Source organism: Amycolatopsis sp. NPDC049253, assembly GCF_040678995.1.
GTDB lineage: Bacteria > Actinomycetota > Actinomycetes > Mycobacteriales > Pseudonocardiaceae > Amycolatopsis.
On sequence record NZ_JBFAQX010000018.1, the window covers coordinates 112671 to 164136 of the forward strand.

51 protein-coding genes, 4 tRNA genes and 4 pseudogenes are annotated in these 51466 nt (G+C 68.5%); 26 read left to right on the top strand and 33 right to left on the bottom strand.

Annotated features, from left to right (window positions below; genetic code table 11):
- Positions 1-132 precede the first annotated feature (132 nt).
- Positions 133-1722 (bottom strand): sugar transferase, encoded by a 1590-nt coding sequence (locus AB0K15_RS32395; RefSeq protein WP_364059171.1) that lies wholly within the window; start codon positions 1720-1722, stop codon positions 133-135.
- Positions 1723-2721: 999 nt separating this feature from the next.
- Positions 2722-2793, bottom strand: a tRNA-Val gene (locus AB0K15_RS32400).
- 385 nt (positions 2794-3178) lie between these two features.
- Here AB0K15_RS32400 and AB0K15_RS32405 point away from each other — a divergent pair.
- From AB0K15_RS32405 to AB0K15_RS32420, 4 genes are all read left to right on the top strand, one after another.
- Complete coding sequence (locus tag AB0K15_RS32405) at positions 3179-3604, top strand: SsgA family sporulation/cell division regulator (protein ID WP_005159130.1); 426 nt, start codon at positions 3179-3181, stop codon at positions 3602-3604.
- 126 nt (positions 3605-3730) lie between these two features.
- Positions 3731-3803, top strand: a tRNA-Gly gene (locus tag AB0K15_RS32410).
- Positions 3804-3828: 25 nt separating this feature from the next.
- Positions 3829-3899: transfer RNA gene (locus AB0K15_RS32415), tRNA-Cys, on the top strand.
- Position 3900: 1 nt separating this feature from the next.
- A tRNA-Val gene (locus AB0K15_RS32420) sits at positions 3901-3975 on the top strand.
- A gap of 49 nt (positions 3976-4024) precedes the next feature.
- Here AB0K15_RS32420 and AB0K15_RS32425 read toward each other — a convergent pair.
- Entirely contained in the window at positions 4025-4384 is a 360-nt protein-coding gene (locus AB0K15_RS32425) for a hypothetical protein (RefSeq protein WP_364059016.1), read from the bottom strand.
- An 849-nt stretch (positions 4385-5233) separates the two neighbouring features.
- Positions 5234-8641 (bottom strand): S8 family serine peptidase, encoded by a 3408-nt coding sequence (locus AB0K15_RS32430; protein ID WP_364059019.1) that lies wholly within the window; start codon positions 8639-8641, stop codon positions 5234-5236.
- 185 nt (positions 8642-8826) lie between these two features.
- On the opposite strand from AB0K15_RS32430, the gene AB0K15_RS32435 reads away from it, so the two are divergent.
- On the top strand, positions 8827-9789 hold the full coding sequence (locus tag AB0K15_RS32435; RefSeq protein WP_364059022.1) for a helix-turn-helix domain-containing protein: 963 nt from the start codon (positions 8827-8829) through the stop codon (positions 9787-9789).
- A 584-nt stretch (positions 9790-10373) separates the two neighbouring features.
- On the opposite strand, the gene AB0K15_RS32440 is transcribed toward AB0K15_RS32435, so the two are convergent.
- Together AB0K15_RS32440 and AB0K15_RS32445 are read right to left on the bottom strand one after the other, a co-directional pair.
- On the bottom strand, positions 10374-10757 hold the full coding sequence (locus tag AB0K15_RS32440; RefSeq protein ID WP_364059025.1) for a VOC family protein: 384 nt from the start codon (positions 10755-10757) through the stop codon (positions 10374-10376).
- Positions 10754-11116: a hypothetical protein gene (locus AB0K15_RS32445; RefSeq protein WP_364059028.1), complete on the bottom strand. Its 363-nt coding sequence runs from the start codon at positions 11114-11116 to the stop codon at positions 10754-10756. The genes AB0K15_RS32440 and AB0K15_RS32445 overlap by 4 nt, the downstream gene beginning before the upstream one ends.
- On the opposite strand from AB0K15_RS32445, the gene AB0K15_RS32450 reads away from it, so the two are divergent.
- From AB0K15_RS32450 to AB0K15_RS32465, 4 genes are all read left to right on the top strand, one after another.
- Complete coding sequence (locus tag AB0K15_RS32450; RefSeq protein WP_364059180.1) at positions 10998-11528, top strand: hypothetical protein; 531 nt, start codon at positions 10998-11000, stop codon at positions 11526-11528. The genes AB0K15_RS32445 and AB0K15_RS32450 overlap by 119 nt on opposite strands.
- 48 nt (positions 11529-11576) lie before the next feature.
- Positions 11577-12299, top strand: coding sequence for a FadR/GntR family transcriptional regulator (locus AB0K15_RS32455; protein WP_364059031.1), 723 nt, complete (start codon positions 11577-11579; stop codon positions 12297-12299).
- Positions 12300-12409: 110 nt separating this feature from the next.
- Positions 12410-13783: an MmgE/PrpD family protein gene (locus AB0K15_RS32460; protein WP_364059034.1), complete on the top strand. Its 1374-nt coding sequence runs from the start codon at positions 12410-12412 to the stop codon at positions 13781-13783.
- Between the two features lie 34 nt (positions 13784-13817).
- The gene (locus tag AB0K15_RS32465) at positions 13818-15137 is read left to right on the top strand and encodes an MFS transporter (protein WP_364059037.1); all 1320 of its coding nucleotides are present in this window, start codon (positions 13818-13820) and stop codon (positions 15135-15137) included.
- A gap of 132 nt (positions 15138-15269) precedes the next feature.
- Here AB0K15_RS32465 and AB0K15_RS32470 read toward each other — a convergent pair.
- From AB0K15_RS32470 to AB0K15_RS32510, 9 genes and pseudogenes are all read right to left on the bottom strand, one after another.
- Positions 15270-15368 (bottom strand): annotated as a pseudogene (locus AB0K15_RS32470) (PhoU domain-containing protein); the annotation flags it as partial.
- Positions 15369-15820: 452 nt separating this feature from the next.
- A complete protein-coding gene (locus AB0K15_RS32475) occupies positions 15821-16435 on the bottom strand; it encodes an SDR family oxidoreductase (protein ID WP_364059040.1) in 615 nt (204 codons plus the stop codon).
- Complete coding sequence (locus AB0K15_RS32480) at positions 16393-16668, bottom strand: SDR family NAD(P)-dependent oxidoreductase (protein WP_364059043.1); 276 nt, start codon at positions 16666-16668, stop codon at positions 16393-16395. Before AB0K15_RS32480 ends, AB0K15_RS32475 begins: the two co-directional genes overlap by 43 nt.
- Entirely contained in the window at positions 16625-17293 is a 669-nt protein-coding gene (locus AB0K15_RS32485; RefSeq protein ID WP_364059046.1) for a TetR/AcrR family transcriptional regulator, read from the bottom strand. The genes AB0K15_RS32480 and AB0K15_RS32485 overlap by 44 nt, the downstream gene beginning before the upstream one ends.
- Entirely contained in the window at positions 17184-17690 is a 507-nt protein-coding gene (locus tag AB0K15_RS32490) for a hypothetical protein (RefSeq protein WP_364059049.1), read from the bottom strand. The genes AB0K15_RS32485 and AB0K15_RS32490 overlap by 110 nt, the downstream gene beginning before the upstream one ends.
- On the bottom strand, positions 17674-18054 hold the full coding sequence (locus AB0K15_RS32495) for a nuclear transport factor 2 family protein (protein ID WP_364059052.1): 381 nt from the start codon (positions 18052-18054) through the stop codon (positions 17674-17676). Before AB0K15_RS32495 ends, AB0K15_RS32490 begins: the two co-directional genes overlap by 17 nt.
- Positions 18055-18847: 793 nt before the next feature.
- Complete coding sequence (locus tag AB0K15_RS32500) at positions 18848-19747, bottom strand: IS3 family transposase (protein ID WP_364059055.1); 900 nt, start codon at positions 19745-19747, stop codon at positions 18848-18850.
- Positions 19744-20034 carry a transposase gene (locus AB0K15_RS32505; RefSeq protein ID WP_364059058.1) on the bottom strand — a complete coding sequence of 97 codons (291 nt, stop codon included), beginning with the start codon at positions 20032-20034 and terminating at the stop codon, positions 19744-19746. The genes AB0K15_RS32500 and AB0K15_RS32505 overlap by 4 nt, the downstream gene beginning before the upstream one ends.
- 63 nt (positions 20035-20097) lie before the next feature.
- A pseudogene (locus AB0K15_RS32510) lies at positions 20098-20256 on the bottom strand (IS3 family transposase); the annotation flags it as partial.
- 3 nt (positions 20257-20259) lie between these two features.
- Between AB0K15_RS32510 and AB0K15_RS32515 the strand changes: the two are divergent.
- Both AB0K15_RS32515 and AB0K15_RS32520 read left to right on the top strand, forming a co-directional pair.
- On the top strand, positions 20260-21063 hold the full coding sequence (locus tag AB0K15_RS32515; protein WP_364059061.1) for a hypothetical protein: 804 nt from the start codon (positions 20260-20262) through the stop codon (positions 21061-21063).
- A gap of 135 nt (positions 21064-21198) precedes the next feature.
- On the top strand, positions 21199-21519 hold the full coding sequence (locus AB0K15_RS32520; protein WP_364059064.1) for a hypothetical protein: 321 nt from the start codon (positions 21199-21201) through the stop codon (positions 21517-21519).
- 369 nt (positions 21520-21888) lie between these two features.
- On the opposite strand, the gene AB0K15_RS32525 is transcribed toward AB0K15_RS32520, so the two are convergent.
- Both AB0K15_RS32525 and AB0K15_RS32530 read right to left on the bottom strand, forming a co-directional pair.
- On the bottom strand, positions 21889-22032 hold the full coding sequence (locus AB0K15_RS32525) for a hypothetical protein (RefSeq protein WP_364059067.1): 144 nt from the start codon (positions 22030-22032) through the stop codon (positions 21889-21891).
- Positions 22033-22087: 55 nt separating this feature from the next.
- Positions 22088-22924 (bottom strand): alpha/beta hydrolase, encoded by an 837-nt coding sequence (locus AB0K15_RS32530; RefSeq protein WP_364059070.1) that lies wholly within the window; start codon positions 22922-22924, stop codon positions 22088-22090.
- 125 nt (positions 22925-23049) lie between these two features.
- Here AB0K15_RS32530 and AB0K15_RS32535 point away from each other — a divergent pair, with 125 nt between their 5' ends.
- Positions 23050-23631: a TetR/AcrR family transcriptional regulator gene (locus AB0K15_RS32535; RefSeq protein ID WP_364059073.1), complete on the top strand. Its 582-nt coding sequence runs from the start codon at positions 23050-23052 to the stop codon at positions 23629-23631.
- A gap of 354 nt (positions 23632-23985) precedes the next feature.
- Positions 23986-24291, top strand: coding sequence for a DIP1984 family protein (locus tag AB0K15_RS32540; protein ID WP_364059173.1), 306 nt, complete (start codon positions 23986-23988; stop codon positions 24289-24291).
- Positions 24292-24633: 342 nt separating this feature from the next.
- Here AB0K15_RS32540 and AB0K15_RS32545 read toward each other — a convergent pair whose 3' ends face one another.
- Together AB0K15_RS32545 and AB0K15_RS32550 are read right to left on the bottom strand one after the other, a co-directional pair.
- Entirely contained in the window at positions 24634-25401 is a 768-nt protein-coding gene (locus tag AB0K15_RS32545; protein WP_364059076.1) for a helix-turn-helix transcriptional regulator, read from the bottom strand.
- A gap of 27 nt (positions 25402-25428) precedes the next feature.
- Positions 25429-25554, bottom strand: coding sequence for a hypothetical protein (locus AB0K15_RS32550; protein WP_364059079.1), 126 nt, complete (start codon positions 25552-25554; stop codon positions 25429-25431).
- A gap of 777 nt (positions 25555-26331) precedes the next feature.
- Here AB0K15_RS32550 and AB0K15_RS32555 point away from each other — a divergent pair.
- The gene (locus AB0K15_RS32555) at positions 26332-28350 is read left to right on the top strand and encodes an ABC transporter ATP-binding protein (protein WP_364059082.1); all 2019 of its coding nucleotides are present in this window, start codon (positions 26332-26334) and stop codon (positions 28348-28350) included.
- A 139-nt stretch (positions 28351-28489) separates the two neighbouring features.
- On the opposite strand, the gene AB0K15_RS32560 is transcribed toward AB0K15_RS32555, so the two are convergent.
- Positions 28490-28624, bottom strand: a complete 135-nt coding sequence (locus AB0K15_RS32560; protein ID WP_364059085.1) for a hypothetical protein — start codon at positions 28622-28624, stop codon at positions 28490-28492.
- Positions 28625-29261: 637 nt separating this feature from the next.
- Between AB0K15_RS32560 and AB0K15_RS32565 the strand changes: the two are divergent.
- The 5 genes and pseudogenes from AB0K15_RS32565 to AB0K15_RS32585 form a co-directional block, all read left to right on the top strand.
- Positions 29262-30127, top strand: a pseudogene (locus AB0K15_RS32565) (IS481 family transposase); the annotation flags it as partial.
- Positions 30128-30264: 137 nt separating this feature from the next.
- Complete coding sequence (locus tag AB0K15_RS32570; RefSeq protein WP_364059088.1) at positions 30265-30486, top strand: hypothetical protein; 222 nt, start codon at positions 30265-30267, stop codon at positions 30484-30486.
- A gap of 66 nt (positions 30487-30552) precedes the next feature.
- The gene (locus tag AB0K15_RS32575) at positions 30553-32166 is read left to right on the top strand and encodes a hypothetical protein (RefSeq protein WP_364059091.1); all 1614 of its coding nucleotides are present in this window, start codon (positions 30553-30555) and stop codon (positions 32164-32166) included.
- 150 nt (positions 32167-32316) lie between these two features.
- On the top strand, positions 32317-32463 hold the full coding sequence (locus AB0K15_RS32580) for a hypothetical protein (protein ID WP_364059094.1): 147 nt from the start codon (positions 32317-32319) through the stop codon (positions 32461-32463).
- Between the two features lie 326 nt (positions 32464-32789).
- Positions 32790-32987, top strand: coding sequence for a hypothetical protein (locus AB0K15_RS32585; RefSeq protein ID WP_364059097.1), 198 nt, complete (start codon positions 32790-32792; stop codon positions 32985-32987).
- On the opposite strand, the gene AB0K15_RS32590 is transcribed toward AB0K15_RS32585, so the two are convergent.
- Entirely contained in the window at positions 32976-34286 is a 1311-nt protein-coding gene (locus AB0K15_RS32590; protein ID WP_364059100.1) for an MFS transporter, read from the bottom strand. The two genes, AB0K15_RS32585 and AB0K15_RS32590, sit on opposite strands and share 12 nt — an antisense overlap.
- Positions 34283-35656 carry an MBL fold metallo-hydrolase gene (locus AB0K15_RS32595; protein ID WP_364059103.1) on the bottom strand — a complete coding sequence of 458 codons (1374 nt, stop codon included), beginning with the start codon at positions 35654-35656 and terminating at the stop codon, positions 34283-34285. Before AB0K15_RS32595 ends, AB0K15_RS32590 begins: the two co-directional genes overlap by 4 nt.
- Before the next feature lie 108 nt (positions 35657-35764).
- Here AB0K15_RS32595 and AB0K15_RS32600 point away from each other — a divergent pair, with 108 nt between their 5' ends.
- The gene (locus AB0K15_RS32600) at positions 35765-36469 is read left to right on the top strand and encodes a metalloregulator ArsR/SmtB family transcription factor (RefSeq protein ID WP_364059106.1); all 705 of its coding nucleotides are present in this window, start codon (positions 35765-35767) and stop codon (positions 36467-36469) included.
- Positions 36466-37680: a cysteine desulfurase family protein gene (locus AB0K15_RS32605; RefSeq protein ID WP_364059109.1), complete on the top strand. Its 1215-nt coding sequence runs from the start codon at positions 36466-36468 to the stop codon at positions 37678-37680. The genes AB0K15_RS32600 and AB0K15_RS32605 overlap by 4 nt, the downstream gene beginning before the upstream one ends.
- 104 nt (positions 37681-37784) lie before the next feature.
- Here the strand turns inward: AB0K15_RS32605 and AB0K15_RS32610 are convergent, their stop codons facing one another.
- The 4 genes from AB0K15_RS32610 to AB0K15_RS32625 all read right to left on the bottom strand — a co-directional run bounded on the left by AB0K15_RS32610 (position 37785) and on the right by AB0K15_RS32625 (position 39397).
- The gene (locus AB0K15_RS32610; protein WP_364059112.1) at positions 37785-38117 is read right to left on the bottom strand and encodes a YnfA family protein; all 333 of its coding nucleotides are present in this window, start codon (positions 38115-38117) and stop codon (positions 37785-37787) included.
- A gap of 60 nt (positions 38118-38177) precedes the next feature.
- On the bottom strand, positions 38178-38489 hold the full coding sequence (locus AB0K15_RS32615; protein ID WP_364059115.1) for a hypothetical protein: 312 nt from the start codon (positions 38487-38489) through the stop codon (positions 38178-38180).
- Positions 38490-38503: 14 nt separating this feature from the next.
- Positions 38504-38908, bottom strand: a complete 405-nt coding sequence (locus AB0K15_RS32620; protein ID WP_364059118.1) for a MerR family transcriptional regulator — start codon at positions 38906-38908, stop codon at positions 38504-38506.
- Between the two features lie 72 nt (positions 38909-38980).
- A complete protein-coding gene (locus AB0K15_RS32625; RefSeq protein ID WP_364059121.1) occupies positions 38981-39397 on the bottom strand; it encodes a hypothetical protein in 417 nt (138 codons plus the stop codon).
- A gap of 74 nt (positions 39398-39471) precedes the next feature.
- On the opposite strand from AB0K15_RS32625, the gene AB0K15_RS32630 reads away from it, so the two are divergent.
- Positions 39472-39795 carry a hypothetical protein gene (locus tag AB0K15_RS32630; RefSeq protein WP_364059124.1) on the top strand — a complete coding sequence of 108 codons (324 nt, stop codon included), beginning with the start codon at positions 39472-39474 and terminating at the stop codon, positions 39793-39795.
- Positions 39796-39815: 20 nt separating this feature from the next.
- Here AB0K15_RS32630 and AB0K15_RS32635 read toward each other — a convergent pair whose 3' ends face one another.
- Positions 39816-40100, bottom strand: a complete 285-nt coding sequence (locus tag AB0K15_RS32635; RefSeq protein WP_364059127.1) for a hypothetical protein — start codon at positions 40098-40100, stop codon at positions 39816-39818.
- A gap of 199 nt (positions 40101-40299) precedes the next feature.
- Between AB0K15_RS32635 and AB0K15_RS32640 the strand changes: the two genes are divergently transcribed.
- The 3 genes from AB0K15_RS32640 (at position 40300) to AB0K15_RS32650 (ending at position 42945) form a co-directional block, all read left to right on the top strand.
- Positions 40300-41316, top strand: coding sequence for an alpha/beta fold hydrolase (locus AB0K15_RS32640; protein ID WP_364059130.1), 1017 nt, complete (start codon positions 40300-40302; stop codon positions 41314-41316).
- A 140-nt stretch (positions 41317-41456) separates the two neighbouring features.
- Positions 41457-42089 carry an acetate uptake transporter gene (locus AB0K15_RS32645; protein WP_364059133.1) on the top strand — a complete coding sequence of 211 codons (633 nt, stop codon included), beginning with the start codon at positions 41457-41459 and terminating at the stop codon, positions 42087-42089.
- 193 nt (positions 42090-42282) lie between these two features.
- Complete coding sequence (locus tag AB0K15_RS32650) at positions 42283-42945, top strand: nucleotidyltransferase family protein (protein ID WP_364059136.1); 663 nt, start codon at positions 42283-42285, stop codon at positions 42943-42945.
- 92 nt (positions 42946-43037) lie between these two features.
- Here AB0K15_RS32650 and AB0K15_RS32655 read toward each other — a convergent pair.
- Positions 43038-43817 (bottom strand): annotated as a pseudogene (locus AB0K15_RS32655) (transposase family protein).
- Positions 43818-44266: 449 nt separating this feature from the next.
- Positions 44267-45442 (bottom strand): serine hydrolase domain-containing protein, encoded by a 1176-nt coding sequence (locus tag AB0K15_RS32660; RefSeq protein ID WP_364059139.1) that lies wholly within the window; start codon positions 45440-45442, stop codon positions 44267-44269.
- Between the two features lie 39 nt (positions 45443-45481).
- Between AB0K15_RS32660 and AB0K15_RS32665 the strand changes: the two genes are divergently transcribed.
- Positions 45482-45607, top strand: coding sequence for a hypothetical protein (locus AB0K15_RS32665; protein WP_364059141.1), 126 nt, complete (start codon positions 45482-45484; stop codon positions 45605-45607).
- Here AB0K15_RS32665 and AB0K15_RS32670 read toward each other — a convergent pair.
- The 4 genes from AB0K15_RS32670 to AB0K15_RS32685 all read right to left on the bottom strand — a co-directional run bounded on the left by AB0K15_RS32670 (position 45597) and on the right by AB0K15_RS32685 (position 51442).
- Positions 45597-45815, bottom strand: a complete 219-nt coding sequence (locus AB0K15_RS32670; RefSeq protein ID WP_364059144.1) for a hypothetical protein — start codon at positions 45813-45815, stop codon at positions 45597-45599. The genes AB0K15_RS32665 and AB0K15_RS32670 overlap by 11 nt on opposite strands.
- Before the next feature lie 360 nt (positions 45816-46175).
- Positions 46176-48776, bottom strand: coding sequence for a heavy metal translocating P-type ATPase (locus AB0K15_RS32675; RefSeq protein ID WP_364059147.1), 2601 nt, complete (start codon positions 48774-48776; stop codon positions 46176-46178).
- A 319-nt stretch (positions 48777-49095) separates the two neighbouring features.
- Positions 49096-49980, bottom strand: a complete 885-nt coding sequence (locus tag AB0K15_RS32680) for a universal stress protein (protein ID WP_364059150.1) — start codon at positions 49978-49980, stop codon at positions 49096-49098.
- A 712-nt stretch (positions 49981-50692) separates the two neighbouring features.
- Positions 50693-51442, bottom strand: a complete 750-nt coding sequence (locus tag AB0K15_RS32685) for an IS5 family transposase (RefSeq protein ID WP_364059175.1) — start codon at positions 51440-51442, stop codon at positions 50693-50695.
- Positions 51443-51466 lie beyond the last annotated feature (24 nt).

Below are 51466 nucleotides of genomic sequence, written 5' to 3' on the forward strand. Positions count from 1 at the left end.
GTCGTCGGCCCGCGGGCGCCTCACGCGTGTCGGCGCTAACCGCGGCGGCTCCCCCGGGCTCGTCTCCCCGCACCACGGAAGCGGCCGCCGACCGGGTGGTCGGCGGCCGCGGGACGGCCTTCGCGGCGCGGCTCAGTAGGCGCCCTGGCCGGCGACGACGGCTCGGAAGGTCTTCCAGAGGATCACCAGGTCCAGCGCCAGCGACCAGTCCTCGACGTAGCGCAGGTCCAGGCGGATGCTCTCGGCCCACGTGAGGTCGCTGCGGCCGCTGACCTGCCACAGCCCGGTGAGGCCGGGCTTCACGAGCAGCCGGCGGCGCGCGTCGGGCGCGTACTGCCGCGTCTCCTCGGGCAGCGGCGGCCGGGGACCGACGAGGGACATGCGCCCGGAGAGCACGTTGAACAGCTGGGGCAGCTCGTCGAGCGAGTAGCGGCGCAGCAGCCCGCCGACCCGGGTCACGCGCGGGTCGCGCTTCATCTTGAACAGCGGCCCGGCGCCCTCGTTGGCCTCTTCGAGGTTCTGGCGGATCTTGTCGGCGTTCGGGACCATGGTGCGGAACTTCAGCATCGTGAAGTTCTCGGCATCCTTGCCGACGCGGCGCTGCTTGTAGATCACGGGGCCGCGGTCGCCGAGCTTCACGGCCAGCGCGATCGCCAGCAGCAGCGGGGAGAACAACGTCAGCAGGAACGCCGCGCCACAGCGGTCGACGACCTCCTTGACGAGCCGGCGGCCACCCGTGAACCGCGGCGCCGTGACCCGCAGCAGCGGCATGCCGAGCACACCGGAGACGTTCAGCCGCGGCCCCGCGACCTCCATCAGCACCGGCGCCACGACCAGCTCCGCGGCGGTGCCCTCGAGGTCCCACGCGAGGCGCTGCAACCGCTTCGGCGTCCAGTACTGGTCCGCGGTGATGGCGACCACGCGGTAACCCCCGCGGCGCACGTGCCGGGAGAGCTCTTCGAGCCGGCCGACCACGGGCACGCCGTCGATCTCTCCGCTGCCGGAGTCGGCGCCCCCGCCGTCGACCGTGCAGACCGCTTCCACGCGCCAGCCGACGTGGGCCTCGGTCTTGGTGCGGGCGATGAGGTCGGCCACCGTCCCGGGGCTGCCGGCGGCCATCACGGGCAGCAGGCACAGGCCGCGGCGGCGCCGGCGGTGCAGGACCTGGCGCAGCAGGTACCGCTGGGGGAAGGCGAAGAGCGCGATCACGGGCACCACGATGAACACCCACGGCTGCACGTCGAGCGCGTGAAAGAGCAGGCCGCCGAGCGCCACCAGCACGGCGGCGGTGATGAGGCCGCGCCCGAGCGTCCGGTACTCCTCGGGCCCTTCGCCGAGCACGCGCGGGCTCCACGCGCGGCTGACCGGCAGCGAGCACAGCACCGCCAGTGCCGTGCCGAACGCGTGCATGTCCTGCGGTGCCACGCGGTCGATGACGAAGGCGCTGACGCCGATCACCACGAACGACGCGACGATGTCACTGGCGATGACCCAGGCGCGGTAACGCCTCTCCCACGAAGCGGGATGCGATTTGGCCGTGGTCGACTCGACGGGCGCGGGCCGGGTCGCGTTCGAGACCTGCGCCGTGCTCGCGGACGTCGCGGTCTTCACGGTCCTCGCACCGGCGGGTGCGGGGATCTCAGGGATCTCCGGCAGCGCCGGGAGGTCGATGTGCGGCGACGGCTCGCTGACCGTCGAGGTGGGCCGCACCGACTCTTCCATCAGACCTCCCAGGAGCATGGTTCGAAGGTCTCCGCCGGCACGCTGTGTGAACAAGTTTGATCTCGGAGCGTGATCATGACTCGTACCCGATTCAGCCACCAAAGGAGCGACACACGCCAAGGTATCGGCAGCTATCCGGGACTCGTTACAACGATTTCCAGCCACATCCTGCGGCTCTTTCACGCAAATGAATGGCCTGAACATAACGGGATGATGACGATGAGTAATAAGTGGCAACCCACCGATAACTACGGAATGTAGTCAATATTCCACCACTCCCCGCGGCGCGGCCGGGGTGACCCGGCCCCCGGGATGTTCCACTGTGGACACTCCGACCCGGACGAGTCCACAGTGGATTTCCCCGGAGGCCCGGCGGATCGAACGGCGCCGTGGGTGACATTCTGCCTCACGGTGTCACGGCGTCGGGTTTTCGTCACACGCCAGGATCCGGCCGGGGCCCCATACTCCCCCGGGGTGCGCGCGCCGGCGCGCCGATCACGCCGTGCTCCCACCCCGGGATCGCCGCGTTCACCCGTCTTGCCGAATCGGGCCCGCCGGCACGAGCGGCCGTGAGGGACCCTCGGAAGCGCGGCAGATTCACCGGAACGGCCGCGCCCCGGACGGAAACCTTCGAACGTCGGCATACCTCGTGGCCGATCCGCGGCCGGGACTCCGGCGAACTGCGTGCGGCCGTTCGGGTGGCGCGAACCCCGACATGATCGAGAAAGTGCTCAGGATCACATTCTCGGTGTCCCCCGGCCCGCTCGTGCCACAAAAACGCCGCGAGACGTACAGCGAAGGTCATTTGTCCGCGTGCGACCTGCAAATTGCAGGTCCGGCGGCTGCGCCGAGACCGTTGTGGAGCTGTGATCGACCGGACCGGACCGGGGCTCCCCGCCGCCGGGCGGGGTGGGGCCGCGGCGAGGTGCTGACCTGCGAAGATTCTTGCGCGAAAAACACTCGAGGCCCCGGATCGTGGGATCCGGGGCCTCGATGCGGTGGGCGATACTGGGATCGAACCAGTGACCTCTTCGGTGTGAACGAAGCGCTCTCCCCCTGAGCTAATCGCCCGCTCGTGGAGTGAGGACAACTCTACAACACGACTTTCGAGGGCCTGCAAACGGGTGGTTGCCGATGACCACCCTGCGTCTACCAGCGAATACGGAGCGAACAACCCCGAGCTAGCCGGGGTTGTGCCGCCGTGGGGCCGCTCGCGCCCGGCTTCGACATCCGTGCGACGGTGCTATCGCGCGGCGGTCGAACCGCGCAGTATGTACGTGTGGCTGCCCAGCGGGCGCCCGCGGAAGGCTGCGCGGCGCGGGCGACGAAGGACGGAACGGCAGTGCCGACCACGGACGGGTGATCTCCGGCGAACCCGCGACGGTATCGGCTCTCCGGAGCGTCTCATCGTCGTCCTCGGTCGTCCGGGCCGGGAAGGGAGACGAAGGGTAGGACGATGCGCAACGATCACGTGACGCTCCGCTCGACGGCGGTCTTCGACCTGCTGGCGCCGCGGACTCCGGCGGTTCCGGTCAAGGTTGAACTGCGCTACGACACTCGCGACCCCTACGCGGTCGTCGCCGCCTTCCGCACCGGCCGCGCGGGCTGGGTCGAGTGGGTCTACGCCCGCGACCTCCTCGCCGACGGCCTCCTCGCCGACGCCGGCGACGGCGACGTGCGGATCCGCCCCTCCGTCGAAGACCCCGAGTCCGTGCTCATCGAGCTCAACTCCCCCTCCGGGCACGCCATGTTCGAGGCCTCCGCCCAGGAGCTCGCCGACTTCCTCGACCGCACGTACGACGTGGTGCTTCCCGGCAACGAACACCTGTGGGTCGACGTCGACGACGCGCTGACCCACCTCATCCCCAACGATCTCGCCTGATCACAGCCCCGCGTCCGGGAGATGACCCCCCGGTGACGGGGCGGTTTTCGGGTCCGATATGGTTCTCTCACACCACGGCGACGGGGTGCCGGGCCACAGGCCGGGCAGTCGGGAACCGCGGAGAGTGCGGACGTAGCGCAGCTGGTAGCGCATCACCTTGCCAAGGTGAGGGTCGCGGGTTCGAATCCCGTCGTCCGCTCGAAAGGCTCTTCGAGGCCTTGCACGGTGGAGTGGCCGAGAGGCGAGGCAACGGCCTGCAAAGCCGTGTACACGGGTTCGAATCCCGTCTCCACCTCGCGCGATTAGCTCAGCGGGAGAGCGCTTCCCTGACACGGAAGAGGTCACTGGTTCAATCCCAGTATCGCGCACCAGCCGGAACTGCAGGCCAGAAGCCCTGTCCCTCCCTGGAGGGGCGGGGCTTCAGTCGTCAGATGGCGATGAAATGGCGATCGGCCCAGAACCCGGATCGAGCCCCGCCGGGACCGCAGGTGCGGGAACCACGACACCAGCTTCACCCGCTCCCCCGGATGCAACGAAGCCAGCGACCCGCAGCCATCGCTCCTCCCACGCGTCCAGGATCTCGTTCACCATCGCCGGGGTCACATGGTCAAGGACCCGCGCGATCCCCTTCATCTTCTGCCCCAGCCGGGCGCGCCGCGCCACCTCCGGGATCCCGTCCTCGGTCAACCACGTCGCGTGCGTGTGCCGGCCCTCATGGAAGGTGAACGTCGGCAGAATCGGCGGTCGCCGCTCCCCCGCCCCGGACTCGTCGAGATCCACTCCGTCCCACGCCGAGACGCCAGAACCGGATCCGGACATTGGAACGCCGCCAGGCGTGCCCTTCCGGCGTGGACAACACAAAGGGATGCCGATGGCTATCCATCAGCTCCTCGTACAACACGGCGATCCCGGGCGGCAGCGCCACGAAGCGAGTACCCGCCGGTGTTTTCGTCCGCCCCTTCCTCGGCCGGGCGTTCCCGCGCCGTGTCGGAGGCCGCTGCCGACCCGCCGACTGGTGACCATCACTCTTCCGGCCGTCCTTGTATCCCTTCCCGCCGATCTCCTTCAGCGGCGTCCGAATCTCGATACCCCGCCGCTCGGAGTCGTACTCATGCCGCTGCTGCCCGACAAGTTCACCCCAACGTGCTCCGGAGTAGAAGTCCATCAGACACAGAACGAACCCCGACACTCCGAGCCCTGCCTCGAGAAGGCCTGATCAAGCGGTCTTCTCGGCCGCCCAGTTGCGCACGGCGGGCGCGCAGCCGGCCGGTTTGTCGCCGACTTCGGGCCGGTGCTGACCAGCCACGACTGGTACTCCGGCGTGAACATGCGGTAGACGCCGGCCGGGTGTGCCGCACTGACGCGGTCGAGATCGGCTCGAATCTCCGCCCGGGGTCGAGGAAGTTGCCGCGGGCCTCGACGTAACGCCGGAAGATCGGCCGGGCTTCGTCTGCGGTCCTGCCCGTTGGGGCGTGGAACCCCGCCGTGCCGAAGTTCATGGTCCCGAGCGCGAGCCGGTTGACGCGGCATCACCCGACCGTGCTCGGCCAAAAAATGGACCCGCAAACCAGAGCTGGTCACGCCGGAAGTCCCGGGCCGGGAGGGCTGCGCCGCCCTCCCGGCCCGGGACTAGCGGCCCGCGGTGAACGACACCGTGAGACCGCCGAGACGGGCGATGTGCGGTCCGCTCGCCAGTTTCCGCAGGTCGAACGACAGCCGCGCCGTCCGGTCGGTGCCGAGGGACACCGTCTGCTCGCCGGCGACCGTGCCGTCGAGCCAGAGCACGCCCGTATACGAGCCGGAGCGCTCGCCGACGTTCTTCACCGCCGCCGTGATCCGCGGGTGGCCGTGGGAATCGGCCGCGAGGTCATACACGGCGAAGCGCGGTTCGGGGCCCGGGGTGCGGTCGTGGACGAACACGTCGGAGTAGCCGTTCGTGTCCCCGGCGACGAGGTTCGTCGCTGCGCTTTCGAAGGCGACGTACTTGCCGTCGGTGCTGATCGACGGGAAGTCGCTGTATGCGTCACCCAATTCGCTGTGCGGGCCGCCGGAGATCTTCTCGGTCGTCCCGGCGTGCAGATCGCGCACGTAGACGTCGGAGAAGGCGTCGTCGCCGGCGACGAGGTTGGTGGCGAAGCTGAAGAACGCCACGAATGCGCCGTTCGCGCTGATCCGCGGGGTGGCGGTGTAAGCGTTCGCCCCGCCGGCTGCGCCCAGCGCCTGCGTCACGAGAGTGTTGGTGTGCGTCTGCCGGTCGTAGACGTACACCTGGAAACCCTCTTCGGTGCCGCTGATTGCATACGCGACCTTGCGGCCGTCGGCACTGATCGACGGCTGCGTGGCCTCGGCTCCGCCGGGCGCCGGGATCATCTCCGTGGTCCCGGCGCGCCGGTCGCGCACGAACACGTCGCGGTGGGTGTTCGCGGTGCCGGGCACGAGGTTCTCCGCGCCGCTTTCGAACGCCACGAACCGGCCGTCGGCGCTGACACTCGGCTCGAGCGAATCACCGTCCGCCGACACGCCACCCGCGCCGGCCGACACCAGCTCGGTGCGGCCGCTGACGCGGTCGCGCAGGAACACGTCCTGGCGGCCGTTGGTGTCCCCGGGCACCAGGTTGGTGGCGGTGCTGAGGAACACGGCGTAGCGGTCGTCCGAGGTCATGGCCGGCTGGCTCGACGACTGGTTCGCCTGCTCCCCGCCGGTGCCGACGGAGACCCGCTCGGTCTTGCCCGTCTTGCGGTCGTGCACGAACGCGTCGGGCACACCGTTGGTGTCACCCGGCACGAGGTTCGTGGCGCCGCTGAGGAAACCGACGTACTGGCCGTCGGGGCTGACGGTGGGGCTGATGGCCCACGCGTTCGCGCCCGTGCCGTCGGAGGCGACCGACATCCGCTCGACGATCCCGGTGCGGGCGTCCCGCGCGAAGACGTCGACGTCCTCGTTGGTGTCGCCCGGCACGAGGTCAGGCGCCAGGTCGCCGAAGGCGATCACGCCGCCGTCGCCGCTGATCGCGGGCCAGAACGCGTCCGCGTGGACCTCCTGTCCGGTCCCGGTCAACGAGACCCGCTGGGTCGCGGCCGGGCGAGGCAACGCGAAGTCCGTGCCGGCGTGGGACTTCTTGCCCGTGACACCGACTTGCCGAGGCTCGGTGGCCGAGATGCCGGGCGCGGACGCGGACACCTGGTAGGTGCCCTCGGGGACGTTCGGCACGGTGTAGCGGCCGTGGCGGTCGGACACCGCGGTGAGCTCGTCCGGGACACCGAGCACGCGGACGGTGGCGCCGGGGACCGCCGAACGCGTCGGGGCGAAGGTCACGCGGCCGGTGATCGTGCCGCGCGGGGTCGGCTGGAGCGTGATCTTCAGGTCGGCGATCGCGTCGTCCACGACGGTGGCGCTCACGTGCTGGTCGCGGTAACCGAAGCGGGACAGCGCGAGGTCGTAGCGGCCGGCCGGCAGGCGGAGCGTGAAGTGCCCCGCTGCGTCGGTCGTGGCCTTGCGGCCGGTCGAGGTGACCGTGATCGTGGTGCCGGACAGCGGCGCCCGCGTCCCGTCGGCCGTCACCGTGCCGCTGACGCCGCTGGTGAGCGACGCTTCGGCGACGGCCGCGTACGCGTCGATCCGGCCCGCACCGTAGCGGGTGTTGGGAAGTGCGCCGTAGCGGTCGTCGGAGAATGCCGTGCCGTCGAGGATGTCGAGGGTTTCGTCCACGCTGAGACCGGGGTTCGCCTGCCGCATCAGCGCGACCGTGCCCGAGACGTGCGGCGTGGCCATCGACGTGCCGCTCAGGCTGCCGTACTCGCCGCCGGGCAGGCTCGACGTCACGTCGAGACCGGGCGCGGACAGGTCGGGCACGACGTAGCTGGCGGGCCAGGACTCCGGCGCGTTCTGCCAGTCCGTCTTGTGGACGACACCGCCGCAGGAGAAATCGGGCACGTTGTCGTCGGCGTCGGTCGCGCCGACACCCACCGACTCGTAGATGTTGCCCGGACTGGCCGAGCCGCCGGGCACGCAGTCGTTGCCGATGGCGAAGGCCGGGAACGCGCCGGCGAGGTAGATGTTGCGCGCGGGCTCCACCATCTCCTCGGCGTAGCCCTCTTCGCCGAGGGACATGCTGACGACGTCGGCCGGCTTACCGGCGGGCCTGCCATCGGCGTCGTACGGCGCGATCGCCCACTGCATGCCGGCGACGACCTGCGCGAGCGTGCCGGACCCGCCGGGGATCACGAGGCCTGCCATCAGATCCGCGCCGGGCGCGACACCGATCTGCTCGCCGGACGCGGCGCCGCCGGCGATGGTGCCGGCGACGTGGGTGCCGTGGTAGGCGCTGTCGTGCGGCGTGGAGTGCACGGGCTTGCCGTCCTCACCGAACTCCAGCCAGCCACCGGGGTGCTCCGGATCGGCAGGGTCGTCGGTCACGAGCTTGCCCGCGAGGTCGGGGTGCTCGGCGTCGATGCCGGTGTCGAGGATCGCCACGCGCACACCCTTGCCGGTGAGCCCGCGTTCCTGCTGCACGCGGTCGGCGCCGATCTTCTGCACGCCCCACGTCGCCGTTTCGGCCGCGTGGCGAGCGGAGACCTTCTTGACCGGCGGCTCGGTCGGCGTGGTGAGGGTGAAGTTCGGGATCACGTGGTCGACCAGTGGCAGCGCGGCGACGGCGTCGAGGGTGGCCGGCGTGGCGCGCACGAGGACCATGTTCTTGAGCCAGAAGGTGTTCACGATCTGATCGCCGCGCGCGTCGACGAGGTTCACCACCGGCGCCTGCATGGCGGCGGCCGAATCGGCGAGCTGTCGGCGCGCGTCGGCGCGCGTGAGCCCGGTGCGGTCCTTGAGGACCACGGCGGCTTCGAACCGGGTGCCCGGGCCCGTCCGGGCCGCCGCCATCCGGGTTCTCAGTTCCTGGGCGATCTTCGGCGAGTGGGCCGGCCCGGTGGGGGCCGCCGACGCCGGTGCCGCGGGCAATGCGCCCAGCGTCCCGGCGGTGACCAGCACCGCGAGGACCAGGCGTTGCCCGCGCGTCCGCAAGGCGGACAGGGACATGGGGAGACTCCTTCGCTCCGTCATCTCTGGCAGGGGAGATGTGGCGGGCGCGTCGGGGTGGGCGCCCGCCACCCGGAAAACGGTGCAGGAGTGATCAGGGCGTGACAAGCTCGCAGGGTGGCCAGTTCCGGTCAGCTGTCGCGTTTCCGACAGCCTTCGTGGTCCAGGCCAGTGGGAGGAACGACGTGCTCGAGGCGATCGGGCTCAGCGGTGACGACGAGGCGGTCTACGACGCGCTCGTCCACCGGACGCAGGCGACGGCCGCCGAACTGGCCGAAGACTGCCACCGCCCCCTGGCGAGCGCGCGCCGGGCGGTGCAGCGGCTCGTGGACCTCGGGCTGGCGACGCGCTCGGCGGGGCGCCCGGCGCGGTTCGTCGTGGTGCCACCGGACCGCGCGATCGAGGCCGTGCTGCAGGAACGCGAAGCCGCGCTGCGCGACACGCGCCGTCACATCGCGACGTTGACGGCTGCCTACCGTGCGAGCACCCGCTTCGCGCAACCGGGCGAGCTGGTGGAGGTGATCTCCGGGCGCGACGAGGTCAACGAGCGATGGGCGTGCGTGCAGCAGGAGGTCCTTGTGCAGATGCGCGGGTTCGACCGCCCGCCGTATGCCGCGCCGAACGGGCACCAGGAGCCGAACCACATCGAGCTCGCGCTGCTGGAGCGGGGCGTGCGCTACCGCGTCGTATACGACAAGAGCGCGCTCGAACTCAGCGGCGTTCTCGACGACATCGCGGTCGGTGTGCGCCACGGTGAGGAGGCCCGGATCGCCGGCGAGGTGCCGATGAAGCTCGCGATCGCGGACGACCGGTACGCGATGATTCCCTTGCTGCGCCCCGGGGACGTGGCGTTGACAGCTTCGTACGTGATCCACCCCTCACCGCTGCTGGACGCGCTGATCGCGTTGTTCGAGGCGGTGTGGGCGCGGAGCGTGCCGTTCCAGTCGGGCGCTTCGGACGCGTTGCCGCCCGGCGAGGCGCAGCTGCTGATGCTGCTGGCGTCCGGGCTGACGGACAAGGCGGTCGGGCGCGCGCTGGGCTGGAGCGAGCGCACGGTGCAGCGGCACGTCACGAAGCTGATGCACCGCGTCGGCGCGCGCACCCGGTTCCAGATCGCGATGGAAGCCACGCGGCGAGGCTGGCTGTGATCCTCGGCTCGAAGCCGTAGCGAGCGGCGAGGCACGCTGGACGGTTTGCCGCGCGCGTGCCGCCTACGTACCGGGCGGCTGAGGAGATGGCTGACGTCATCGCCGATGGCGGGCGCGGGCAGGCTACGACGTCGACTTCCCCGAATGCGGGACCTCGCTTCGGCGAGCGCGTCGCCCCAGCCGTCGTTTCTTGACCCGAGGTTCGCTCGCTGGTTGGGTGGCAGCGGGATCGCGTTGTGCTCACCCGGCTCCCGGGCGCCATGCTGCCAGGACGCCGGCGCCGCGCACTTCCCGAAGCCGTTGCGCTCCACCGCGGTCCGGTGGCCCGTACTGAACTCAGCACGGAGCCGCCGCGCCGGCTCCGGTGCGGTGCGGTGCGGTGCGGTGCGGTGCGGCGAAGGATGCGCCGCTACGACGGCTACTTGCGGCCGTCGGGCTCGGCGTTGCGCCGGGCTCCGGTACCGGCGCTCGCCGGAGTGCACTACACCCAGCGCGAAACCCTTCACCGGGCGCCCCGTCGGTGGTGGATGGTTCAGGTGCGTTCGCAGTGTGGTCGAACATCGGCTCCTGCTCGGGGTCCGGGGTCACCGCCCGGCGGGTTGGAACACTTCGACCGAGTTGCCGGCCGGGTCGTCGACCACGATCTGGCGGCCGCCGGGGCCCGTGATGACGTCGCTGCGGAACCGCACCCGGGCCTCGCGCAGCCGCGTCACCTCGGCGTCGATGTCGTCGACGACGAAGTGGATACGGTTCCACCCGTCGGGGCCGGGCTTGCTCCCGTCCGGCATCGGGCGTCCGGCGGAGCTGGCCGGGCCGCTCAGCAGCAAGCGCAGGTTCCCGCGCACGACGTCGGCGAAGGCCGGCACCGCGCTCGAGCGCACCGTGAAGCCGAGCTTGGTGGTGTAGAAGTCGACGGCGGCTTCGACGTCGTCGACGAGATACCGCACGCTCACCAGTTCTGTGGTCATGTCTGGCTCACCTCTTCAGGAGTGGTTGCCATCAGGAACCCGATCCGCGTATCCAGCTCTGCGGCGACACGGCGGAAGGCCGGGTAGCTGTCCGCCTCACGTGCCGGGTCGGGGATGCTCCAGTGGATCATCCGAGGTCGGCCGGGAAACTCCGGGCAGACCTCACGAACCCGGTCGCACAAGCTGATCACCCAATGGAAACGCCGCTGCCGCAACGAATCCAGATGCATAGGCTCGTGAGTGAGCGTGATGCCGTACTCGGCCATCGCGCGCACCGCCCCCGGGCGTAGTGGCTTCGGCTGGCTGCCCGCGCTGGCCACCTCGGCCCCGGTGCGGTGGCGCAACAGCGCCGCGGCCATCGGTGACCGGCCGCTGTTGCCGGTACAGGAACAGCACCCGCAGCTTGGCCGGCCCGCGGGCTGCGCGCGTGACACCGAGCCCGGGATGCAACGCCGTGCCGGCCTCGGCAAGCGCGTCCGCACACCGGCGCAGGTCGAGGTGGTAATACGTGTCGCGCCCATCGAAACTGCTCCGCCGCGCGGTGACCAGCTCCGCCGCGCGCAGCTTGCGCGGGTGGTAGGACGCCAGGTTCTGCGGCTGCCCGACGGCATCGACCAGCTCGGTGTGCGCGAGCTCGCGCATCAGCCGCCGGCGCAGCGGGTCGCCGGCCAGCCGCACGAACGGCGGCGGCTCAGACGGACCAATTGCCGACACGCGGCTGACGATACATCAATGCAGATTGATGTATCGTCGATATGTCTGACATATTAACGACGAGCCTTTCCCTCTCCCCAACGGAGCACAACCTACGCTGGTCCGATGAAGGACGAAACGGCCCCGAGGCTGCGCGTGCAGCGCGTGCAGGCCGCCTATGTGCAGATCGCGAACCAGCTGCGGGAGCAGATCATCGGCGGCGCGCTGGCCACCGGTACCCGGTTGCCCAGCGAGGCCGAGCTGTGCACACTCTTCGGTGTCAGCCGCAGCACCGTGCGCGAGGCCCTGCGCGTGCTCGCCAGCCAGCAGCTGATCGACACCACCCGCGGGGTCGCCGGCGGCAGCTTCGTGGCCGCACCCGACGCCGGCACCGTCGCGGAGAACCTGGGCGGCACACTCGGACTGCTGGTCAACGCCAACAACCTGAGCGTGGACAACCTCATCGAGGCCCGGCTGATGATCGAGCCGCCCGCCGCCCGGCTCGCCGCCGAACGCGCCGGCGAGACCGGCCTGGCGAGCCTGCGGCGCACCATGGAGGAGACGGCACAGCTCGACCCCGACACGGGGTTCACGCTGCACTGGGACTTCCACACCACGCTCGTGTCGATCACCGGCAACCCGCTGCTACAGCTCATGTGCCAGCCGGTCAACGCCGTCCTGCGCTCCCGCCTGCACCGCGAGCGGGTGGCCCCGCATCGGTGGGCCGAAATCGACGCCGACCACGAGCGGATCTACGACGCCGTGAGCGCGGGCGACGGCGAGACCGCCGAACGGCTCACGCATGAGCACCTCACCGCCCTGCGACCGCTGTACGAGCGCATGGCCTGAAAACGTCTGAACTTTTCCTTGCGCACTGCCCTCCGCACTTGCACACTGGTGCGGCGGGGCTACCTGGCGTCCCCCGTGGGTCATCAACGACGAAGTCCCTTGGAGGAGCTGTGTCCCCCGCTGCCACCCCCGAGCCGCTCGCCCGGACCGTCGGCGCGTTCGCCACTCACGTCCGCCTCGGCGACCTGCCTCCCGATGTGGTCGACCGGGCGCGCCACCTCATCCTCGACGCGGTCGGGGTCGCCCTCGCCGCCGGCGAGCACGAGTTCGCCGGTCGGGCGAGGCGGGCCCTCGCCCGGCTGGGCTCCGGCGACCAGCCGGTGCTCGGGCTGCCGGATCGCCTGGCGCCGCGCGAAGCCGCGATCCTCAACGCGGTACTGATCCACGGCCTCGACTTCGACGACACGCACAGCGGTGCGATCACCCACGTCTCGGCCACGGCGCTGCCCACCGCGCTCGCCGCGGCTGTTCAGCACGGCCGATCAGCCGAAGACCTGCTGCTGGCCTACATCCTGGCGGTCGAGATCAGCGCGCGGGTCGGGAAGGTGGCCCGCGGCGGATTTCACGCAGTCGGCTTCCACCCCACCGGCGTCGCGGGCGCGTTCGGCTCGGCCGTCGCGGCCGCGAAACTGTCCGGTTTGGACGCCGCGGGCATCTCGGCAGCCCAGGAGATCGTGGGCTCGATGGCCTCGGGCATCCTCGAATTCCTCGAAGAGGGCGCCTGGACCAAGCGTCTGCACCCCGGCTGGGCGGCGAACTCCGCGCTTACCGCGGCTGCCTTCGCCGCCGAAAACTGGCCCGGCCCGCCCCTCGTTTACGAGGGCCGGTACGGCCTCTACGCCACCCACCTGCAGAACCGCGAGTGGGACGCCACCGAACTGGTTCAGGACCTGGGCACCCGCTGGGAACTTCTCGACACCGCCGTGAAACCCTTCCCCAGCTGCCATTTCACCCACGGATTCGCCGACGCCGTGCTGGCCCTGCGCGCCGAGGCCGGATTCGGCGCGGCCGACGTCGCCGGCATCCGCTGCTTCATCCACCCGACCCCGGGCGCGGCGGTGTGTGACCCGATCGACCGCAAGCGTGCCCCGCAAGACGACTACGACGCGAAGTTCAGCCTGCCGTTCGTGGCTGCCGCCTGCGTCTCCCGCGGCCGGCTGACCCTCGCCGAGTTCACCGAAGAAGCGCTGGCAGACCAGGAAATCCTGGGCCTGGCGCAGCTCGTGGAGATCGGCGACGACCCGGAAAGCCGACATCCGCACGCCTATTCGGCGGCCGTCGAGATCGAGCTGCACGACGGGCGCAAGCTGTTCCGCCGCGAAGCCGTGCACCGCGGTCACGCCGAGCGGCCCCTGTCCGATGAGGACATCCGAGCGAAGTTCACCGGCAACGCGGGCCCTCGCGCCGAAGCCGTCCTCCCCCTGGTGCTCTCCCTCGGCGAGCACGGCGACGCCCGCGCGTTTGCCGAAGCCTTAGCGTCCTGATTCCCCCCTTCCCTGATCCCAAGGTGATACCCCCATGTCCGAAACTGCTCCCGCCCTCCCCACGGTGACCGGAAGACCACTGTCCGCCGCCCGCATCGCCGTGTCCTCGATGCTCGGCACGCTGGTCGAAATCTTCGACTTCATCGTCTACACGTTCATGGCCGCGCTCGTGTTCGGCCCGCTGTTCTTCCCGGCTGCCTCGCCCTGGATCGGCACGCTGGCCGCACTCGGCACCCACGCCGTCGCGTTCGGCATGCGCCCGCTCGGCGCGCTGCTGTTCGGCTGGATCGGCGACACCCGGGGCCGCCGCACCGCGCTGCTCGGGTCGATGGTCTTGATGGGCGCCGCGACCGTCGCGATCGGACTGTTGCCCACGTTCGCCACGGCCGGGCTGTGGGCTCCGGTACTGCTGGTGGCGCTGCGGATGCTGCAGGGCCTCGCCGTCGGTGGTGAGTGGGGTGGCGCGGTCCTGGTCGCCGTGGAGCACGCGCCGAAGCGCCGGCGGTCGCTGTACGGCTCGTTCGTGCAGCTGGGCACCGTGCTCGGCATCGGCCTGGCCAGTGCGGTCATCCTGGTGGTGAGCACCGCGGTCAGCGCGGACGTGTTCCGTTCCTGGGGCTGGCGGGTGCCGTTCCTGGCCAGCGCGGTGCTCGTGGCCCTGGGACTGGTGCTGCGCAAGCGGCTGGAGGAAACTCCCGAGTTCGTCGCGGAGCTGGCCAAGCACGAGGCGAAGACCGGCAGCCGGCCCCGCGTGCGCACGCTGTTCCGCGACAACTGGCGTGAGCTGATCGCCGGCTCACTGATGTGGTTCGCGCCTTGCTCGTTCCTCTACGTGCTGATGACCGGCCTCGTCGCCTACACAAAGGCCTACGTGCCGACGCTGAGCTCGCTGGACGTGCAGCTCGGCCTGCTGATCACCTCGATCGTGTTGGCCGGGCTCACCGTGGTGAGCGCGACGCGGGCCGACAAGTGGGGCCGGGAGCGGCTCCTCGTGTGGTCCGGTGTGCTGCTGGTCGTCTGGGCGTTCCCGGCGTTCTGGCTGGTCGACAGCGGCGGGTTCGGCGCGATGCTGATCGCGATGCTGGTGGGCAGCGTCTGCTACGCGGCGTTCAACGGTGCCGTTCCGTCGCTGATGGCGGACCTGTTCCCGGTCGCCTCCCGCTACACCGGCTGCGGTCTGTGCATCGCGTTCGGCACGGCGGTGGCCGGCGGGATCGTGCCCATCGGCGCGCTCGCGCTCGTCGGCAAGTTCGGCGGATCTTCGGCCCCGCTCTCGCTGACCCTGGTCCTGTGCGGCCTGCTGACTCTGGCCGGCGTCGCCTTGGGCCGCCGCGCGCGCCCGGCGGTGGTGTAAGTCCGCGAGTCGGCTTCTGCTGCGCACGGCGCGCAGCAGAAGCCGACTCGCTGCATGTGGCTGAGCGCGCGCCCGTTCCCCAGCACCGGCGGAATGGTCGCCGGGAACAGCTGGGGCCGCGAAGCGGACGGTCTCGGCGATGTGCGCCGCCAAGTCGCCGATGCGCTCGATCCGCTCGGCGCAGTGGATCGCGGCCAGGATGGCCCGCAGGTTGTACGCCTTTGGCGCTTGACCACCGCCAACCTGCTCCAAGAACTCCTCGCCCGCGCCCGGGGACCGCTCGGCCCGCGCATCGATCTCGACCTCGGCCACACCGACGGCCCGCGCGGTGAGCTCGCCACGCTGCTGAGCCAGGTCAGGACGAAGCGCGTGGACGGCGATCGATGGCAAGATCGACACGGTCCGTCGCCTGTTGCGGTTGGTGTCGTCGGAGCCGGGATGTGCGGCAACGAGACGTAGTGGCACATCGGGCGTCCCGCAGCGTACGGGGTACTGACGATCACTGCGCCCACCCGTGCATCCTGCCGCGCACGGCAGGGCCAGCTCCAAGCGAGCCCCGCCGCACTCACCGTTCGACGCTCGGTAGGTTCGCAACCGCGTGACAGAGCCCGCGACGGCCGAATTCACCCATGGCCGGTAGCGCTGCGGCCGAACCCCTTGCGTGTCTGACCAACGCGGCGGCCTCAGCTGATGGTCAAGCCGCTGTCGACCGGGATGATCTGCCCGGTGAGGTGGCTCGCCTCGGCCGAGGCTAGGAAGACCGCGAGTTCGGCGATGTCGACCGGGTACACGTTGCCTAGAACCTGCCGGGATTGTGCCTGCTGCACATGTTCGCCAGTCTGCAGCGCCTGGATCCGAGGGGCCATCGTGGCCCCCGGTGCGATGGCGTTCACCCGAATCCCGGCTGGGCCGAAGTTGTACGCCATCGAGCGGGTGAGCGCGGACACCCCGCCCTTCGCCGCCGTGTAGCAGTCGCGATCCAGCAGCGCCATGAGCGCGGCCACCGAGCTGAAGTTGACGACCGCACCGCCGCCGGCCTTGACCAGCTCCGGAATTCCGAAGCGGCACACCAGGAACGTGCCGAACAGGTCGACACCGATGACGCGCCGGAACTCCTCGATCGAGGCCTCGGTGACCTTGCCGTCCCGCGGCGACGAGCCGCCCGCGACGCTGCAGAGCACCGTCAGCCCGCCGAACCGCACGGTGGCTGCCTCGACAGCCGCACGCACCTGCTCTTCCGAACTGACGTCGCACTTCAGGGCACAGGCCCGCCCTTCGCCCACCGCGTCGCCGAGCACTCCTCCGTCGCCTCGAGATCACGATCGACGGCAACCACCCGTGCACCTTCTTCGAGAAACCTATGGCAAATTTCGCTGCCGATTCCGCCGGCCGCTCCGGTGACGAAAGCGATCGCGTTCTCCAACCTGCCCATTACGACACCCCTATACCGAGCCAAATTTCTCGTGTTGGCTCGCCAGTTATCCGCTTCACGCGTCAGTACCGGCTCCGTGTTCGGCCGGGCGCAACGCATTGATCACCAACTCACCGTAACGGCGCCAGGTCGCCTCTCCACCGACGTTCAGGCGCATCAACTGCAGGACCGCACCACACAGAAGGACGCGAAGATCCGTAACCGTGGCATCCGACCGGAGGTAACCGACCGAGCAAGCGGCCGCGAGCAGATCAGCCAACAGGTCGAGAATGCGCGTGGACGAAGCGCCCACACCGTCCGCGAGAACCTCGGCCATCAACCGGTTGTCCGAAAGCAATCCGAACAGGTCAACGACGTAATCATGAAACGCACGATCGGGCTTCGGCTCGGCGAGCGCGGAGACGGTGCGGTCCTCGAGATCTTCGAAGTACTGCCGCGCAATGGTCTCGACCAGGTCATCCTTGGTCGGGAAGCTACGGTAAATCGTGGCTTTCCCGACGCCGGCCGATCTGCGACCTGCGGCACCGTGCCACCAAGGCCGTGTTCGGCGAACACCGCAGCGGCCGCGTCGAGCACCCGCTCGTAGTTGCGGCGGGCATCGGCCCGCAGCGCGCTCACGCGGCGCGGCTCGTGGGCACGTCGAGCACCGTGGCGATGCGGCCGAATGCCCAGTAATACCCGCACACCTGCAAGACCTCGACGATCTCGCGGTCACTGAGCACATCGCGCACCGCGGCGAAGAGCTCGTCGGACACCCTCGGCTGCGCGAGGACACTCGCGGTGAACTCCAGCAGCACGCGATCCTCCGGCGCCGCCCGATGGAACTCCCCGCGTGCGATCATTTCACGCTCAGCCGCGGTCACCCCGGTCGCTTCAGAAATCGACTCGTGCTGCTCCGCGACGAACTCGCTTGCCGTCCCCGCCGCGACGGCGAGGATCACCAACTCCCGCCGCCGCGGCGACAGTTCAAGGGACGTGAACTGGGCCTGCGCCTGCTGAATGAAGAGCCGAACCGTGGCGGTCGAGTGCGCCATCATCTTGACCATCGGGTCGGGCGGATAGTCGGCGAGGAACGCTTCGACATCCACCGGCAGCCCGACCGGGTCAGCGAGCCGCGTCATCCTGCGCCTCCTCCCGAGAGAAGCCTGCTTCGTTGATTTTCAGGAATCGTCCGTCGGTCGCGTATCGGCCAATGAGGTTGATCTCCGCCCGCTCGCCCCCGCCGTCCTCGTTCGTGATGTCAAGGATGTGCCGCTCGCTGTACCGATCGCCATCGCGGAACTCGTCGAGCACCTGGATCTCACCGCTCGCGATCTGCTCTCGCGCCCGGGCCGCCATGGCCGCGAACTCGGCCCGCGTCTTCGCCTGACCACTGTTGCGATGGGTGTAGCCGGGCGCGAAGTAGGTATCCATGGCTTCGTCGACGGACAGCCGCTGGCTGAAGCAGAGATCCCTGAGAGCGTCACTGAAATTTAAGCAGCTCATGCCATGACGCTATATGGACCCATGGGTCCGGTTATCTATTGGTGGCGTACATCATGTTGAGGTGCGGTGAGACTACGGAGGGCGCAACCACCGTCGGGAACATGTCAGGTGCAGCCAGCTCGAGCAAAGCCTGCAACTCCGGCAATCCGTGGCGCCCTCGGACGACAGCCGGCCGTGTACACCACACGCCAAGGACTGAGCGGCATCGGTCTGTGAGGCGAATCCGTGGCGCCTGCGGGTGCGGCGGCTCCATTGTGGCCTTTGTGGAGTTCGGTCTGGAACGACCAGCTTCCGTGACTGGAACTCCACATTCCGTTGGCGCGCTTGCGCTTCGAGCATTGGGTGCCGAGCTGTTTCTTGGTGCAGGGTTGAGTGCAGGTGCAGCGTTTGTACGTGGTGCCTTTGACCGTCATCGCGGATTTTCCTTTCCCGCAATCCGCGGGTGTCGCTTTCGGGCACGGGCCATGGACGCTCCGTTCGCCGCAGAGGACACCTGGAACCGTTCTGCCGCACGCGCGACCGGCCGTTCCTGGTCCTCGTCGACGATGATCTGGGCCAGTTTCAGGCGGGCGAGTGGGATCAAGGCTGCGTTAGCGTGGACAACGAAGACCTTCGGTCAGCGGGGTGGATGCCGTCAGACAGCTCCACACCACACCGGAGGTCTTCGCCCATCAAGATCAATCAGGCTGTGTCGCCACCACACGACCAACTCTCTGATCAGTACAACTAGCTGAGGTGTGTCAAGGTTCTTGGACGGCCCTCTGAGCTTCCCCCCGAACCGTGGAGGGCTCCTCTATGCGGCTCGGTTGGCCGCGGTGGTCTCGTAGTCGATCGGGGATTGCATGTCACAGGAACTGTGGCGAGGTCGTCGATTGTAGAATTCAACGAACCATTCAACAATAGCCTGTTGTGCTTCTTTTCGGGTTTTGAACTGATGGCGAGATAGCACTTCGTGTTCCAAGGTTGAGAAGAACGACTCAGCCGCGGCGTTGTCGAAACATGACCCGGTCCTGCCCATCGACTGTCGAATACCGAGCTTGTTACAGAGCACAGTGAAATCGGGTGCGGTGTAAGTAGAACCGCGGTCGGAGTGGAAGATCACACCGGCCACGCGTTCTCTTCCGCCGCGGGCGGCGACGGCCATTTTGATGGTCTCACCTGCGAGTTCAGCGTCCGGATGGACGCTGGTGGCGTAGCCGAGCAGCCGGCGGGAGAACAGATCGATCGCCGTCGACAGGTAGAGCTTGCCCTCGTCGGTCGGGATTTCGGTCATATCGCCGACCCACTTCGTGTTCGGTGCCGGCGCGGTGAAATCCCGTTTCACCAGATCCGGGAACGGCACCGCCCGCTTGTCCGGCCGAGTCAGATTCTTCCGCCGCTTCTTCGTTCGGGCGACCAAGCCTTGGCGGGCCATCGAGTTCGCCACCGTCTTCTCACTCACCACCCACCCCGCAGCACGTACATCAGCGTGAATACGCGGTGAGCCATGCAAGCCATGGGAGGCCTCGAACGCCTCCGCGACGGCCGCGTCGACCTCCGTCCGCCGCTGTTCGGCCAGCGTCGGCGTCTGCTGGTGTCGACGAGAGTTCCACGTGGAGAACCACGATTCCGACACGGTCAGAGCCCGGCAAGCGACAGCGTGCGGCACGTCGTGGGTGGTCCTCTGGTCGGCGATGAACGCGGCCAGGCTCACCGCGTCGCCTCCTTCACCCACCCGACCACGGATCGCTTGAGGACATCGCGCTCCATCCGCAGCTCGGCGTTCTCCGCCCGAAGCCGGGCCAGTTCAGCCCGATCGTCGCCGCTCAGGCCTTCACTCTCGCCACGGTTGATCTTGCCCTGCTTGACCCAGTTGGCCAGAGTTCCGGCATGAATCCCCAGGTCAGCAGCTACTTGGGCGATCGGTTTGTTCGTCTCGCGGACAATCCGGACAGCTCCTTCACGGAACTCCCGGTCGAACTTCCGCCTCTTCTCGGGCATGACACATGATCCTCATAGTCCATGCCTCCACGATCCTGGGGGAAGCTCACTCGATGGGTTCCCTCAGGTCGCGCTCGCGGTGAGGTGATCACGGTAGGCCTCGACCGGGGTGCGGTAGCCGAGGCCGCTGTGGCGTAGTTTCCGGTTGTAGAAAACTTCGATGTAGTCAGCGACAGCGACCTGCGCACGGACCCGGGTCGGGAACATTTCGCGGTGATACATGCCTTGGGCCTGGATGAACTCCACTCACCGGCGGCGAACCAACTCTGCATACCGGCTTGCCACATCTGGTGGCCCTGCGCGTTCCGCCGGGTTCTCCGTGCGGATGACCTCCAACGGCGAGCGCGGCAGCGAAGTCCTTCCGCACTGTGCCGAGGCGGGCCTTGGCGCATCAACTTCTCGATCTTCGGCACCACGTCCGAGGAGCTCGCCGCAGTCCAGCACGACCGCTACCGCAACATCGAACGCGCAGCACGGAAGCTCAAGGCACTGACCGACGCGATCAACGCCGCACTCGCAGCGGACATCGGCGTCAACGCCAACATCGTCGTTCCCGACCAAAGCCACATCGACCGCGTGCACCGCCTCCTCGACGAGTACTCCCCACGGCTGTCCGTCCGACTCCTCAACTCGCTCGACTGCGGGGAAACATCCATCCGCGCGATCGAGACAGCACTTGACCAGCGCGGCGCTGTGCCGGAAGCGCGCTACCTGACAGCCGGCGTCTCCGGCGCACGCACGGCGTACCGACTACCAGGCGGCCGGCGGGTGTTCTTCAAACAGATCCGCCGGGTCCGGCTACCGACGACGTGCGCAGGCTGCCTCTTCAACAACGACACCGACTGCCAAGAGGGCTTCTACGGCGTACGGCTCTACCGCGACCGCTCCGGCCTCTACCAGTTCGGCTTCTGCATCCAACGCATGGACCTGTGCCGACCACTCGATGAGTTCCTGCGATCCGACCTGCCCGAAGAGATCCTCGCGCTTCGCGCCCGCGAGGTCGCCGAGCTCGAAGCAGCAGGTCGCTAGGCTCCACACCACCACACCGAAGGAGACACGCCAGCGCCGATCGAGCACGAAGCCAAGATTCTCGACATCGACCCGCAGACAACCGCGGCACTCATCCTGGACAAGGGCGGCACACAGGTCAGCGACACGCGGCTCATGCCCCGCCACGTCTACGACATCACGCCAGGAGACCAGTCGCAGCGGATCCGGCTACTACTCGGCTTGCTGGGCTTAACTCCCAAGTCGCATCAGGAGAACCGCCGCACCAGCTTCGAACTCGATGGCGTACAGCTCGAGATCGACGAGTGGCCGCGGATCCCGCCGTATCTGGAGATCGAGGCTGGCCCGGCAACGGACGTCATCCGGATCGCCGGTCTCCTCGGCTACACCGAGGACCAACTGACAAGCGAGAACACGACCAAGGTCTACAGCCACTACGGGATCGAGCTAAGCACCATTGAAGTGCTGACGTTCTAGCAGGAACCCCGGCAGGGCGCATACGCTCGGATTCTCGCCCGCGCAGGAAGATGAGATCAGCGCGCTGATACGGCAGCTCGCGCCCGTCGGTGTGGCCGACGCCGAGCAGCAGCGGGTCCAGGCACAGGTGGACGAGATCGCAGCGGTGGTGTCGGAAGCGAACGCGACACCCACGACGCGGCCGATCAGACACCAGCGCAGGTGACTCGGCAGAGCGCTCCTAGCGGGCTGTTTTGCATAGCTGGTGGGGGACTGTCAAGCCGGGTCACGCGCATCGATCCCCCGAGTTTCGGGCCATGATCTGAGGAACGCGGTTTCTGCTACATGGTTTCCTTGCCATTAGTGGATGGTCGCGACGGTCCCCAGCCCTCACCAGAACAGGTGCGTGCGTTCGCCGGCGCAGAACCGGCGCGCGGCGACGAACAGCCGCAGGTAGAGCGGCGACCCCGTGCGCACGCTGCCGGAATGATCAGTGGATGCGCTCGGCCGGTGGGGTGCCGTCGTGGCGGGCACCCCGGTGCAGGCACCGCTGTTGTGGTGTCTGCGCACCGGGGTGTGCCCGCGCAGGTCAGTTGTTGAGGAAGTCGAGCACCTGGCGGGCGAAGATGTCGTGGTACTGGAAGATGCCGCCGTGGCCCGAGTCGGGGTAGATCGCGAGCTTGGCGTTGGGCAGTTGCCGGGCCAGGTCGAGGGTGCCGGGAGTGGGCCACATGGCGTCGTGGTCGCCGTTGACGACCAGCACGGGCTGGGTGATCTCGGCCAGGCCGGCGTCGGTGGTGCTCTGTCCCCACGCGGCGAGCGCGGTCAGCTGGGCGCCCACGGCCTCGTCCGAGATCGGGGTGTCCCGGTCCTCGGGGGTGCGCTGGTCGAGGCGGGCCAGGAACGCGTTCGCGGCGTCCTGCCCGGCGGACGAGGGTTCGAAGAACAGGAAGTGCTTGGGGTGCTTGCCCTGCTCGCTGGCTTTCTGGAACGCCTCCTGCAGCAACGTGCCGGTGACGGCGGGGCCCTCACCACCGGCGGGAGTGGTGGCGGCCAGGACGATCCGGCGGACACGGTCGGGGGCTTGGCGGGCCACGACCTGGGCGACGATCCCGCCCAGGGAGTAGCCGAGCAGGTCGACGGTGTCCAGTCCCAGCGCATCGAGGAAAGCGACCGTGTCCGTGGCCATGGCCTCGAAAGTGTCGGGGGTGACACCGCCGGAACGACCCACGCCGCGCAGGTCGACCAGGATCACGCGCCGCTCGGCCGCGAGACTGTCGATCAACGCCGGGTCCCAGTCGTCGAGGACCGCGGTGACGTGGTGCAGCAGCACCAGCGGGACACCGGCGCCGGTGCCGAGCTCGCGGTAGGCGAACGGCGTCCCGTCGACGTTCACGGTCGTGGTGGGGGCAGTGGTTGCGGACATGACCTGGGGTTCCTCTCTCGTCCCGATGCCCTCGCGGCGCCGGTAGTGATAGAATAACCATCGTTATATAACGACCGCTACCCCATTGGGGCGGATGAGACCCACAGCACAGAAAGGAATACGAGATGAGGTACTCCCCGGACCACAAAGCCAAGGCCAGGGCAGCGATCTTGCAGCAGGCGGCCGGCACGCTGAAAGAGAAAGGCTTCCACGGCGTCGGGGTCGACGCACTGGCCGCCGCGGCCCACGTCACCTCCGGCGCGCTGTACTCGAACTTCGACGGCAAAGAAGGACTGCTCGACCAGGTCGTCGCCGCCGAACTCGGCAACCGGTTCGCCACCGTCCCCCACCCCGACCCCGACGAACGACGCCGGCGGCTCAGCGATGTGCTGCGCCTCTACCTGAGCAACGAGCACCGCACCGACCCCGCCAGCGGCTGCGTGATGCCGGCACTGAGCGCCGACGTGGCCCGCGCGAGCGACTCGGTTCGCGAGACCTACCGCCACCACATGCGGAAACTGGTGGACACCCTGGCCCCCGCCCTGCACGGCACACCCGAGGAACAAGACAACCAAGCCTGGACCATGATCGCCACCATCATCGGCGCCATCACCATCGCCCGCGCACTACCCCCCGGCGACGACGCCAACACCGTCCTCGATTCCACCCTCCACTCCCTCCTGCAGACCATGAACGACCGGCACTGACTCGCGTCAAGACCCAACCCAACCGCTCCGCGCAACCCGGCGAGATCGGACACGACGACAAACCGGGACCACCTCACCGCAGGCACGCCGCAGCGCAGGAGGCTGCGGCAGCGGGCAGCTCGAACGGAGTGCGGGGAGTGAGGTAGCCACTTCGCTTTTCGAGGCAGCTGGATGAGCGGTACACGAGACCGAAGTTGATCGCCGTTACTCACGCGGCATGAGCGAGGAGATGAAGCTCGCGGAGGCACTGGCGCTGCGTGCTGGCGCGGCGAAGCGGATCGAGCAACTGCGCACGAGCCGCCGTCCGAGGACGCGGCCGAGCTGCTCAACGAGGCCGGGACCGTCCTCACCGAACTGGAGGCGTTGATCCGGCGCATCAACCGGCCCAACGCGCAGAGCCCGTTCGGCGACGGCACCGTCACCGACGCCCTCGCCCGCCGCGATGTGCTGCGCCTGCGCCACGCCTTGCTCACCGGGGCGGCCGATGCCGCGGCTGGGCGCGGGCAGGGTGTCGGGCGCCAGCTGCGGTCCGAGCTGAGGCAGCTGGCCGCCCTCCCCGTCTCCGAGCTGCGCGAGCAGGCCGACCGCGTCGCCCTCGAGCTGCGCCACCTCGACATCGACATCCAGCGCACCAACTGGGAGGCCGATCTCCTCCACTGACCGGCGGCACGGAAGCGGGTAACCGCCCGGGGAAAGAGAACACAAGCCGAAGACCGGCGGCCAATCCAGCCCCTGGCGCGTGGCGGGCAACGCAGGGGTTCGATTCCCCATTCGACAGCGCAGCCCAGCACCGCGCACAGGTGACCGCGCACGCGGCACACCTCACCACCACGTGCTGGGTCCTCGGAACGGTGAGGGCGGGTAAGGGGCTTTCCGTGTCACGGCAGCGCCAGGGGTAGGGCGCCGGCTCTCGACGGACCACGCGATCGTGATCTTGGCAGCGACCGACTCCGGTGAGGCAGGCGTGGTCCAGGGCTTTGAAAACCTTCACTCCCGCCACAGTCACGGGGCCGGAGGAGACGGCGGTTCCAGCGGCCGAGGCGGTGACCTGAGCTTGTCGTAGATGCGGGCGAGGTGGCTTTCGACGGTGCGGGGGCTGAGGAACAGCCGTGCGGCGATTTCGGGGTTGGTCTGGCTGTCCTGGACGAGGCGGGCGATCTGGGCTTCCTGGGGAGGTGAGCGTGCTGAGGGGTTCGGCGGGCGGGTTCGGACGGTCGCGCCGGTGGCGTGGAGTGCGCGGGCGGCGCGTTCGGCGAAGCCGGCCATGCCCATGGTGGTGAACTGGTCGAGCGCGGTGCGGAGCTGTCCGCGCGCGTCGCCGCGGCGGCGTTCGCGGTGAAGCCACTCGCCGTAGACCAGGTGTGCCCACGCCAGTTCGGGCCGGCGACGGGTGTGGCAGAGGTGTTCGATGGCGTCGCGGTAGGCGTCCTCGGCGGCCGGCCCGTCGGCCAGCAGCGCGCGCGAGCGGGCCTGGACGCCCAGCGCGAACTCGGTGCGGGTGGCCCGCAGCAGCGGTGCGAACCAGGACAGCGTGTCGGCAGCGGCGTCGCGGGTCCCGGCCCGGACGGCCGCCTCGATCGGCTCGGCCGCACCCCATTGGGAAACGAACCGCTGGTCCGGATCGTCGAAGTCGACGAGCTGCCGGCCTGCCGTGAGCGCGTCCTCGTAGCGGCCGAGCCCATTGCACGGCACCGCGTTCGCCCACGTCGCCACGCCCACCGCCGAGCCCTCGCCCCGCGCGGTCGCACTCTTGACGGCCGGCTCGTTCACGGTGTGGAACTCGCCCTCTCGCCCCTGTCAGGCCCTGAGCAACAAGCCGCCGTAGGAGGCGAGCTCGATTCCTGTCGCTTCCACGATCGCGTCGCTTTCCTCGAGCAACGGCTCGGCCGCGGTCAGCTCCCCAGCGAACACGCTCCCGCACACGTGCGAATGCAAGGCGACGGGAGCTCGGCGAGCGCGCCGGTGTCGCGGCCGACCTGGACGTGCCGGCGGGCGACTGAGTTCGGTCGCAGGAAGCATGATCAACCAAGGGCTTCATCCGTGACCATCAAGTTCCTGATCACCCAGTTCAGACGTCAAGACTCAAGCCAGACAGCGATTCGAGAAACGTTGGTTGCTGCGCTTCCTATTTCCCATGCGTCAAGGACGCTCGAGCCAAGCCGGCCCCATGAAGATGTCAAGGTCGGCAGCTTGGTTCCAACCCGACGTGGGCGCAGGAGTTGATCTATGGGTCGCGCAGTGTGCGGCTTTTCATCGGTTGCCGTCACGTTTGCGCGCTCTGCGAAGATATGGTCCATGATCGGAGAATCGCCTTTCCTCACGCAGTTCTCACGGCCTATGCGACGTGTTCGACGACACTTCTCTCGTCAAGTCTGCCAGTCGATTTCCGGGGTACCGTCGTTGACGTCGGGGCGCGCCGACGGAACAGATTCAAACTGTATTGAGGAGGAGATCAAGATGGGTTGTTTCAAGCCGGTTCACCGCGACCGTTACGACTCGCGGCGCAACGACCACGACCACTCCCGGCGGTACAACCGCAACCGTCGCTACGGTCGCTGATCCTGTTCTGATGGTCAGGACAAGCAAGTCCTGATCCCGAAAGAGGAGAGGGGCCGGCGCGTCGAAGGCGCCGGCCCTCACTCTTTCCCCAACCCGGCCGGCCAACCCGCAGTCGATGGAACAACTCGAAACGAGGTGTGCGTGACCGCCATTATTCCCGCGGCGAGCGACAGCGGCACCTACACAAACGACGCGGAAAGCCCCACGAAGCCGGCGTCGGTACGTCAGGCATTCAGGAGGTTCTGGCCCTATGTCCGCGCCGAACGCCGTCTGCTGCTGCTGGCCATTCTATTGCTGGTGATCAGCGCGGTCGCGGAGACCGTGGCGATCTGGACCTTCGGTGTGATCATCGACGATGCCTTGACCACGGGCGACCTCTGCGGGTTCTGGCGGCCCGCCGCGATCTGGGTGGGCATGGCCGCAGTCGGGGGCTTCGCCTCGTTCGGAGGCGGCCTCCTGACCTCCTGGGTGTCAGAGCGGTTCCTGCTTCGCCTGCGCGACGCCGTATACGCGCACCTGCAACAGCTTTCCCCCGACTTCTTCGCCCGGCATGACACCGGTGACCTGGTGGCCCGGGTGACCAGTGACATCGAGATGGTCGAACAGTTGACCGCGTCCGGGACGATCGAAACCGTCAGCGCGATCGTGACCGCGATTTTCTACGCCGGCGCGGCACTGATCGTATCTTGGCACCTGGCACTCGCGTCATTTATTCTCGCCCCGCTGTTCGGACTGGCGGCACGGTCGTTTTCGAAAAGAATCAAGACAGTCTCCCGCGACGAGCGCGACTACAACGGCATGATCACCGCTGCGGTCCAGGAAAGCCTGACGAACCTGCCCCTGGTGCAGGCCTACAACCAACAGCAGACCGAACAACAGCGGCTGCACGCACACGGCGCGTCCTGGATGCGAACCAAGGTGCGCGAAGCACGGGTGTCCGGAGCGTACGCACCGTTGGTGGACATCACGGAGGTCACGGCGTTGCTGCTGGTGGTCGGCGCAGGAATCTGGGAGATCAGCCAGCATCACCTGACCCCGGGGGGCGTGCTGGCGTTCACCGCATACGTCGGCTATCTCTATCCTCCCCTGCGCCAGCTCGGCTCTCTGACGATCATGGTGAACGCGGCCACGGCGAGCTCCGACCGCATCTCGGAATTGCTGAGCACAAGACCGACGGTCGTCGACCACGCGGGTGCCCACGTGCTGGCCCACTCCCGTGGCGAGATCAGCGTGGACCGGGTCAGCTACCGCTATCCTGAGGCCGACCGGCCCGCGCTGACTGAGCTGTCGTTCACGGTCCGCCGTGGCCAGTTGGTGGTGATCACCGGGGCCAGCGGCGCCGGCAAGTCGACCATCACAAAATTGCTGCTGCGCTTCGCCGACCCGTCTTCAGGCAGTATTCGGCTCGACGGCTTCGACCTGCGCGATATCACCACCGAATCGCTGCGCGAACAGGTGACCCTGGTGCTGCAGCAGACCCAGGTCTTCCATGGCACCGTGCGTGACAACATCGCCTACGGGCGGCCCTTGGCCACGGATTCCCAGATCGTGGCCGCGGCGGTCGCGGCGGACGCCCACGAGTTCATCTCCGCCCTGCCGGAGGGGTATCAGACCGTGCTGGACGGCTCCGGCCAGCGGCTCTCCGGTGGGCAGCGGCAACGGCTGGCGATCGCCAGGGCCATCGTCCGCGACACCCCGATCCTGGTCCTGGACGAGCCCACCGCCGGGCTGGACGCGCGTGCCGTCCAGCGCGTGATCGAACCACTGCGCCGGCTGGCCAGCGGCAAGACGACGATCCTGATCAGCCATGATCTGTCCCTGGCGCCGGCGTCAGATCACATCCTGATGTTGGACCACGGCCGGCTGATCGAATCCGGTCGGCATCAAGACCTGCTGGACCTTGGCGGACCGTACGCCAAGCTGTACGCGCAGCACCGGGCTGAAGCGAAAAACCCACCTACGTCGCCATGGGCACTGGTGGGCTCGCAGGCAAAGCCGGAGGCTGGTGGTCCCCAGACGACCGACCCTTCCATTGTCCACGGTTCCGTGACAGCCGCGCGAGGCGAAGGCGGGCGGCGTCCGGGGATGGAACCCGTCCGCTGGCGGATACAGGGCCAGCTTTTCGACGCAGAGGACGGCCACCGTTCCGCTATTTCGTAGTGACTGGGGAAGAATGAATCGATCTCCAGGCACGGGTTGCTTCCGCGCCGGCGGTGAGTACCAGTGCTCACCGAAACCGGTGCAGCTGTGCGACTGAACATCGACGAACGTCCTCAGGCGCGCCGGACACGCGGCCGCTCTAGGTCCGCAGAGCCGCCTGCCACGCGGTGACAGCGCCGAAGAGCGCGAGCAGCTCGACCAGGAGTCCACCGGCGGCGCCGTATACCCCGAACTGCCACACCATGCCGAGCCTCGCGTCTTCCGACGCCGGCAATTCAACCCTCCCCGAAAGAGGCCGCCAACGCCCACGCCGTTACATCTCGCTCAGAACCGAATCACCGGGGCCAGCAGGGGTGGAGACCATGGCCGCGCAGCGACGTCGAGACGGCTCATGTCGATGTGAGCCCCCTGGCATCGGCCCCGGGGAGAGCTGACATCGCGTCATTCGTCGCCCTCATCGCCCTGCCCCGATCACCGACGGCGTAGGAGCCGAGCAACTCGAGACCGCTTGCGCATCTGAGCCATGTCCACGGCCGATGGCGATTCCTCGGCGGCGGTAGCCCGGCGCGGCAGTGTCGAAGCGACCCCTGCGGGGAGCAACACGAGCCTGCGACCTGCGGTAGTACGCGGTTTGCCTGGTCGAACCGCGTGTCACACTTCCCTGACACGGAAGAGGTCACTGGTTCAATCCCAGTATCGCGCACCAACTGAAACCGCAGGCCAGAAGCCCTGTTCCTCCTCGGAGGGGCAGGGCTTCAGTCGTCAGATGGCGATGATCCGGCGATGGCCCTAGGTGTGCTGTTCGGGCACGTCGGTGACGTGGCGACACGGTCTTGATGATCTTGATAGGGGTGAGGACCCCGGGTTTCGGTGTTGATCACCGCAACCTGCACCGACTCCCGGAGGCCCTCATGGTCCACCGTAACGCCCCGTTGACCCCGACCGGCAGGCTCCGGTTGGCGCAGTGTGTCATCGATCAAGGCTGGTCACTACGGCGCGCAGCTGGCGGTTTCAGGTCTCACACACGACTGTTGCTCGCTGGGCCGGACGGTATCGAAATGTCGGCGTTGCGGGGATGATCGATCGCTCCAGCCGGCCACACCGCAGCCCAACCCGGACGTCCGACGCCATCGAAGCCCACGTCCTCACCATGCGCCGCGAGCACAAGATCGGCCCGGTCCGGCTGGCCGCACGCTGCGGGATCGCCCCCTCGACGGCCCACGCGATACTGCGCCGCCACGACCTGCCACCCCTGGCTTTCTGTGACCGCGCCACCGGCGAACCAATCCGCCGCTACGAACGCGCACGTCCCGGCGAACTCGTCCACGTCGACGTGAAGAAATTCGGACGCATCCCCGACGGCGGCGGCCACAAAACCCTCGGACGGGCCCAAAGCCGCCACCACCGCAGTGGCATGGGCTACGCGTTCCCGCACACCGCGCTCGACGACCACTCCCGCTTGGCCTACACCGAAATTCTCGACGACGAAACCGCGGCCACCTGCGGCCAGTTCCTCCGCCGAGCCAGTGCCGGGTTCGCCAGCCTGGACATCACCGTCGAACGCGTCCTGACCGACAACGCCTGGGCCCACCGCAAAACCACCTGGCAAACCACCTACGCCCAGCTGAACATCCAACGCCGCTACACCCGACCCTGGCGCCCGCAGACCAACGGAAAAGTTGAGCGGTTCCACCGCACCCTGCTCGACGAATGGGCCTACCACCAGCCCCACCCCTCAGAAACCGCCCGTCAACAAGCGTTCCCCGACTGGCTCGACTGATACAACTACCAGTAGTGCAGCGGCTGCCCACAGCGAGATTGTCCGGGAACCCCACTCTGAGAAAGCCAGCAAAGACAGTGGCGAGGCTGGCCGATGCCTGCTGTCGCACGGCGCGTATGGCCGAGGAAGAGTGGGTGACCATGACCGACGTGTGGACGCTCGAAGTAGACCGCAACCTTGCCCAGCTGATCCGGACCTGGCGCGGCGAAGGTGAGAAGACCTGGCGGAGTATCGCCGCCCTGGTGACCGAGCACCTCGGCTTGCCCCACAGCACCAACCAAGCCGCCGGTCAGCAGCTCTGCGAGAAGGCTGCGCGCCTGCTCGGCGAGGACCCGAACCGGGATCCATGGAACTAAGAAGCGGGCGGTGACGGCTGCTCGCCTTGATCAATCCGGCGTCGAGCCCAGTCTCAATAACGATCGTTGGATTCCATCTCGCCGAGCGTGCCGACGCTCGCGTCGCGGACGACCAGTGGCGTGCTTCGTAATCGGATGGCCGTTCGGTCCATGTTCGGACAGGATTTTCCCGTGCAGCATGCTCTCCTGGGACTGGCCGAGAACGCGGCGCTACCGCCCGAACTGATCGATCGACTCATCTCGTCCGCGGATGCGGAGCTGGCCGAAGCCGTGGCCGGGCGACCGGACCTCAGCAACGCCCATACGGCCTGGCTGATGCGCTTCGAGGATGCTGCCGTACGGCTCGCCCGCGAGGGGCGGCGTACAGTCGACGACGTCGATCCGCTGGCCCAGCCGCGTGTGGCGCTCGCCCTGCTCGAAGAGGGTTCTGGCAGGCCGGAGTGGGCGTATCGTCTTGCCGCCGATCCGCTGGTGGAAACCCGGGAGAGACTGGCCGCCTGCCCCGCCCTGCCACACGAGGTAACGCAGACGCTTGCGTCGGATCCCGATGTCCGGGTGGTCGCGGAGCTCGCGCTCTGGGCGCCGGCAGACATCGCCAGCCAGCTCGCGACGCATCCGCATGCCGACGTTCGTCGCTCGGTGGCGGCCAACGAAGCGACGCCGCCACCGGTGCTGGCGTCTTTGCTGACCGGCGCCGGGCTGCCGCCCGCACGCTCCTGCGCGGTTTGCGATCAGGAGCCGGTCCCCTTCGTTCACGATCCGAACTGTGAACGGTCTGACTGCTCGCTGCCGCCGGGGGCTTCCTGCGATGGCTCCCACGAGTCCACTGTGTTCGAGATCCAACAGATGGCCCTTCGGAACCCAGCTACCCCGGTCGACGCTGTCGCGGGTTTCGCCGGCCATCCCTCGACCTTGATGCGCGTGGAGCTGGCGGCCCGTAGTGATCTGCCCATCCACGCGTACTTGCGGCTCGCCGAGGATCCCGTGCCGTGGGTACGGGCAACGCTTGCGGAAAACCCCTCGATCGGCGAGAGCCTGATCCGCACCCTGGCTACCGATCACGGGCACGACGTCCAGCGTCGGCTTGCCCACCATCCAAACGTGCCGCTCGACGTTCTATCCGACGTTGCCGCCGCTACCCGGATCGGCTCGGCGCTGCTGCCGCGCATCGCATCAGCCACTCCGCACGAAGTGGAGGAGATGGCCGGGGCAACGAACCCGGCTGTGCGGATGCTCCTCGCCCAACGACGTGACCTGCCACCTGAGATCCGCGACATGCTGGCTGAAGATCCCGATGCGAAGGTGGTGAAATCCATCGCGCCGCATCCGGGCCTGTCCGACATGCAGCTGCGCGCGATGGTCGCCCGACACGGCGGCCGGGTGATTGCGAAGGTGGCCACCAATCCGGACGCGACGGCGAAGCTGCTGGAGGATCTCACGCAGCACCAGCCGCCCGTGCAGAAGGTGTTCCGAGAGGTCGCCCGGCACCGCAACGCGACGGCGGCGGCGTTGCTGGCGTGCCTCACCGATCGCCAGGCCAGGCCGTTGGCCGCCCGCCATAGTGCCCTGCCACCCGCGGTGATCGTCGGACTGCTCGACGACGAAGACTGGCAGGTGATGGAAGCAGCGGCGGCTAACCCATCGCTGCCGTATTCCGCGATGTCAGAGCTGGTTCTCTGATCGGCGCGGGGCCGAACCAGCAGACGATTCAGCTCACCCGGAACAAGACGCGTGACTCCAGGTCCAAGCGCGTGGTGGGGGGCCAGTGTCGGCGGCGCGAGGTCGACGACCCAAAGGACGGCCGCGCTCGCGCAGGACGGCGTGCCCCGCGTGATCACATCCCTCAAGCGGTTCGCCGAAGGCATCGACTCCGAAATGGCCGGGTTCCTCGACATGTTCCCGCCCTCCGATAGCGAGACCGGTTCGGGCGGCGCCCCAGCCGGCGCAGCGGACCCCGTCCGTCCGTTCCTCACGTGACGACGTCTGGGCGCGGCCATCGGCAGTTGCACTGTCTCGATAACGATCGTTCGCGAGACACATATGACTGGTCGGCGTTTCCGCAGGAGAGATCTGTAGCGCATGCCGTGTCCGCACCAATGTCACGTTATCGGGGCCTCCGACCTGCTGTCGGCCAACCGGGCGGGCCATCGGCTCGGACCAACCAAGCTCGACCGGCTCGGCCCGATCGCTCGGCGCCGTGCTGCGCTTCTGTCGGTGGTGCATGGCATTCTCGCGCGATGGACGACAGAGACCTGCTCACCCCCGATGGGCCGAAGGCGAGCTGATGCCCTGTTGGGTCGGGCTTGAGCACGCCGAGGTTCCCGCGTTCGGTCGAGGGCAGCGCGGCCGGCATCGGCGACCAGGCCGTCGAATGCGCCGGCCAGCTCGACTGCCGCGGCCACTTCGCCATCGCCGCCGCGTTCGACGTGATCGCCGGCGCATTCGCAGACCTGCTCGCCGACCAGGCCCACCTCGGCGACACGATCAGCTCAGGCCGGTGAGGCGTTCGGGGGCTTCGGTTGCTCGCCGGTTCCGGTCGGCGCCGCTGGATGGCTGCTTTCGGTTGCGGGGTGCGGCGTGGTGATCCAGCGGGCGGCGAGCAGGCCGGATGCGGCGGTGAGGATGGCCGCCGCAATGACGGTGGTGCTGAGGCCGAGGGTGTCGGCGAGGATGCCGGCGAGCAGGGCGCCGACGGCGTAGCCGGTGTCGCGCCAGAAGCGGTAGGTGCCGAGGGCATTGGCGCGCCAGGAGGGGTGGGCGTGGTCGGAGATCGACGCGATGAGCGTCGGGTAGACCATGGCCGTGCCCAGGCCAAGCGCGATGGCGGAGATGATCCCGGCGAGCAGCGGATCGGCGAGCAGGACGAGCGCGAGCACGAACCCCACGGCTTGAACGAGCATGCCGGTGACGATGAGGGGTTTGCGGCCGATGCGGTCGGAAAGGTACCCGCTGGGGATCTGGCCGAGGCCCCACAGCAGGGGGTAGAGCCCTTTGATGAGACCGACGGCGGCGAGGCCGAGTCCGTGCTGGGTGAACAGCAGCGGGAACACGCCCCAGGTGAGCCCGTCGTTGAGGTTGTTGACCAGGCCCGCCTGGCTGGCGCCACGCAGGGATCGGTTCTGCCAGGTGGTACGGGCGAACGTGGCGGCCAGACCGGCGGATTGCGCACCGCCGGCGGACGGGGGGTGGTGGGACAGTTCCAAGGCGACGTGCGCGGCGGTGTCGCGCACGACAAGGGACAGGCCCAGCCCCGCGGCGACGAAGACGACCCCGATGACCTCGGGGACGGGGCGAAGGCCGTGGGTGGCGGCGAGATAGCCGGTCAGTAGTGCGACGGCCCCGACCGCGACATAGCCTGCGGCTTCGTTGAGGCCGGTGGCCAATCCGCGGCGAGCCGGCCCGACGAGGTCGATCTTCATGTTGACCGTCATCGACCAGGTCAGCCCCTGGTTGAGGCCGAGCAGGACGTTGGCCGCGATGATCCAGCCCCACGAGGGCGCCCAGGCGAGGGCGAACGGCACGGGGATGCCGATCAGCCAGCCGGCGATCAGCAGCTGACGGCGGCGGAACCGGGCGGTCAAAGCTCCGGCAGCAAGGTTGGTGAAGGCCTTGGTCATGCCGAAGGCGATGATGAACGAGAACACGGCAAGGTCGCTGGTCAGGCCGAAAACCTCCGTGCCGATCAGGGGCACGGTCGTGCGCTCCAGGCCGACCAGCCCGCCGACGCAGACGTTGACGATGACCAGCAGCGTGAATTGGAGCCAGTTCTCGCGCAGGCCCAGCCGCACCGCCGTGGTCACGACGGCTCGGCTCCTACGGTGAGGCGCAGGTCGTGGGCGCGGACATAGTCGTCGGGACCCCCGTCGAGCACCGTGAGGTCGGTGCGCCCGGCGCGCTCGAGGAGGCTGGCGGCGGTCATGGCACGTTCACCGTGCCCGCACGCCACAACAGCGCCGGACGGGACGTCGGCGGCGTGTGCGGTCAGGTCGCCGAGTTCGAGGTGGATCGCGCCTGGCACGTGACCGGCGCGGTACTCCGGCGCCTGACGAACGTCCACATAGGATCGTTCCGGGGCACGAATGGCGGTGGCAAAGGCAGTGTTGCGCACCGCGCCGCGCTCCTCCGTCCAGGCGGCGATGCCGCCCGCCAGCTGCCCGGCCAGTCGTTCGTACCCGATTTTGGCGGACTGCCAGGCGATGTCGGCGGGATCCTGGTCGGGGTTGAGGACGAACACCAGCGGGGTGGTGTCGGGCAGCAGCCAGCCCAGCCATGTCGCGAACTGCTCGCGCAACGGGATGGACACCGCGCCGGGGATGTGGGCGGTGGCGTAGTCGGCCGCAGGGCGGACATCGACGACGGTTGCCCCGTCCGCGAGCAGCGCCCGCACCGCGGCGGGGCTGAGCGCAGCGATCGGCGGAGTGCCGGCCAGGATGGCCGGTCCGCGCCGGTTCGCTTCGGCGAGGCGGGTGAAGTACGCCGGATAGGTTCCCAGCCCGGCGAGCAGATCATGGACGAACGCGTCCTCGTCGGGTGCCGCCAGCAACGGGTTGGCGCGCTTCTGCTCCCCGATGGTCGACGTGCGTTCACTGCCCGGCGGGGCCGAGCAGAACGATCCCGCGCCGTGGGTGGGCCACACAGCGACGGCGTCGGGCAGGGTGATCAGGCATTGCAGCGACCGGTATTGGTCACGGGCCAGTTGCTCGGTCCGTGCTGGGCCGAGCAAGTCCGTACGAGCCGCGGAGTTGACGATCAGCGAGCCGCCGGTGAACACGCCGAGTTCGCACGCGCCGTCGAGCAGCAGGAACGACAGGTGCTCGTCGGTGTGGCCGGGGGTCTCGAGGGCCCTCAGTGTCAGGCCGCCGAGATCGACCTCGTCGCCATCGGCCAGCGGGGTGTGGTCGAACAGGCGACGTCCCGCCGCGGAGGCGAGCACCGTCGCTCCCGTGTCGTGGCCGAGCTGCACGGCGCCGGAGAGGAAGTCGGCGTGCAGGTGCGTGTCCGCGGCGAAGGCGACCCGCAGACCACGCCGTCGCGCGGCCGCGTGGAGGGTGCGCAGATCCCGGGACGCGTCGACGGCCAGCGCGCTGCCATCGCCCAGATCCACGAGGTAGGCGCTGTTGCCGAGTCCTTCGTCGACCAGCGGGAACAGGTGATCGTCGGTGAAGCTCACAACGTTCTCCAACCTCGTGGAGGCGGCACTCGACCGTCCCTGTGCGTGCCGCCTGGCGTGCCCGTTGTCTGATATACATTAATCCATAGATTTATGGAGGATGGGAAGATGGCGGACAACACCGCGACCGATCCGGACGGTGGTTCGGTGAAGGCGGCGGCCAAGGGGCGGTTGTACGAGGCGTTCGCGGTCAGTGGGAAGGCGCTCGCCAACGGCAAGCGCCTGGAACTGCTCGACCTGCTGGCGCAGGGTGAGCGCACCGTGGATGCGCTCGCCTCCGCGGCGGGGCTGAACCTGACGACGGCGTCAGCGCATCTGCAGACCCTCAAGCAGGCAGGCTTCGTCGCGACCCGCCGGGACGGGGTACGGGTGCACTATCGCCTCGCCGGCGAGGACGTCGCGCAGCTGTTCGCGTTGCTGCGCACCGTCGCCCAGGCCCATCAGCCGGCGGTGGCGCCGGCGCGTGAGGCCTACCTCGGTGCCACGCCCGACGAGGAAATCACCCGCGAGCAGTTGCAGGTGCGCGCGGCAGCGGGGGAAGTAGTGCTGCTGGACGTCCGGCCGGTGCACGAGTACCGGGCGGGTCACATCCCGGGCGCGCTGAGCATCCCGGTAGAGGAGCTGGCGGACCGGATCAACGAACTACCCGACGGCGCGGACATCGTCGTGTACTGCCGGGGCGAGTACTGCGTGCTGGCCTACGACGCGGTGCGGCTGCTGACCGACCGCGGCCGCCGCGCGGTCCGGCTGGACGACGGCATGCTGGAGTGGCGCCTGGCCGAAATGCCCGTCGACACCGGAGACCTCGCATGACCGAACACGCAATCCCTGCGGCCGACACGACCGGACCGCACCCGGGGTTGGCCGGTGGGCCGGTCTACCTGGACTACAACGCCACCACGCCGGTTGACCCGCGCGTCACCGAGGCTGCGATGCCGTACTGGACGACCGCGTTCGGCAACCCCTCCAGCGACCACCGCTACGCCGCGGAACCCCGCCGTGCTCTGGCCGCTGCCCGGCACCAGGTGGCCGCGCTGGTCGGAGCGGCGGCGAGCGAGATCGTGTTCACCGCGTCCGGTTCGGAGGCGAACCTGCTGGCCCTGCGCGGCGCGGTGCTCGCCACATGTGGAGGGGACACGCACCTGATCGTGCAGGCGACCGAACACCCGGCGGTACTGCAGACCGGCCGCGCACTCGAGCGCCTGCACGGCACCCGCGTCACCGTGCTTCCCGTAGATCAGCACGGATTCGTCGACCCCGCCGCACTCGACGCCGTGCTGCGCACCAGCGCGCCTGCGGAGCAGACCGTGGTATCGATCATGGCCGCCAACAACGAGACCGGGACGATCCAGCCCATCCCCGAGCTCAGCGAGATCGCACACCGCCGGGGAGCGCTCGTGCATTGCGACGCCGCGCAGGCCTGCGGCAAGATCCCGGTCGACGTCGACCGGCTCGGCGTCGACCTGCTGACCATCGTCGGGCACAAGATGTACGCGCCCCGCGGCGCGGCAGCCCTCTACGTACGGGAGGGCGTGAGGCTGGAACCCGTCGTGTACGGCGGCGGCCAGGAACATGGCCTGCGCGCCGGCACGGAGAACGTCGCCCTGGCGGTCGCACTCGGCGCCGCGGCTGGCCTCGCTGCAGACGACCTGACGTCCGGCCTGCCCCAACGCCTCGCCGGGCTGCGGGACGAGCTGCACCGGCAGCTGGCCCGCGCGCTGCCGGGCCGCGTGCACCGCAACGGGCCTACCGCCGCGGACCGGCGCCTGCCGAACACCCTCAACATCAGCATCGACGGCACCCGCGGACACGACGTCCTCGCCGCCGCACCCGCCATCGCCGCCTCGACCGGATCCGCCTGCCACAGCGGGGTGCACTCACCCTCCCCTGTGCTGACCGCCATGGGCATCGGCGCCGAGCGAGCACTCGGCACGCTGCGCCTGACACTGGGCCGCTGGAGCACCCCCAGTGACGTCGAGACCGCAGTGCACGCGCTCACCCCGCAGGACCACGCGCGGTCTTGAACCGGCCCTCGAATCGGTTGGACCATCCGCTGGCGCTAAAGCGTGGCTCAGAAGGGCCAGTGGTGTCCGAAGCGCGGGGCCAGGCGGCGGTCGAAGCCAGCGGGTCAGCCACGCGGGGCGTACATGATGACCCCGACACCGGCGAGGCAGATGAGTGCTCCGATCACGTCGAAGCGGTCGGGGCGGTAGCCGTCGGCGATGACACCCCACAGCAGGGAGCCGGCGACGAACACGCCACCGTACGCGGCCAGAATGCGGCCGAAGTGGGCGTCGGGCTGCAGGGTTGCGACGAACCCGTAGAGGCCGAGGGCGATGATCCCGCCCCCGATCCACAGCCAGCCGCGGTGGTCGCGGACGCCTTGCCACACGAGCCAGGCACCGCCGATCTCCAAGATGGCGGCGAGCACGAACAGCCCGATCGAACGCAGCACGAGCACGAACAACCCTCTCGAAGCACGGGCCGGGCGCGCGCCGTGTGCGCAAGCCGAAAGCGTGGGTTAGTCACCGAAGACGTCCGCCAGCAGCGGCGCTGCTTCGGCGGGCGCGTGCACTTCGAACTCGAGCACCCCGCGGCGGAGGCGCAGGGCGAATCCGAAGAAGGCGCAGCATTGCTGCTCGGCGGCTGCGAGTTCGGCGACGCGCCCGGCCAGCTCGGCCGGGAGCCGGAACAGCAGCCCCTCATCGGTCGGCTCACGCTCTGCACTGGTGAGCAGCTCGCGCCACTGCCCGATGCGCTCGGCTTGTTCTCCGCCCGTCAGCAGGCATGCGATCGGCGCGGCCGGCCGACGCACGTTGAACTCAACGGGCACCGGCGCCGGCTCCGCTACCGGCGGCTTCTGGTGCAGGAATCCGCAGCCCGGCCCGGGCGCGGCGGACCGTCGATCTCGTTCAGTGCCTCGCGCAGGCGATCGGTGAACGCCTCCAGCTCGGCGGCGCGCTGCTGGGCATCGCCGAGGCGAGCAAGCAGCATCGGCCGCGGCCGTGCGCGCACGTCAGTGCACAACCCGTCCTCCCACACGCCCAGCAGGTCGCGGATCTCCTCCAGCGGCAGCCCGAGGTGCTTGCCGGTGGCGATGAACTCCAGGCGCTCCACCGACTCCTCGTCGTAAAGCCGATACCCCGACTCCGACCGGCGTGCGGGAAGCAGCCCAGCCTGTTCGTAGAACCGCAACGTCGTCGGCTTCACGCCGACTCGCTCTGCCCGCTGGGAGATCCGCAACGTCGTCACCTCACGACCGTAAACCTTCCAGCCGACTCGAAGGTCAACCACAAAACAGCAAAGCCATCGAAGGGGCGGGGTTCAGCTGGGCGGCAAGTCGCGCCGAGTCTTGCTGAGGGTGAGCATCTCGGGCTGACGCGCGGGGAAGATCTGCTGCGGAGCACAGCACGAGCATCCGTCCTCTTCGGACTTCTCCCCGGCCGGAATCTGCTGCACCGACACCGGTTCCGGTGCCGTGACGCCCCGCAGCGGCCGCAGCCGCCCGGCTCGGACGCCGTTGCCGACCACGAACACCTCGGCCACTTCGTGCACGGACACGACCGTGGCGAGGCTCAAGACACCGAATGCGGCGAGCGGCACCAGCGTGAGCACGATCGCCGCGGACAGTCCGATCTGCAGCATGATCGCGCGCGCGTGTCGCGAGGCCGCGCTGGTGGCCTCGGCCACGGCGACCGCGTGGTTGAGCGCCACGACCGGCGAGGGCGCCAGCGCGAGCAATTCGCCGTAGAGGGCGGTGGTCGCGTACCCGGACCCGCAGCACGCCGCCGCCAGCGTCGACGATCTCGACCTCGATGTGGACGGTCGATGCGCGCGTGCTTGGCCACGTTGGTCAGCGACTCGGAGACGCCGTAGTAGGCGGCCTCGACAGGCTCGGGCAGGCGCCGGTCGACCTGCACGGCCAGCTCGACCGGGACCGCGGAGCGGCGGGCGAGTCCCTTGAGCGCCGGGCGCAGGCCGCCCTCGGCGAGGATCGCCGGGTGGATGCCGCGGGCGAAGTCGCGCAGCTCGTCCAGTGCAGTGACGGCTTCGGCCGCGAGAGCCTCCAGCTGTTCCCTCAGAGCGCCGGACTCGGTTGGTACGACCGCTCGGGTGATCCGCGCGCATGGCAAGGGTGACTGAATGTTGCTGGGCCCCATCATGCAGGTACCGCTCGATCCGCCGACGGGCCCGGTCGGCGGCGGTGCGATACGCGAGCGAGGCGGTGAGGTCGAAGTGGAGCTGGGACGTTGTCGAGGGAGACGGCGAGCTGCGCGGCGATGAGCCTGACGGCGTCGAGCCGTTCCGTGGCGAACGCGGCGCGCATGAGGCCGTTCTCCGGCAACAGCACCGTCCGCAGCGCGCCGCGGCCGAGGATGGGAATGGCCAGCAACGAACAGGCGCCGAGGTCGGCGATGTACGGGTCGCGGGCGAAAGCGGACATCGCGGGTGGCGTCGTCGACGATCAGGATCTCAGCCGTCCGCTGGACGTAGCGAACTGCCGCCCCACCGGTATCAGCGCTGGTCGGCCGGGGCGGGAACTGGCGCGATACAGTTCGGCCGGCACGCATCGCCTACCCGGTGGCGGCGTACTGTAGAACCACGAGGAGGGCGCAGCCGGAGAAACCGGCAGGGAGGCTCTCGTGGATTACGAAATATTCGACCTTGGTACCGTCCGGTTACAAGAAGGCGCCACACTCAGCGATGCCAAGCTCGCGTACAAGACGTACGGCGAGCTCAACGGTGACAAGAGCAATGCGATCGTGTACCCAACGTGGTATTCCGGGCAGCACTACGACAATGAATGGCTGATCGGCGAGGGGATGGCGCTCGATCCGGCGAGATACTTCATCATCATTCCGAATATGCTGGGCAACGGGCTGTCCTCGTCGCCGAGCAACACGCCCGCGCCGCATGACCGCGCGTCGTTTCCGCGGGTGACAATGTATGACAACGTTCAGTTCCAGCACCGGCTGGTGACCGAGCGCTTCGGAATCGCAACACTGGAGTTGGTCACCGGCTGGTCGATGGGCGCCGGGCAGACCTACCAGTGGGCGGTCAGCTTCCCCGACATGGTCAAGCGGATCCTGCCATTCTGCGGATCGGCGAAGACCAGCCTGCACAACTTCGTGTTCCTGGAAGGGGTCAGGACGGCGCTGACCGCGGACGCGGCCTACAACGGCGGCCGGTACGACAAGCAACCCGACATCGGGCTTCGCGCCCTGGCGCGGGTCTACGCCGGGTGGGGCTTCTGCCAGCAGTTCTACCGGGAGAAGATCTACGAGCGCGAGCCACTGGGCTACGCGTCCCTGGAAGACTTCCTCGTGGCCTTCTGGGAGGGCCTGTTCCTCAAGCGCGACGCGAACAACCTCCTGGCTATGCTGTGGACCTGGCAGCACGCCGACATCGGCAACACGCCGGGAAAGCGCAGCCTCGAGGACGCACTCGGCGCGATCCGGTCGCCCGCGATCGTGATGCCGGCGCAGCAGGACCTGTACTTCCCACCCGAGGACAACGAGTGGGAAGTCAAGCACATGCACCGAGCGGAGCTGCGCGTCATCCCGGGAGCGTGGGGACATTTCGCCGGTGGCGGCCTCAACCAGGAAGACACCCGGTTCATCGACAACGGTCTCACGGAACTGCTCGCCACGGAAGTCTGATCGACCTGGCCTCGGCGCGGTTCCACCCGGTCCGTGTCGAGAGCAGTCCTGCGCAGTCTGGAGGTAGCATCATGACCAGCGCAGAATATGCACAACGAACCACTCCTCCGGGAACCGCCCCGGAAGTGCCGCCGCCGCGGATGGGTGAGCCCGCCACGACCGCCTTCGCCCCCACAGCCAGCGGGGTGCCTCTCGCGCTGGCGGGGTTCGGATTCTCGCTGACGATTCTGTCGTTGGCCAACACAGGTGTCGTGGACCAGCGGACGGCCACGATGTTCGTTCCCGTCGCGATGGGCACTGGCGCGCTTGCCATGCTCGTCGGCGGGATCTGGGAGTTCCGCGGCAACAACCTGTTCGGCGCGACGTTCTGTTCGGCGTATGCCTGCTTCCTGTTCACCACGGCGCTGATCGTGCAGTTCTACGCACCGATGATCACCGACACGGCGGGAGCGGCGAACTTCGCCCGCATGTTCGGCGCTTATCTGATCGTGTGGGCGTTGTTCACCGCGATGCTCGCCGTGGGGGCACGGGTGGTCAACGCACCCGCGTTCGCCGCGTTCGTGTTGCTGGTCGTGGTCTACCTACTGCTGGGCCTCGCCAACCTCGTCGGATCGGGAGCCACCGCGATCGCGCTCACCAAGGCCGGCGGCTGGGTCGGCCTCCTGGACTCCTTCGTCGCGTTCTACCTGTGCTCAGCCATCGTTCTCAACGACATCAGCGGGCGGGGCCTGTTGCCGATCTGGCCGGGCAGGCGGGCGGCGCACTCGGCCTGAGTGGACCGCGAGCGACAATTGGAACCCTCCGGTGGGCCGGTCCTGGCCGCCGAGATTTCCGCGGCGGCCAGGACATCAGCCCGAAGCGGGAGGAGACCAAGCGCCGGGCACGCGTCGCGCCGGTCGAGCTCGGCATGCCGTCCGCTCGTTGACGCTCGCCCGTGTCCAGCAATGCAGGTGGTAGGCATAAACAGTGATCAGCCAACTGCCTCTCAACGAACAACTCGACGCCTTTCAAGAGGTGCTCTCGCGCAACGAGGTGCTGACGGAGGCGCTGTCCCGGTCGGCGTCGCTGGGATTACCCGGCTGGTATCTGACGGCGGGCTGTCTGTTCCAGACCGTCTGGAACGCGGTCACCAGCCAGGCCCCAGGTGACGGCATCAAGGACTACGACCTGTTCTACTTCGACGCCACCGATCTGTCCTGGGAGGCGGAGGATGCGGTGATCCAGTCAGCGAAGCATGTCTTCGCCGACATCCCGATCGAGGTGGAGATCCGCAACGAGGCGCGTGTCCATCTCTGGTACGAGGAGAAGTTCGGGACGCCATGTCCTGCCCACTTGTCCACCGAGGAAGCGATCGACTCCTTCGCCGCGACCACGTGCTGTCTGGGGGTCCGCCTCGAATCAGGCGGGCGCTGGCGCGTCTACGCCCCGCACGGGCTGTCCGACGTGTTCAACCTCGTCATCCGCCCGAATCCCGTGCTGGCACCGCGTGCCGTCTACGAGGCCAAAGCCAGTCGCTGGCTCCGCCAGTGGCCCGAGCTGACCGTCCTGCCCTGGCCGACAGCGGCAGCCTCACCGTTGCAGTCAGCTGACAAGTGCAGAGAAATTTCGAGTTGCGGAAGGTCGCGTTAGGAATCTGCGGCCGTCATCCCCTTATGCGCGCCCCTTGAGCGCTAAGGGATGTCTCGTAACTCGTGTTGTGATTGGCGGGGCTGGTGTTGCGGTCAGGCGTTGAGGAGGATGTTGTGCAGGTGCGCGATGCCGGAGACCGTGTCGGCGAGGGTGCTGGCTGCGCGGCGGTGGTCGCGGAGGATTTTGAAGTTCTTCATCCGGGACAGAACATGCTCGACGCGAGCGCGGACCTTGCGGTGGATGGCGTTGAGGTCCTGCTTCCGTTCCGGCAACTCACTGCCGTCTCGCGGTTTGCGATACGGCATGACGACCTCGGGATTGCCTTGATAGCCGCCATCAGCCATGACCGGCCGGTCGGCGAGTGCCTCGGCGATGCCGGGGTCGCGGTAGACGGTGCAGTCGTTGCGGCTGCCCGGTTGCGGGTCGCCGGTGGCGATCACCAGCCGGGTCTCAGCGTCGATGGCGACCTGCACATTCGTGGAGTAGCGGTAGTTCTTCGACGGTGTCGCCAGCCGGTGATCTCGGCTCGGGACCAGGGTGCCGTCGACGATCGCCACCGCGTCCACCGCCGTTTCCGTACCGGCGCCAACGCCAGCAACGGGCCGATCGCGTCGCTTCCCCCTGTGCGCGGCGGAATGCGACACCCCGAACAGCGGCCCGATCTGGCGCATCGTCAGGTTCGTCCGCCAATACGTTGCGACCAGCAGCACCCGGTCTGCCAGCGGCAACGCCCACTGCCGGCCCGGGCGCCCGTCCGCGATCTCGTCCCCACCCCGTTTGGCAACCAGCCGCACCAGCTTGCGGAACCGGCCCGGCTCCAGCCCCGTGAACGGGGCAATCCACTCCGGCCGCGACGCTGTGATCACCTGCACCACACCAACATGATCAACCAACGACCCAGTCAGCCAGACACCGGGTTACGAGACATCCTTTAGCGTGACTGCGACTTGTATCTGTCACTTGTGACCGCTATCTCTCACCACGGGGTCCGAGTCGGTTGGCTGCCGCCCGGCGTGCCGCTTCAACCCAGCTTTGGTGGGGTGCCGGTCGGCGGTTTCGTCGAGTTCGGCGGCGAGTCGTCTATCGTAAGGGCTGAGTGCGGCGGTGTGGCCGGGCGGTGCGGCCGACGCGCCGTTCCGCTCGACTATCCGACGCCAATTTGGATCCTGCTGGGTTTCCTCGGCTCGAAGCCGAGCCCGGCAGCGGCGGACGACACGATGTTCACCGAGCGGCGCGTCCGGTCTTGAACCCGAGAAGGCGTGAAACGCCGTGAAGGGCGCTCCCGCGACGGGAAGAGCACCCTTCACGGTTCTCGCCGGGTTCAGAGTGAGGCGTAGAGCGCCCGCTCGAAATCTGCGTACATCTGTAGCTGCCCCGGCGGGACGAACGGCAGCGACTGCGAGTAGATCGCGCCGGTGACGCCGCTGGCCGGATCGACCCAGAAGTGCGTGTTGCACAACCCCGCCCACGCACCGCTGCCGGGTGCGCGCATGCCCGGCTGCTGCGCCGTGGTGAGCACCAGGCCCCAGCCCCACTTGAGGCCCGGGCCGAGGTCGAGCTCGTGCGTCGTAGCCGGGTCCGCGGTCGGGATGTGCGCCGGGAACTCGATCTCGCCCACCTGGTTGGTGAACGCCTCGTCCACAGTGGACTTCCGAAGCACCTCGACCCCGTCGAGCGTGCCGCCGCCGAGCAACATGCGCTGGAACTTCAGGTAGTCGCGCGGCGTGGAGTAGAGCCCGTGGCCGGCGGTGTAGTACTCGGGCTCGGTGGGCAGGTCGATCTCCGTGACCGCCCACGTGCCGTCCTCACCCTGCACGTGGACGGGCACCAGGTTGGCCCGCTGTTCGGCGCTCGGAGCGAACGTCGTCTCCGCCATGCCGAGCGGGCCGGTGATATTCTCCTTGAAGTAGACGTCCAGCGACTTGCCGGACGCGGCCTCGACGACCCGGCCGAGCCAGTCGGTGTTGATGCCGTACTCGAATGTCGTACCCGGGTCGGCCACCATCGGCGCGTGGAAGATCACGGTTTTGCCGGCCAGCACGTTCGGCGTGCCGGTGGCCCGCTCCCACTTGACGATGTCGTCGTTCCAGAACCAGTAGCTCAGGCCGCTCGTGTGCGTCACCAGCTGCGCGACAGTCGCACGGCTCGCGGGCGCGCGCAGCACCGGGTTTTCGCCGTCGAAACCCTCCAGCACCTGGACATCGGCGAACTCGGGCCGGTAGGTGTCGATGGGGGCGTTGAAGTCGAGCGCGCCGCGGTCGCGCAGCTGCAGCGCGGCCACGGTGCCCACCATCTTGGTCATGGACATGATCCGGAAGTGCGAGTCGGCCGAGACCGGCTCCGGCGCCTTCGCGGCACGAGGTCCGGCCGCGCCTTCGTAGATGATGCCGTCACGATCCCCCGCGACGGCGACGACGTTGGGCGCGTGCCCAGCGCCGACCGCGTCTCGTAGCACTCGGTCCATAGCCGAGGTGTCGATCGTCGAAGTCGAGCTCACCGTTGAGTTCTCCTCATCACGTGTTGTTAGCTACTCGGGATGCGTATCCAGCTGGCGGTCGATGCCGCGCTGGCGGTCGTAGTGCTGCTCACGACGGCGACGTTGTCGGTCTTCAAACCTCGCGGCACCCTCCGCGTCAGGCAGCGGCGAGCGCTCACGCCCTGACGGTTCTCTGGGCGCCGACGAAATCAGGGGCCGGATGTGGACTGTGGAGCCGGCGCAGCGTCTCGAGGTCACGCCGGTAGGTCTGCTCGTCGATCTCGCCGCGAGCGAACCGCTCGGCCAGCAGGTGTTCCGGGGTCGACCGGTCGCGGTCACCGGGGCCGGGTCTGCGGCTGAAGACACGGATCAAGGCGACGATCGCGACGATCACCAGCCCAGAACACCACGTTGCCGATGGTCATGAGTGCGACGCCCCAGCCGCTCATTCCGTACCCATCCCAGTACATCATCGTCGGATCCCATCAGTTCTCGGGCTCGAGACGTCGGTCGGAGCTGAGCCTGGCCCCTTTGGCTCGGGCCACTTTTACCAGTTCACTCACAAGGCCGCCGACGAGGGAAACGCTGCGATGTCCACCCGCGGCGGCTTGGAATGTTGATGTTGATGTTGGTGCTTGTTGCGAGCCCCATTTCTCAGGACAACGCCAGTGTGCGCGGACCGTTGTCCGGGCGCGATGGGCCAACGTCTCGGCCCGCAGGGCATAAGGTCCTCATCACGCTGAAGCGCCTCATGTTATGACGCTGTGACGCCGTTCCGAACTGATCGGTCCGGGTCCCTGGTCGATCGTGCGGGGAGTCGCAGCGTTTTCAGTGCAAGCGCGTTGACCGCGACGATGAGACTGGAGCCGGACATGGCCAGCGCGGCGATCTCGGGGCGCAGTACGAGGCCGAAGGCGGGATCGAAAACTCCGGCGGCGATGGGGAGGGCGATCGTGTTGTAGCCGATGGCCCAGCCGAGGTTCTGCCGCATCTTGCGCAGGGTGCCGCTCCCGATGCGCAGGGCGGTGGGCACGTCGAGCGGGTCCGATCGCATCAGCACCACATCGGCGGTGTCGATGGCGACGTCGGTCCCGGCGCCGATCGCGATACCGACGTCGGCTTGTGCGAGGGCGGGCGCGTCGTTGACGCCGTCGCCGACCATGGCGACCTTGCGGCCGTCCGATTGGAGCTCGGCGACCTTTGCGGCCTTGTCGCCGGGCAGGACCTCGGCGATGACGGTGTCGATGCCCAGCTGCCGGGCGATGCGATCGGCCGTGGCCTGGTTGTCGCCGGTGAGCATCACGACCTCGATGCCGAGCTCGTGCAGCGCCGCGACCGCCGCGGCAGAGGTCTCGCGGGGTGCGTCGGCGATGCCTATGACCCCGGCGGCCATTCCATCGACCGCGGCGAGGACCGTGGTGTGCCCACTTCCGGCGAGCTCATCGACGCGGGCGGCCAGCGTTGTGGAATCGACGCCTTCACGCTCGAGCAGTCGCCGGTTGCCGAGCACCACCCGGCGCCGGTCGACTTCGGCGATCGCTCCGTGCCCGGGTACGTTCTCGAATCGAGCGGCTCGCCGCCGCGCGATGCCGTTGACCTCGGCGTGGCGGACGATCGCCTCGGCCAGGGGATGCTCCGACTCCCGTTCTACCGCGGCCACGAGGCGAAGCAGCTCGTCCGCGCCGATCCCGATATCGCCGTTGCCGGTAATCACGTCGGTGACCTCAGGTTCGCCCTTGGTCAGGGTGCCGGTCTTGTCCATGACAACGATCTGGATGCGGGCGGTGGTCTCCAAGGCCATGGCGTTCTTGAACAGCACGCCTCGTTTCGCGCCCAAGCTGGTGCCGACCATGATCGCGGTGGGGGTGGCCAGGCCGAGGGCATCAGGGCACGTGATCACGACGACGGTGATGGCGAACAGGATCGCCACCGAGAACGCGCTGCCGGTCAGCAGCCACACGGCGAGCGTCGCGGCACCGCCGAGGAGAGCCACGAACACCAGCCAGAACGCCGCCCGGTCGGCAAGACGCTGACCGGGCGCTTTGGAGTTCTGGGCCTCTTGCACGAGCTGGACGATCTGCGCGAGCGCCGTGTCGGCGCCGACCTTGGTCGCCCGCACCCGCAAGGTGCCGGTGGTGTTGATGGTCGCGCCGATCACGGGCGTGCCGGGCGCCTTGTGCACCGGCAGGCTTTCGCCGGTGACCATCGCCTCGTCGACGGCACTCTCACCCTCCTCGACGACGCCGTCGACGGCGATCTTGGCGCCCGGCCGAACCAGCAGGAGGTCACCGACCACGACGTCGGCGCTGGCCACCTCGACCTCCTCACCGTTCCGCAGCACGGTGGCCTTGGGCGGGGCGAGGTCGAGCAGAGTGCGGATGGCGTCATTGGCACCGCCGCGGGCGCGCATCTCGAACCAGTGCCCGAGCAGCACGAACGCCGCCAGCACCGTGGCCGCCTCGTAGAACACCTCGCCGCCGCCGGTGAACGTCACGACCAGCGAGTACAGCCAGCCCGCGCCGATCGCCACCGCGACGAGCACCATCATGTCCAGGGTGCGGGCGCGAAGTGCGCGCACGGCGCCGTCGAAGAAGATCCAGCACGAGTAGAACAGCACCGGCAAGCTCAGCAGCAGCGACCACACGTCCGAGCGCCAGCCGAAGGGCACCGGCAGGTGCAGCCCGAAGACCTCGGTGCCGATCGGCGACCACAGCACGATCGGGATGGAGAACACCAGCGCGACCAGGAAGCGGTTGCGCATGTCGGCAGCCATCGCCGCCATCGACATCCTCGCATGCCCGCCGTGACCCATCGCCCCATGCGGGGAGCGCATCGCCTCCGCCGCGGCGTGCCCTACGTGCGCGGCCGGTCGTTCCGGTACGCCGGCGGGCTCACCGAGGGGATCGCAGATGTGGTGCGGAACGGATTGCCCGGCGCAGTGGTAGCCGCAGTCGATCACCCATCGGCGCAGCGCGGCGACGGAGGCGCGCGCAGGGTCGAAGGTCACAGTCGCGGTCTGCGCGACCGGATTGGCCTCGACGTCGAGCACCCCGGATTGCCGGCGCAATCGCGCGTCGACCACGTTCTGCTCGGATGCGCGCAGCAATCCGCTGACGTCCAGCACAACCCTCTCTCGATCGTGCTGAACGGGTTGCCCGCTGTGGTGATGCATCGGATGACCTCCCACCGTCATCGCCGGCCCGGCGAGACGGTCTGCGCGGTGTTCAGGGTGCTGTGAAAACGTCGTAGCCACAGGCCATGGCTGACCACGAGCACCGGCGAGAACGCCATCCACGGCGGTCCCGGCGATCGTCGGATTGAGCATGGGCAACGCGATGGTGCGCGGCCGGCTCACGGTCGAGTGTGCCGCGCACTTCGCGGCGCAGCTGCCGGCTGCCCGGCCGGCTCGAGCACAAGTTCACCCTGCTGCCGCCGTCGCTTCGAGGCGAGCGGGGCTTCGGGAACCCCCGGTGCGGTGCCACCGGTGAGGACCACACGCACGAGAGAATGCCTCGGCTGCGCGCAGCAGCCGAGGCCGGAAACCTCCGCCTCTGGCCGGCCGCGACCGGCAGCCGATGTCGCCACCGGGGGGTCAGCAGTCGACACAGTCCGACACACCATGCTGCCGTTCCTCGTAACCCACAGCGGTTGTCGGGCCCGTTGTGTTGGGGACGTCATGGTCGCGGTGATGGCACGACGGCCACTGGGCAGGCTGCGTGGTAGATCAAGGCCTGGCCAGTCGATCCCAGCAGCAGACCTCGGAACCCACCACGGCCGCGGGACCCGACCACGACCAACTGTGCGCTCTTGGCGTGATCAAGCAGGATGCGAGCTGGACGGTCACACGCCACGACCTGCTCGACCGGCACGTCGGGATACTTCTCCTGGTACTCGGCCAGGCACTGGCTCAGCAGCCTTGAGTCGTGGTGCTCAATCGTCTGCCGATCCGCCGCGGATTTCCGGACGGCCGCGATGGGCACGTCGTTCACGGCATGCACGGCCACCAGGGGCGCGTTCCGGGTAGACGCGGCCTGGAAGGCAAAGGGAATCGCCGTCTGACTGCTCGGTGCTCCGTCGACGCCCACCACCACCGGACCGTCCTGGCGTGGTTCGGTCTGAGCATCAGCTCCTCGTGCGACCACAACCGGGCAGTGCCCGTGGGTGGCGACCGCCACGGCGGTCGACCCGACCACCAGACCGGTGAACCCGCCCAGCCCTCGTGAGCCGAGCACCATCAGCTCTGCCGAGGCCGACAGCCCGATCAGCTGATCGGCCGCCGAGCCGCCGGTCAGGTCGGTGCGCACGGCCGCGTCGGGTGCTGACTCCCGGGCTGCTCCAGCGGCTTCCGCAAGCCACTGGTGCCCCTGCTCCACCAGCGCATCCTGGTATCGGCGCAGTGCCACCGCGTGCGGCACGGCGACAGGCACCAGTGCGCACACGTGCACGATCACCAGCACCAGACGACGGCATGCGGCCTCACGTGCGGCCCAGCGCACCGCGTGTCGGGCCGAGGGCGATCCATCCACACCGACCACAACCGACCGACTGATTTCGTTCACGACCAGCGCCTTCCTTAACATCCTCCCGGTCGTCAAGAACTCCACTGTGGGAGACGAACGTGCCATCGCGGACCTCTGTGCCCGTCGCCAGACTTCCCCCGAGCATGTCTGCCCGGCGTCGGCTCTGAGTAGGGACTGAAGCCCACACGCGGCGGGTATTTCGGCTCCGGGTCCTTGCTGCGCCGATCGGCGTTGGCCGACGTACTCACCCAACCCGGCGGCGGTACACCCGCGGCGAGCGGCACGCAGGTCAGCGGGGTGATGGACCTGACGCACGACCCGTATCAGCAATCCAGCACCCTTCGCGGCGAGCAAGGCGTTCGGCTGGTGTGCGGTCGGCAGATACACCGCCGGCGACGCTGGCGAGGTCATAGCGTCACCTCCCTGCGCACGACATCCTCAGCCCGCCCGCCGGCCTGGGCCACGACCGGGCCAATCGCAACTGATGACTCCGACCTACCCAAGAAAGTGCGCGCATCCATCTCCGCGCCGCGCGGCCGCGACTGTCCGGCAAACGCTACTGCCGCGCCGGCTGCGCCATCCACGCCGACAACGACGCGGGGAGCCGTGCCCGACAACCCTTTGTCGAGGTTCCCCAGCCTCCCGAGTACATCGGTCCCGGCAGCCCAGCAGGTTCGTGGCGTCCCCTGCCTCCGCACGGCAGATTTACACCACCGAAATGAGCACCCATCCCGGGAGCAGCCGTTCGACACTAGTCGTCGTGCGACGGCGACCGAACAACGGACCTGACCGACGTAAAATCCCCGCCGTGATCCGGCCCCACAGAAACCGAGTAACAAAACGGCCAAGCGGTCCACGACGGGGAGAGCGAGTAGGTCATGTCTGACAATACTTTGGTCCAGGTGATCACGGCGTGCAGGACGACCGCGGATCGGTAGACGATGGCGAGCTTGTCGTAGCGAGTTGACAGGCGACGCCACTGTTTGAGCAGGTTGAACCGTCGTTCGACGACGTTGCGGTCACGGTAGTCAACCGCGTCGAAGGCGGGTGGACGCCCGCCGCGGCAACCGCGGTGTTTGCGGTGCCCGGCCTGATCAGCCGGTTCTGGGATCACCGCGGTGATGCCGCGGTCACGCAGATGTCCACGGATCGCGCGCGAGGAATAGGCCTTGTCGCCGCGAACGCGGTCGGGCCGGGTGCGAGCTCGACCGCGTCCGCGGCGAGCGACGTGCAGATGCCGCATCAGATGCGGAAACTTCGGCGCGTCCCCGGCCTGGCCGGGCCCGACCAACGTCACCAGCGGACGGCCGTTGCGGTCGACGAGAGGGTGCACTTTGGTGCTCCAGCCGCCGCGGGAGCGGCCGACCGCGTGGTCAGGCGGCTCGGTCAGCAGATGCGTGTAGTTCGACCCAGCCCCCTGGGGCGGGTGATACCAAGGATCTTGGACAGGGCCTCCTGTCTGAGAGGATGGGTGTATGCCCGAGCAGCGTCGGAGATTCAGCGCTCAGTTCAAGGCCGAGGCTGT

Coding starts and splice junctions, on each gene's coding strand:
- AB0K15_RS32630 (WP_364059124.1), top strand. CDS start 39,472: ATGTGGACGGTCGATGCGCGCGTGCTTGGCCACGTTGGTCAGCGACTC.
- AB0K15_RS32600 (WP_364059106.1), top strand. CDS start 35,765: ATGGCGGACAACACCGCGACCGATCCGGACGGTGGTTCGGTGAAGGCG.
- AB0K15_RS32480 (WP_364059043.1), bottom strand. CDS start 16,668: ATGCGTTGCGCCCGGCCGAACACGGAGCCGGTACTGACGCGTGAAGCG.
- AB0K15_RS32605 (WP_364059109.1), top strand. CDS start 36,466: ATGACCGAACACGCAATCCCTGCGGCCGACACGACCGGACCGCACCCG.
- AB0K15_RS32455 (WP_364059031.1), top strand. CDS start 11,577: ATGAAGGACGAAACGGCCCCGAGGCTGCGCGTGCAGCGCGTGCAGGCC.
- AB0K15_RS32665 (WP_364059141.1), top strand. CDS start 45,482: ATGCGTATCCAGCTGGCGGTCGATGCCGCGCTGGCGGTCGTAGTGCTG.
- AB0K15_RS32465 (WP_364059037.1), top strand. CDS start 13,818: ATGTCCGAAACTGCTCCCGCCCTCCCCACGGTGACCGGAAGACCACTG.
- AB0K15_RS32530 (WP_364059070.1), bottom strand. CDS start 22,924: ATGTCCGCAACCACTGCCCCCACCACGACCGTGAACGTCGACGGGACG.
- AB0K15_RS32440 (WP_364059025.1), bottom strand. CDS start 10,757: ATGACCACAGAACTGGTGAGCGTGCGGTATCTCGTCGACGACGTCGAA.
- AB0K15_RS32490 (WP_364059049.1), bottom strand. CDS start 17,690: ATGACGCGGCTCGCTGACCCGGTCGGGCTGCCGGTGGATGTCGAAGCG.
- AB0K15_RS32645 (WP_364059133.1), top strand. CDS start 41,457: ATGGGTGAGCCCGCCACGACCGCCTTCGCCCCCACAGCCAGCGGGGTG.
- AB0K15_RS32395 (WP_364059171.1), bottom strand. CDS start 1,722: ATGGAAGAGTCGGTGCGGCCCACCTCGACGGTCAGCGAGCCGTCGCCG.
- AB0K15_RS32635 (WP_364059127.1), bottom strand. CDS start 40,100: ATGTCCGCTTTCGCCCGCGACCCGTACATCGCCGACCTCGGCGCCTGT.
- AB0K15_RS32445 (WP_364059028.1), bottom strand. CDS start 11,116: ATGGCCGCGGCGCTGTTGCGCCACCGCACCGGGGCCGAGGTGGCCAGC.
- AB0K15_RS32430 (WP_364059019.1), bottom strand. CDS start 8,641: ATGTCCCTGTCCGCCTTGCGGACGCGCGGGCAACGCCTGGTCCTCGCG.
- AB0K15_RS32495 (WP_364059052.1), bottom strand. CDS start 18,054: ATGAGCTGCTTAAATTTCAGTGACGCTCTCAGGGATCTCTGCTTCAGC.
- AB0K15_RS32520 (WP_364059064.1), top strand. CDS start 21,199: ATGCCCCGCCACGTCTACGACATCACGCCAGGAGACCAGTCGCAGCGG.
- AB0K15_RS32505 (WP_364059058.1), bottom strand. CDS start 20,034: ATGCCCGAGAAGAGGCGGAAGTTCGACCGGGAGTTCCGTGAAGGAGCT.
- AB0K15_RS32405 (WP_005159130.1), top strand. CDS start 3,179: ATGCGCAACGATCACGTGACGCTCCGCTCGACGGCGGTCTTCGACCTG.
- AB0K15_RS32535 (WP_364059073.1), top strand. CDS start 23,050: ATGAGGTACTCCCCGGACCACAAAGCCAAGGCCAGGGCAGCGATCTTG.
- AB0K15_RS32485 (WP_364059046.1), bottom strand. CDS start 17,293: ATGTGCTCAGTGACCGCGAGATCGTCGAGGTCTTGCAGGTGTGCGGGT.